The organism is Psychrobacter luti (genome assembly GCF_014192115.1).
Classification (GTDB): Bacteria; Pseudomonadota; Gammaproteobacteria; order Pseudomonadales; family Moraxellaceae; genus Psychrobacter; species Psychrobacter luti.
In genome coordinates, this window is sequence record NZ_JACHXL010000006.1 from 55,475 (window position 1) to 103,312 (window position 47,838).

Here is a 47,838-nt window from a genome sequence, read left to right on the forward strand (position 1 = left end):
TTCCAATTAAATAAGGAATATTGGTTATGGCCTCTGTACCCGATATGATAAAGAAACAACCCACTCGCATCGCAGTCATGTTCCCAGGACAAGGCTCGCAAGTCGTTGGTATGCTGAGCGAGCTTACTGAAACCTATCCTGAAATTCGTGATACCTTTGCTGAGGCGAGTACCGCTCTTGGTGAAGATTTATGGGAAATTTGTCAGGACGAAGATAGGCTTAATCAAACTCAATATACTCAGCCGGCATTATTGACCGCTAGCATCGCTGTTTGGCGCATTTTACAACAAAAAATAAAAGACAAGCCTTGTTATCTAGCGGGTCATTCGTTAGGGGAATATAGCGCCCTGTGTGCCGCTGGTGTGATAACGCTTGCTGATGCTGTCAAGCTAGTACATAAACGTGGCCAATTGATGCAAGAGGCGGTGATTGGTATTGATACTGCGATGGCAGCAGTATTAGGTCTAGAAGACCACCGGGTCGAGAACTTGTGTGAACAAGCCACTGAGCATGTTGATGATGCTATTGTCGGAGCAGCAAACTTTAATAGTCCAGGACAAGTGGTGGTTTCAGGTAATGCCGCAGGCGTCAACGCCGTCATTGATAAAGTACAAAATACTGGTAAAAAAGCCATTCCATTAAAGGTCAGTGTACCGTCGCATTGTGCCCTTATGGCGCCTGCAACCAGTGCCTTGGCTGAAGAGCTGGCGGCTATTCAATTTGATCAAGCGACCATTCCGGTGATTCAAAACCGTCATGCGCGGGTCGAAACCAGCGCCACAGGCATCAAGCAGGCATTGACTGAGCAGTTAAGTGAACCTGTTTTATGGTCAAAAACCATGCAAGAGCTGGCGGATAAACAAATTAATATTTTAATCGAGTGTGGCAGTGGTAATGTCCTGAGCAATTTGGCGAAGCGTCAAGCGCATCCAATTGCCAGCTATCCTACCGACAAGCCCGCTCGTCTAGATAAGTTAATGGAGGTATTATCATGAGCCGTACGATTACATTAGTGACCGGTGCTAGCCGCGGTATTGGCAAAGCCGTTGCCAAACGTTTTGCAAAAGAGGGACATTTTGTTATTGGTACAGCGACCACAGAAAAAGGCGCGGCGCTTATTGACGAATATCTACACGATAGTGGCGGTATTGGTCGAGTATTAGACGTGCGTGATACCGCGCAGATTGATAAACTGTTTGAAGAGATTGAAAGCGTCTATGGCGCGGTACAAGTATTGGTCAATAACGCGGGTATTACCCAAGACGGCTTGTTGATGCGCATGAAAGATGAAGATTGGGACAATGTGATTGATACCAATTTAACTTCAGTTTATCGTATGAGTAAACGTGCGGTACGCGGTATGATGAAAGCACGCCGTGGTCGTATCATCAATATCACCTCTGTGGTCGCTCAAATGGGCAATGCGGGTCAATCTAACTATGCTGCGACCAAAGCCGGTGTAGAAGGTTTTAGCCGTACGCTAGCGCGCGAGATTGGCTCAAGACAGGTGACGATTAACTGTGTCGCCCCAGGTTTGATTGAAACAGATATGACCGATGAGCTCGATGAGCGTTTACTCAATTCAATGCTCGATGCCGTTCCGATTAGCCGTTTGGGTCAACCAGAAGATATCGCGGCGGCTGTCTCGTTCTTAGCAAGTGATGAAGCCAGTTACATCACCGGTGCGATTATTCCGGTTAATGGTGGTATGTATATGTAGCATTAGAATTTATTATTCTAATGAAGCGTTACATACTTATAATAAAAAACTCTGTGAACGAGTGTAAACTATAATAAAGGGTGCTATAATGACGGATACTTTTTTGTCAAAGCCCTGTATGATAGCAAGGCTTTACCAGACATTAGTCAAAACGTATAATTGGTTATAGTGCACTCAGAGAGCCATATTAATCTGAACATCCCATTTTATATATAATGCTATAGCGTCCAATACGGAACTATAGTAATTTGTCAAAATAATAGATCAAAAAGGAGAAATCTACATGAGTAATGATACCGAGCTAAGAGTTAAAGCTGCAGTAGCGGAACAATTGGGTATGAATGTTGAAGACATCAACAATGATGCATCATTTATGGAAGACTTAGGCGCTGATTCATTAGACCTAGTTGAATTGGTTATGTCATTTGAAAGCGATTTTGGCATCACTATTCCTGATGAAGATTCAGCAGAACTAACCACTGTTCAAAAAGCTATTGATTACGTGCAAGCTCAGCTATAATTAGCTATTGGCTTAAACCGTTTGATATGACCGTTTATCTTAAGTAGATAAGCGGTTTTTTTGCGTTTTTTAAAGATGTCAGCTTAATAGTTGTTGCGCTGTTTCTTCATTCCATGCAACAGTTCTCGTATATTTAAAGCTTATGTTAACGATTACGTTAACATAAGCTACGCCAAATCAACATTACTCAACATACTATTACTATTCATCGCTCATACCTTTGCTTATACTCATAATGGTAAGCAAGAAAGGTGGGTAACGGATATGCGTTACCATCGTAAAATAACCATGCATAATAATTAATAATATTTTAAGGAGCAGTTATATGGGTATGTTCAGTTTTGCAAAAGATATCGGTGATAAAATCTTTAACCGTGATGATGCTAAGCATGACGCTAAAGCAGAAACCAAAGCGGATGCCAACACCCCAGTACAAAGCAGTGAGCCTTCAGCTCAGTCTGTTGCCAATATTTTACTTCGTCGTATTCAACAACAAAACCTGAATATCAGCGATCTAAAAATCAAATACAATGGTTCAACCGATACTGCTGAAATCAGTGGTAAAGCGAAAACGCAAGCAGACCGTGAAAAAGCCATTATTGCTATCGGTAACGTGCAAAACGTTGCTAAAGTTATCGACAATATCGATATCGAAGAAGATGCGCCTGAATCTACTATGTATACAGTAAAATCTGGTGATAGCTTATCTAAAATTGCAAAAGAAGTTTATGGTTCAGCCAATGATTATATGAAAATTTTCGAAGCCAATAAGCCAATGCTTTCTGAGCCAGATAAGATTTATCCTGGTCAAGTACTACGTATTCCTAAGCCATAATAAGCTTTTCAATATAATAGGTTTTTAAGTATTGAAGGTTAAATATTTAAAGTCAAAGATTATATGCTAAAAATGCCTCTTACTAGAATAAGAGGCATTTTTTTGTTTGATCTATTTGATATAGAAGTTATCGCTCAAAACTTTCTAATTTTTCCTGTTGCTCTTTGATAGCCCAAGTAATATGTTCATCAAGCATAGCATTATGGACGCCCAATTTTGTGCGGAGCTCAGTTATTATTTGTGCGCTACCATTCGCATTGCCAAGAGCGATAGCAATATTACGTAAAAAGTTCACGTAGCCCGTGCGCCTAAGTGGGCTACCTTCAGTTTTTTTCATAAACTCTGTTTCTTGCCATTGCCATAGTTCAAGCAAACTGCTGCTATCAAGATTGTGCCTTGGCGCAAAATCTTCTACCGATGTCAGATTGGCGTAGCGATTCCATGGGCAAATAAGCTGACAGTCATCACAGCCAAAGATGCGATTACCAATGGCGCGGCGATATTTGCTATCAATGATGCCATCGTGCTCAATGGTGAGGTAAGAGATACAGGCGGAGGCATTAAGCTCATAGGGCGCGATAATAGCTTGGGTAGGGCAAATGTCGATACAAGCGCTGCAGCTACCACAATGCTCTTTGACTGGCTCATCATCGGGTAGCTCGAGGCTCATAAACAGCTCGCCCAGTACAAAAAATGAGCCGGCTTGCTTGTTTATGAGCAGTGTATGTTTGCCTGTCCAGCCAAGCCCCGCTGCATCGGCAATAGGTCGCTCAAAAATAGGGGCAGAATCACTAAAAGGTCTAAAAATAAAATCTTGCTCTGAGCTAATATTAAGATGCTGCCATTCAGGAAGCATGGCTTCGATTTTTAATGCCAATTGCTTAAGGCGACTACGCATCGTTTTATGATAATCACGGCCTCTAGCATAACGGGCAATAATACCTTGATTGGGGTAAGCATTATCAGTGACTGTTCGTGGCGTAGGAGTTTGGGTTAAATAATCCATGCGCACACTGATGATGGTTTTCGCGCCTTCGACCAGCTGTTCGGGATAGGCGCGTAGCTGGTGGTTATTATGCATAAACTGCAATTGCCCTTCATAACCCTTAGCCAACCATTGCTGCAGTCGCTCCGTCTGCTGAATAAATAAAGGATGATGTACCGATAAAAAACCACAGTCAGCAAAGCCTAATGCTTGGGCTTGGGCTTTAATCCATTGCTTAACATCAGATGGCGTTGTAAATGTTAGTGCATTACTAACGTTAATTTTTGTTTGTCGTGGATGATTGGGAGCAGACGTCTGCGCTTCTAATGTCTGTGTGTTTGGCTGTGTTAATTGAGACTGAGTAGGTTTGGATTTGCTATTCATAGTGAGCTATAAATGATAATGTGAATAGCTGTATGATAAGCCAGTGAGCTAAGAGCGCAAGTAGTAAAATAGAAAAATCTGTATTCAGACTATATCTAATCGAATATAGCATTTGAATAAGCTCATATGGATTACACCTTATCCTATTATTAAAATAACAAAGCTCTCAGACAAAAATAAGCGAGAAGCAGTCATGCCAGTACCAGTCAATTTATTAGCAAACACGACCATGCCTATCGCTCTCCATAGCAGCGAGCAACTCTATGCTATGGAGAAGGCATGGTTTGCCGACGGTTATGATAGTTTTGGGTTGATGAAGCAAGCGGCATGGCAAATGGCACAGTATATTGCGGTGCTTTATGAGCAAAAATCCCTAAAAAAATGTGCTTCAGATAAGATTGAATTTTGCCATCGTCCTACTTATCAGCATCGAGTCAGTATTTGGGTCGGCAAGGGGAATAACGGTGGCGACGGTTGGCTGATTGCTTATTATTTGCAGCAAATGGGCTGGCAAGTAGAGGTCATAGCCGTTGGTTTTGATAGTCATGAGTTTGAGATAGCTAATACAACGCAATGTCTTAATAAGGAAAGTGCGCTATCGGATGCAGAAAAGGCGCTACAGATAGCACTGTCTGCCAATTGTTCTTATCAGTGTTTTGAAAACAGTAATTATAATGATAATAACAATAATAGTGAGAAATTACATAAACATCAGCAAGCAGATGTCTATGTCGATGCGCTATTTGGTATTGGTTTAGATCGCGCGCCTGCAGGTATTCATAAGCAGGCAATTTGCGCCTTTAATGCTGCTACTCAGTATGATAGTGCTTTGACAATTGCAGTTGATATTCCTAGCGGATTGGTTGCTTCAACTGGCCAAGTATTCGACCATATAGCGGTACAAGCTGATATAACACTATGTTTAATTGCGCGTAAATTTGGTTTACATACCAAGGATGGTATGGATTATAGCGGAGAGGTGATTGATATACCGCTGATACCTTATCAAGTGGGTAATACGGCCTTTAAACCAGCTGCCAAATTACTGAGGACTGCGCATCATTTAAGTCCCCGTCGACAAAATAGCTATAAGGGCAGTTATGGACACGTATTAATTATTGGGGGTAATCGCATTGATGGCTCCCAAGGTATGGGCGGTGCCGCCATCCTTTCGGCCTCGAGTGCGATGGCAACAGGCACAGGTAAAATCACTGTTGCCTGTCATGAAGCATTTCATGGGGCTCTCTTAACGTCGTTACCAGATGCAATGACAATGAATTTACATGATACCGATGGGGTAAAAAACCTCATCAAGGAAGCCAGTGTGGTGGCTATCGGTATGGGACTGGGCCGTGATGAGAAAGAAAAAGCAGTGTTTATCACTTATATTGAAGCTGCGATAGCAGCAGGTAAGCCGATAATTATTGATGCTGACGGTCTGTATCATTTGGCAGCATTGCAGCTCGATGAGCATCAATTAATCACACAGCTAAAAGAGCATAGCGCACAACATCAGGTTTGTTTCACCCCGCATAGTGGTGAAGCCGCTAAGTTATTAAATAAAAAAATTAGTGAGGTAGAAGCTGATAGGTTAGCAGCGATAAATCAGTGTACCGAAAACTATGGAGGAGATTGGGTATTAAAAGGCGCAGGGTCTTTAATTTTGGAACAGGATGAAGCGGAGCATCATGTTTATGTTTGCGGCGTGGGTAACGCTGGCATGGCAAGTGCTGGCATGGGCGATGTGTTATCGGGTGTAATTGTAGGATTGCTCGCGCAGCAGGATTTAAACGAAGACGCGCGTAGTTTACACCAAGCGGTTCTTCTTCATGGATTGGCAGGAGACTTTTTAGTCAAACAGACGGAGAGATTAAATATGACCAATCACAATAGGTCATTATTGGTCGGTCAACGAGGCTTACAAGCGCAAGATATGCCCGCTGCTATTCGTCATGTTATGCAATTGCTTAATGAATAATGAATAACTCAGTAAGTAATGAGTATGACATTAATAATTATATAATTAATCACGGATAAGCATTAAATAGAGCGGTGCTAACATTATTAAAAAATGATTAAAACTAGGTTTTGGTACCATTACAATATTGGTTGATGGCTTGCTGGACGCGCTCACGCTTTAGCTCAATTTCACGTCCATCTAAATATTGACGTTTACCATTGGCATCCATCTCATAAATGCGTCCGCCAACATTTAGATTGGTCAAATTGTTACGTAATGACTGGCAACGTTGGGCGTTGGCTTGCGCTTCTTGTTCTTTTATACGCGCTTCTAACTGGGCCACACGCTGTTCTTCTGCGCTTTGCGGTGCCGCTTGGTTGGCTTCGGTCTTACCGGCCAATTGTCCAGCATTACTTTGTCTGCCATCACTGCGAAATTCAATCACTTCGATATTTCTACCATTTTGTGGGGCATGTTGGCTGTATTTCACCTCACCATGCGCGCCGATAGATTTATAGACCTGAATGGCATGACTGGCATTGATTGGTAGCATGAGCATACACGCCGTGCTAATACTCATAAGCAGTTTGGCAGCGGTATTTATCGTAGACGCATATGCCATGGTAACAATCCTCTTAATAGGTAAAAAACGGATATATTTATCAGTTAAGGATAATATTTAAACGTCTTAATAACAATATAAATACATTAGCGTTTGATTCTAGCAAATAATACTTATAAATGTACATTATTTAATAACTAATAGTTAGGGATAGGGTTTAGAAGTTTTTCTTGACAATGGTGCTGAAACCATCGAATATAATAGCAGTTGATTGGTCAGTGAGCGGCTTTTATGATATTGCCGTGGCACTTGAAAATGAGGACTAGCGGTTGCTTATCAGTAGCTCGCTTAGCTTTATTCTCTTTGTGACAAGAGTATAAAATAGATGGTCATTATCGAAATGGTTATCAGATTCTATATTTATTGTCTCCGGACTTATCCGTCTACAATGACTAAGATAAACTTATTATTAGTGTGTTTGCTAAGATTTGGCTGTAGTAAAAATAGGGCATAATGTGTGGTTATAACATTTACTCATCAAACAGGTTATAAGATTTAGAAATCCTATAATGTGGTAACCATTTTGAGATTTGTTTTTTCATGCGGTATCGATTTATTTATTACTAGCGTAAGCTCGTATTCATCACAAATAATAAGCTTCTTTTATAGATGCATTCGCATCTTGTCACTTGTCTATCGATAAACTCCTGTCACAATACTGATCTTACATATATTGCTGTGTTTGAGTGGCTTGCTGTCTTATAAAACAGCGTTACTTAGATATGGTAGGCACACATTCTTGATATGGACAAGGATTCGTATTTATTTTAATAGCCAGACCACTCTATGTAAATATCGTGGTTTTCTCTTATACATGAATGCAAATACTTGCCACAAAAAAAGGTGATGACAGTGACGCAAACCACGCAAAGTCCAAATATGACTGGACATACCCAAACGGGTAATGCCGCCAAAAATTTTGAAGATAAGCAACAACGCCTTGCTGAAGGTAGCGCCGAGCCTGTGATGCTATCTGGTGCTGAGATGTTGGTACAATCACTAACCGATGAAGGGGTCAAATATATTTTTGGCTACCCAGGCGGTGCTGTTCTGCATATTTATGATGCCTTGTTTCAACAAGAGAATATCGAGCATATTTTAGTACGTCATGAGCAAGCAGCCGGTCATATGGCAGATGCTTATTCGCGAGTAACAGGTCAGACAGGGGTGGTCTTAGCGACTTCAGGTCCAGGCGCTACCAACACAGTGACGGCTATTGCTACAGCGTTTATGGATTCTGTGCCGATGGTGGTCATCGCAGGTCAGGTTCCTAGTAGCCTAATCGGTGAAGATGCCTTCCAAGAAACGGATATGGTCGGTGTATCGCGTCCTATCGTGAAGCATAGCTTTCAAGTACGCCATGCTAGCGAAATTCCTATGATTGTCAAAAAAGCTTTTTATATTGCCCAGTCTGGACGCCCAGGTCCTGTGGTCATCGATGTGCCAAAAGACATGACGGCGCCTAGCGAAAAATTTGCTTATGAATATCCAAAAGAGGTATTTATACGCTCATATCAGCCGTCATTAAAAGGTCATAGTGGTCAGATTAAAAAGGCGGTTGAAACGCTACTTGCCGCTAAGCGACCGATTGTTTACTCTGGTGGCGGTGTTGTTTTAGGCAATGCACATAAAGAGCTGACTAAGCTTGCGCATCGCTTAAACTTACCCGTAACCAATACCTTAATGGGCTTGGGTGCGTTCCCTGGCTCTGATAGTCAGTTCTTGGGTATGCTCGGTATGCATGGCACGTATGAAGCCAATATGACCATGCATCATGCGGACGTCATCTTGGCAATTGGGGCGCGTTTTGATGACCGCGTGACCAATAATGTCAAAAAATTCTGTCCGAATGCGACGATTATTCATATCGATATTGATCCTACATCCATTTCAAAAACGATTAATGCGCATATTCCGATCGTAGGCGATGTCAAATCCGTCCTTACCGATATACTAGATATTGTCGGTGATGATAAAGAGTTAGAGCAACATGCACTCTTAGATTGGTGGTCACAAATTAATGAGTGGCGTAAGCGTCATGGCCTACGTTATGACACCAGTACCGATGATGGCATTAAGCCACAAGCGGTCGTGCAAGCCTTAGATAAAGTGACTAATAGTAATGCGATTATCACCAGTGACGTCGGTCAGCATCAGATGTTTGCTGCGCTTTACTATACTTACAATGAGCCACGTCAATGGCTAAACTCAGGTGGTCTTGGTACCATGGGCGTTGGCCTGCCATACGCAATGGCAGCAAAACTTGCTAATCCTGAGCGCGATGTGGTTTGTATTACTGGTGAAGGCTCTATTCAGATGAATATCCAAGAGCTCTCAACCTGCTTGCAATATGATTTGCCAGTTAAAATCCTAAACTTAAATAACGCCCAATTAGGGATGGTAAAGCAGTGGCAAGACATGCTGTATGAAGGCCGTCACGCCCATTCTTATATGAATTCACTACCAGATTTTGTCAAGTTGGCTGAAAGTTATGGTCACGTCGGTATTAAGATTACTGATCCTGCGACTATGGAAGCACAGTTGGCGGAAGCTATGGCGATGAAAGATAAATTAGTATTTATCGACGTTTATGTCGATCGTAACGAGCATGTGTATCCGATGCAAATTGCTGGGCAAGCGATGCGTGATATGTGGTTAACAAAAGGGGAGCGTACCTAATGCAACAACAACATCTGATTTCGGTATTGATGGAAAACGAAGCGGGTTCGTTGTCGCGAGTGGTCGGTTTGTTCTCTCAACGCGGCTACAACATTGAAACGCTAAACGTTGCGCCAACAGACGATCCGAGCATTTCTCGTTTAACGTTAACAACGATTACCTCACCTGAAAAAATAGAACAAATCACCAAGCAATTGCATAAATTGATTGAAGTGGTTAAAGTGCTTAATCTATCGGATAACGTACACGTCGAACGCGAGCTCATGCTAATCAAAGTACGGGCGACAGGTGGTGTACGTGAAGAGATTAAACGCAGCGCCGATATTTTCCGGGCACAAATCGTTGATGTGAATTCAAATCTTTATACCATTCAAATCGTCGGTGACAAAGCCAAGCTTGATGGCTTTATCGATGTGATTGGTCGCGAACGTATCATGGAAGTCGTACGTTCGGGTGTGATTGGTATTGCACGCGGCGAAAAAACGCTAAGCTTATAATCAGCGTTTATTGCAAAATTTATAGTTTCAAGCTTAGTATTTCAACATATATGGTTTTAAACTTCGTTATTCAACACTTAACATAGCGCTTATATGGCAAATCACTTTACGATAGTGACTGTAATCTAAGCGTTTATTTATCCATGGCCAGCCATGATTTAGGAAAAGGACTCTATTTATGAACGTTTATTATGACAAAGACTGTGATCTATCTATTATCCAAGGTAAAAAAGTTGCGATTATTGGTTACGGTTCACAAGGCCATGCACACGCACTTAACTTACAAGATTCAGACGTCGATGTGACCGTTGGTCTACGCGCCAACTCTAGCTCATGGAAAAAAGCGGAAAACGCTGGTCTAAAAGTTGCTGAAGTAGAAGAAGCGGTAAAAGCTGCTGACGTGATTATGATTTTGACGCCTGATGAGTTCCAAAAAGAGCTTTATAACAACGAGATTGAACCAAATATTAAAGAAGGCGCAACATTGGCTTTCGCTCATGGTTTTGCGATTCATTATAACCAAGTGGTTCCACGTGGCGATCTTGATGTCATTATGGTTGCACCAAAAGCACCAGGTCATACCGTACGCTCAGAATTTACTAAAGGCGGCGGTATCCCAGATTTAATCGCTATCTACCAAGATGCATCAGGTCAAGCTAAGCAGTTAGCATTATCTTATGCTGCTGGTGTTGGTGGTGGTCGTTCAGGAATCATCGAAACTACGTTTAAAGATGAAACTGAAACTGACTTATTTGGTGAGCAAGCGGTACTTTGTGGCGGCGCTGTTGAGCTAGTTAAAATGGGCTTTGAAACCCTAACTGAAGCCGGCTATGCACCAGAAATGGCTTATTTTGAGTGCTTACATGAGCTAAAGCTTATCGTCGACCTCATGTATGAAGGCGGCATCGCTGACATGAACTACTCAATCAGTAACAACGCTGAGTACGGCGAATATGTGACTGGTCCTGAAGTGATCAACGAGCAATCACGTGAAGCCATGCGTAATGCGCTAAAACGCATCCAATCGGGTGAATATGCGAAAATGTTCATCAGTGAAGGCGCAACCAACTATCCATCAATGACCGCACGTCGTCGTAACAACGCCGAGCACCAAATCGAAGTGACTGGTGCTAAACTGCGCGGTATGATGCCTTGGATTGGCGGCAACAAAATCATCGATAAAGACAAAAACTAATTTGCTAGAAGGCGATTAAGCGATTAATCAACTCTCTATCATTTTAATCATCTAGAATCCAAAACCCGTGTTATCACTTGATGGCGCGGGTTTTTTAATGGCTATTATTTCAATAAGCTAAGTAAGGTTTTCATGTCAATTGCTTTGAGATTGGTTGAAAACACATCATCTCTGCCTCATATAGAAAGCCTTCATCATTTTTATAAATGACATTGTATTGTTTAAAGACGCTTTGTATTTAAACACTTGTTTTATTTGAACCAATCGACTGCTAAAGATGAAAGCGCTTGGTACTCTTATTCTTATTTTTCTTGATTACAGGTTGTCTGTTGTGCAAATACCAAATCCTAACTGGCTAACGCCGCAATTCGCATATATTACTCTGAGCGCTGTCGTGGCTGTTTTGATATGGATAGAAGGGGAGATGCTCAAAAGCAATCAGGGTAAGCTGCCAAAATCCAAGTTTTTCCAAATCAGCTCCTTGATTGATACCGCCTGGTTTTTTGTCTCGACTGTTGCCTTATATGTTATCGATCTAGCGCCATTAGCACTTGCAGTTCCGGTTGCTTATAGTATCTATACCATCTATGGCTGGATATATGGCACACGGCTACTCAAACGTAAAGGCATACCAGATTCGCCGAAAGACTTGGTCGTTCCAGCTAAGTACATCGCTTATAGCCAATCGTTTTCCTTGATATTTTTTGCCCTATGTCTGCTGGTACTATCGTCACCATGGCTACCGTTAGCGCAATAGATATCAAGCTAAACCATTAATTCATTGACTTTATCGCTCAGAAAAATGTGATTAGCATCCGTTATGGATTGCTAAATAACGACAAATAATTATGAAAATCAATGTCTTAGATGGATTGCTGTCAAGCTAACTAAAACCTTTACATAAGCAATGAATTATTTACAAAAAAAAGTAATTTAACCTGTTGCAGTTGAGAAAAGCTGTTATAATCAGCCTGTACTCAAAGGATTTGAGGTAAGAACAAATGATATGTCTTGTAGATATATCAAGGGTTTAAGCCGTCGCATTCAGCAGAAAATACTTGAGTATATATCAATTAATCGGTGATGACACACGTCTCGCCAACAGTTAAAGAGTTAGGAAAATTTATGTCAGATAAAGTTGAAGGCACTGTAAAGTGGTTTAATGAAGCTAAAGGTTTTGGTTTTATCGCTCAAGACAATGGCGGACAAGACGTATTCGCTCACTACAGCGCTATCCAAGGTAACGGTTTCAAAACTCTAGCCGAAGGCCAAAAAGTGTCTTTCATCTTAGGTGATGGCAAAAAAGGCCCACAAGCTGAGCAAATCGAAGCTATCTAATCTTGCTGATTATTGAGTTATACTGATTTATCAGTTTACTTGATAGCAAAAGATTATTAATAAGCATTGATGCCTTTGTTTGTTAAAACAATAAAAATACTGTTTAGACTTTAAAAAAAAGCAACCTCTCATCAGGTTGCTTTTTTTATGCGATTTTTCCAAGGAAATAGACTAAATATTTGAGGCTATGAAACTTGTTCTCATTGGTTTCAACTAGAGTGATATGTTTTAGCTGTAGTAGAAGCTTAAAGTAAAGTATATTCAACTAGCGGTCAGTGAGCAAAAGGCGAAAAGCTTGATAAATACTGTACCGTCTAAGACTTTTAATTAGATAAAGCGTTAATTTATGTGCTTATAGACGCTTTTTGCAACAGTGGTGACAAATTTATGACGCATTATTCACGGCGTTGTCTTGACCTTAGCACCGTGCTCACGCAAGATAGATGGGTCTGATAATTACGGTTGGCTTAGCTTTAACAGGTTTTAATATTTTACTTTTAAATTTTGATTATTAGTAAAAAGCAAGTATTATGCCAATACACTTTTGGTGATTGGCTTATGAGTGTTTAGTTAAAATTTCTGTTAATGTGGTAATAACCTTTAGTGATATTTTGAACGACGATTTGAAAACAGTTTGAAAAAGATGAACCTTTGGTTCTTAACTGGCAATTTTTAATTCATAACATTAATAAACGAGGAACGTATGAAAGCATTAGTAGCGGTCAAGCGTGTCATTGATTACAACGTAAAAGTTCGTGTAAAAGCTGATAATTCTGGCGTAGATTTATCTAACACTAAAATGTCAATCAACCCTTTTGATGAAATTGCTGTTGAAGAAGCGGTTCGTCTAAAAGAAGCAGGCGTGATTGATGAAATCATTGTTGCCTCAATCGGTCCAAAAGAGTCACAAGAGCAGATTCGTGCAGCTTTAGCGTTGGGTGCTGACCGTGGTGTCTTGGTAGTGACTGATGCAAAACCTTATCCACTACAAATCGCTAAAATCCTAAAAAGTATCGCTGAGTCTGAATCTACCGATATTATCCTGTTGGGTAAGCAAGCTATTGATGACGACAATAACCAAACCGGTCAGATGCTAGCGGCATTGATGGGTATCGGTCAGGGCACGTTTGCATCAGAAGTAAAAGTTGACGGCAGTAAAGTAAATGTCACTCGTGAAATCGACGGTGGTTTACAGACCCTAGCGCTTGATTTACCAGCGGTTATTACCACTGACTTACGTTTGAATGAACCACGTTATGCTAAATTGCCTAACATCATGAAAGCGAAGAAAAAGCCACTTGATGAGAAAACGCCTGCTGATTTTGGTGTTGATATGGCCTCTAAGCAAGAAATTATCAAAGTCGTGCCACCTGCTGAGCGTAAAGCTGGTATCAAAGTGGGTTCAGTTGACGAGTTGGTCGATAAGCTAAGAAATGAAGCAAAAGTTATTTAATGCTTGAATACTTTGTTACGGCATATCCTGTGCAACGTTATGAGGTCTGAGTAGTTTAATATTTAAGCTAACTGGATGAATAACGCTGTACACAAACAACCGCATGAATAGATGATACGAATAAATAAAGGACAAAAACAATGGCAATTTTGGTATATGCAGAACATGACAATGCCAGTCTAAAAAAGGCAACTTTAAACACTATCGCTGCTGCTAAACAAATGGGCGATGATGTCCATGTATTGGTGGCGGGTAGTGGCGCACAAGCGGCAGCTGATGAAGCAGCTAAAGCAGAGGGCGTGACAAAAGTATTATTAGCAGATAACGCCGCTTATGAGCATCAATTGGCTGGTAACGTTGCGCTATTGGTTGCTGATATTGCTGGCGATTATAGCCATATCATTGCACCTGCTACCACCACTGGTAAGAATTTCATGCCACGTGTTGCAGCTTTACTTGACGTGAGCATGTTGTCAGAAATCTCTGCCGTGGTAGATGCACAAACGTTTGAGCGTCCTATCTATGCAGGTAACGCCACGGCAACGGTTAAGACTACAGAAGATAAAGTAGTCATGACAGTACGTACGACAGCGTTTGATCCAGTAGCAAGTGAAGGTGGTTCAGCGTCTGTTGAAGCTATCGACAACGTGCAAGAGACTGGTAAAGCAAGCTTTGTTAATGAAGAGATGGCCAAATCTGACCGTCCTGAATTGACTTCAGCAGGCATCGTGGTTTCTGGTGGTCGTGCTCTGGCAAATGGTGAAAACTTCACTAAATACATTGAGCCATTAGCTGACAAACTTGGTGCTGCTGTTGGTGCATCACGTGCTGCTGTTGACGCAGGCTATGTACCAAACGATATGCAGGTCGGTCAAACGGGTAAAATCGTGGCACCGCAGCTTTATATCGCGGCTGGTATCTCAGGAGCTATTCAGCATTTAGCGGGTATGAAAGATTCTAAAGTCATCGTTGCTATCAACAATGACCCAGAAGCGCCGATCGCTAGCGTTGCTGATTACTTCTTAGAAGCTGATTTGTTTGAAGCGTTGCCTGAGCTGACTAGCAAGATTTAGTTATTAACGGTTAAGTGCTTAATATTGCTTAATTTATGATAGTTTTGAAGGCCTCCGGTTCAATGAGTCGGAGGTTTTTTTATATAAAAATACAAATTCTGATAATAGCTGATACTTCGACAGTTAATTTCGATTCTATTAGCTCAATCACTATGATAGACTAAAATTTAGTCTACTAATTTAGTGTAATTTTAGATAAATAGCTTTATGACAGTGCCTGTGGCTAAGTGGTAGTCAGGTGATTGTTATGGGTGGATTCTAGTGAGAGTTTACTCATAACACTGTATATAACAATGGATTAGTACATAAGGGATTAGGAGATACTAATGAGCGCAGGATTAAACGTGGTAGCACGCTTACCTCAAGAATGGCATGAGTGGGTAGCAACGAATATAATACGCGGTGTCCAAACAGAGACAATCGTTGAAACGTTAAAAAGCAATCGCTTTTCAGATGCCCAGATAAAAGCTGCTTTAAATGATGAATTAGAGCCAGTGGTGAATGACAGCAAACAACCCATTCGTAGGCTGCCAAATAATTGGAAAGAATGGGTCGCTACTAATTTACTTGAGGGAAAGAGTAAAGGCAGTATCGCGAACGTATTGGCACAGCAGGGGTTTAGTGAGCCAGAGATTGCACTAGAGATACAAACGGCTTCAAAAAGTCCTTATTTGCGAGCGGGTATAAAGACTGCCAAAACGCTAAAAAAGCGAGAATGGCTACTTGAAACTTGTGATCAATTGGCTAGATTGGATGCCGGTTACAACCAGCAGCTTGATATCATCGATACGCCAGCTTTTGAGATATTTATTAGAGATTACTATAGCAAGCACAAGCCTGTGGTACTTAAAAAAGGCATTGATCATTGGCCTGCTCTTAAAAAATGGAGTCCACAATACTTTGCTGATTTCTTAGGAGATGCGGAAATTGAGGTGCAGTTTGATCGCGAAAATGATGCACTTTTTGAACGGCATTCTGATAAGTATCGCAAATCTATGCTGATGTCTGAATTTGTCAATATGATAGAAAATGACGGCGAAAGTAATAACTATTATATGACTGCCAATAACACTCAACAAAACGTTGAAACCATTAGACCAGCACTTGATGATATAGGTGATTTTGGTGAGGGCTACCGCCAGCTTTTAGATAATGATGCAGCTTTTAGTACGTATTTTTGGATGGGACCCAAAGGTACCTTTACGCCGCTCCATCATGACTTGACTAACAATATGTTGGTTCAAGTGTATGGCTCTAAGAAGGTAACTTTGATTCCAGCTTGGCAAGTGCCTTGGCTCTATAATGATTTGCACGTGTATAGTGAAGTAGATTTCCCCAATTTTGATTTGAAAAAACATCCGTTAATGCAGCATGTGACCCCAGTTGAAGTCACGATTGATGCAGGGGATGCGTTATTCATTCCTATTGGGTGGTGGCATTGCGTAGGAGGATTAGATAAATCTATTAGCGTCAGCTTCACAAACTTTAATGCACCAAATAACTATGCTGAGAGCTTTAATGAAACACAGAGTTGAGATGTAGGATTAAAAAATCTAGCTTGTTATTAAACTAAAAATGACTAATAACGCGATAGCGCTATCAGTCATTTTTTAATAAGTGCTTATCGATATATTCAACAATAATGCTAAGTATATTCTCTCTGACGCAACGTCTCATATAAGCACAATGAGCCTGCAATGGCGACATTCAGACTTTCTTGGCCGTTAGGTTGAGGCAGAGCGATGGGGGTGGCACACTGCATCAGCTCATCGCACACGCCTTGGCCTTCATGTCCCATAATCCAAGCAATAGGTTGCTTTAAATCGTGTTGATAAATCATAGTGTCAGTATGTGAGCTGGTCGCAAATAGTGGCGTTTGCACGTAATCCAAAATATCTTGCACACTTAGATGTTCATAAATCGTTAAGGCAAACTGCGCACCCATACCTGCTCTAAGCGTCTTTGGTGACCATGCTTGCGCTGTACTACTGGTACATAGGATATTGTGTATGCCAACTGCTGCGGCAGTGCGTAGTAGCGTGCCAACATTGCCATTATCTTGAACATCATTGAGAATAAGACAATCGTTACTAATCGCTGCTAATCTGGGTGCTGGTATATTAATCAGCGCCATAATGTCGATGCCAGTACCCAAGCTACGAATACTCTCATACAGTGCATCGGACAAAGTCAAAATAGGTGTATAAGTAGGCAGGCGCGTTAAAATCTGCTGCACTTCAGGATGATGCTGTGCGGCTTCAGAAACCAATATTTGAACAAACGGATAATCGCTACGCAAAGCGGCATCGATTAAATGCACACCCTCAATGACGGTTTGACCTTGCTTTTTGCGTTGGCGCGCTTGTGTCAATAAGCCTTTGACAAGCTTGACCGTCGTATTCTTATCTGAGGTAATAAGCTCGGTGGGATTTGCTACCATAATGATCGCTTAAAAAAAATATAGAAAATTTAAACTGTCATTATAAGGCCTATTAATTATATGGCTTTACAATGACGGTTAGCAGATTGGCTCGACTCACTTATTTATCGGTATAATTTACGTGTAGGGTTTTAACGTATTCGACCTCATTTTTGCTGCCAAGTACCACAGGGACACGTTGGTGAATATCAGTTGGTGCTATATCCAAGATACGATTGACCGCATCAGTAGCGCCGCCGCCAGCACGCTCAATCAACAAACTCATTGGATTGGCCTCATACATAAGGCGTAGTTTGCCTGCTTTATTGGCATATTTCTTATCAAATGGATAAGTGAAAAGCCCACCACGACATAAAATACGATGCACATCACCGACCATCGCAGCTACCCAACGTGTATTGAAATCGCGACCTCGAACACCAGTTTCGCCAGCGATAAGCTCGTCGATATATTGTTGCATCGGTGCGCGCCAGTAGCGATAGTTTGACGCATTGATGGCATATTCGCTGGTGTCAGCATCGATGGTGACATTTTCTTCTATAAGAACATATTCATCGGTATCAGGATCTAAGCTAAACATCACAACATTGTCGGTGATAGTCAGCGCCAATACCGTAGAGGTACCATATAGCAAATAACCGGCGGCTAGCTGTTGGTTACCCGCTTGTAGGAAGTCACTATTTTCACTGATTTGACCTTGGCGCTGGTACGGTAGAATAGAGAAGATAGTACCGACTGCCATATTAATGTCAATATTTGATGAACCATCAAGTGGATCAAACAACACCAGTAAACTGCCATCCGCATTAGCAGGGGTGGCATCGTCGAGCTCTTCTGAAGCGACACCCGCACAATGGCTGTTTTTTGCTAAAGCGTCTAATAATAAGTCGTTAGCCAACACGTCGAGTTTTTTCTGCTCTTCACCTTGGACATTTTGATTGCCTGCTTCGCCTAAAATATCTGCAAGCGCCCCTTTTCTCAATAACTGTGAGATGGTCTTACCGACGTCAGTCACGGTAGTAATCACGTCATTCAGTTCAGGGTTGCTTGCGTGAGCGTTTAGATAGTTTGCTAAAGTTGTCATAGTGCTTCCTAATAAAGGCTATTGAAATGAATGTTATTCAAAATAAAGGCTGATAAATTTAAAAAAATAAGAGTTTAAGAAGTATTTTAGGTCGCACTTAATGCTCTTAAATCTGGTAAATTTTTAAATACCCCGCACGGCATCTTTGTCCTGACCACAAAATCAGCTACACTAGCGCTATTATTATTTATTTATCGTTTGGATAAGCGGATTTTAATGATGGTTATGACAGGTCTATGGCTATTACCCAAGAAGATGACGAATTCTGTTTTGTGCGGTTTTATATTTATCACTGCCACTGGGGTAAATTGTAGCAAATAAGTGCCAAAATGTCCTTGTCTCTGTGCTTATCGACCATAAATTGCCAAAAAACGCATAAATGATGCTTAGTAAATCATATAAACCAACAATAAAGACGTGCCATTATGTCAAATTCTATCGATAGTCGCTCTACCCAGACCGTCTCGCCAACGGATTACACTAAATTCGATCCTGATACTATTCATCAAAAGCTTAATAGCTCGTTAAGTCTTCCACAGCTTAATAACGATGGTAGTATTCGCCATTTCTTGGGTGTAGAGGGTCTCAATAAGGCACAGTTGCAGGCCATTATTGCTAAAGCAGAGACGTTCTTTGATGATAATGGGCAGCTTATTAACCGTCCTGAGCTCGAAGGCTATACGGTTATGAATCTGTTCTTTGAACCGTCAACACGTACCCGTACAACCTTTGAAGTCGCCGAAAAGCGTCTTGGTGCCAATGTACTAAACATCGATATCGAACGCTCTAGTACCAAAAAAGGTGAAAGCTTGCGCGATACGCTGTGGAATCTGCAAGCCATGACGGCAGATATTTTTGTAGTACGACATTCAGCGTCAGGCGCGGCCCATTTTATGGCAACAGAAGTAACGCCCAATATTGCCATTATCAATGGCGGTGATGGCTGGCATGCACATCCAACCCAAGGGATGCTCGATATGCTGACTATTCATCGTGAAGCGCCGCGCCCATTTGAAGAATTGTCAGTAGCTATCATTGGTGATATCAAGCATTCACGGGTCGCACGCTCTGATATCAGTGCGCTGCAAACCCTAGGCGTTAAAGATATCCGTGTCTGCGCGCCACGTACCTTGTTACCCAAAGGTATTGAGCGTTTCGGCGTGCAAGTTTACGAAAATATGAATGACTGTGTCACGGACTGTGATGTCATTATGGGATTAAGAATACAAAACGAGCGTATCGGCTCGCCACTGCTAGCATCATCGAGTGAATATTATAAGCATTATGGTATTACCGCTGAGCGGGTGGCACTGGCTAAACCTGATGCCTTGGTGATGCACCCAGGGCCGATGAACCGCGGTGTTGAGATTGCCTCAAGCGTAGCCGATGGTGCGCAATCTGTGATTTTAAAGCAGGTCAACAACGGTATCGCTATTCGTATGGCTGTATTGTCACTGGCAATGGAAGGTCAGCGCGCTCATCAAGCCGCGAGCAAATAATCCTCTGCCGCGCTGTTTTATATTTATTCATCTCATTTTATTGATACGGTAATAACACTCATGACCACTATGTTAAATACGGATACGCCGATAATTAACCATCTTCCTCAAGCATTTAGAGATTCGCTACCAAGCTCTGCAAAAGATAAATTAGCTGCAGTTGCAGCAGACCGTGAAATGTGGCTACTGCCACCCTTGGTTGATTTGTGCGCACGCCTACGTGAACCGGGGCAACAACAACACGGCACCCTAGAGTCAGAAGGGCGCGCTGCCCGTGGTAATGGTTTTTTGCATGTGGTGATTCCGCCTGATACCAATCCAATTTTAGAAAACGGCTCGCTATTGAAAGGCTTACGTGAGCGGGCGCTTGGTGATGGCGGTATTTATTTGCATATTTTAGGTGCATTGACAGAAGGACTTCGTGGAGAGAATCCCTCCAATATTGCTGGTCTTAAAAAAGGTGGCTGTATTGCGGTCTCTAATGCGCGTCGCCCTTTTCGCAATGATTTAGTATTACTGCGTACCTTGGAATATGCGGCGACTTTTAATATGAAAGTATTCTTTTATCCTGACGAGCCAAGTTTATCTGGTGATGGCGTCGCGCATGAAGGTTATATTGCGTCATATCATGGTCTGCAAGGGATTCCATGGATTGCGGAAACAGTCGCTTTATCTACGCAGTTATTGATGGTGGAAGAAACGGGTATTGCGGCGCATTTTAGTCAGCTATCTTGTAAGTCTTCGATTGAGTTGATGCGCTGGGCGAAAGACAAAGGTTTGCCGGTGACTTGTGATGTGGCAATGCATCAGCTGTACTTAACCGATGATAATTTAAAAGGCTTTAATGCCCAAGCTTATGTACTACCACCGCTGCGTAGTAATACGGATCAGCAAGCCATCCGCCGTGGGCTAAAAGATGGTACCATTGATGCGATTTGCAGTCATCATGAACCATTAAATAGTACCGCTAAAAAAGCACCATTTGCTGAGAGCACGCCCGGTATCTCAAACTTTGATACGTTTATGGCGCTGGCATGTCAGCTAGTACGTGATGAGGTACTAACCTTAGATCAACTGGTCGAGAAAATATGCCTCAATCCAGCAAAAATCGCTGGTATCAATGATCAGTATGAAAGTATCGGCGGCGGAGTATTGGTCGATCCAAATCTCGAATGGCAAGTGACCACAGAATCTATGCTGTCAAATGGTAAAAATACGCCATTCTTTAATCAGCAGTTGCAAGGTCGCGTTGTGGAGACTTTCTTTGGCTAACTTGCCCCGACAGGATGATAATCTGCAACCATCCTCGAAGGATAACGACCTAGATTCAACTAGCCAGCAGCATACACCGCGTAGTAGTGCTAGTACCTCTAGCGAATCTATTAAAGCGGTTGCAATATACGAAGTAGTTAAAGGCGTCGGTGCACTATTAGGAGCGGGGGCTTTATGGTCATGGCATAGCGATCTTGAGCACTGGCTTACGACAGCGACCGCTTCTTGGCAGCAAACCTTTGGACAGTTACTGGCCCCGCAGGTTGATAGTGCGGTACGCATTGCTCAGCAGGCAAGCAAGAATTGGCCAGTATTCTTATTGTTAATTTTTGCTTATGCCAGTCTGCGCTTTCTTGAAGCCTATGGCTTGTGGCAAGACAGAACGTGGGCTTATTGGTTTGGGGTGTTAGGCTACGGGATATTTATTCCTATCGAGCTTTATTATCTGTTTGCTAGTCCATTTGACTGGTTTAAACTTGCCATCTTAGTATCAAATATTATTATAGTCATCGTGGTTTATCGCAATATGAAGCGCAAGGGTTTGATATAACTAGGCTGTTATACAAACGAATAAACGAGTTCAATAGACCTAAAAAAGCCAGTATGAGCGATGATTCTTATACTGGATTTTTTTACTAAAACGACTAAATCAACACTATTTAAAGTTTATATCTCTGCTACTTTTTCATCAGTGCGAATACTTTTGGCGACTTTACCAACGCTTAAACCTTGTACCAAGATAGAGAATATCACCACCGCATAAGTAAGCGCCAATAAAATATCACGCTCGCTGCCTGACGGCAGCTGCAAGACCAAAGCAACTGAAATACCGCCCCGTAATCCGCCCCATGTCAGCACCTTCCATGCGCCTGTCGGTAAATCAAGCTGACGGTGAAAGGTTTTGGTGGTCATACCTACAACGATAAAGCGCGCAAGTAGGGCAATAACAATGGTCAAACCAGCAGCGATAAATAGGTTGCCAGAATAGGCAATCATGACTACTTCAAGACCAATTAATACAAATAAAATAGCGTTGAGAATTTCATCGATTAATTCCCAAAATAAGTCAATATAATGGCGAGTTTTGTCACTCATCGCCAGTGCTCGTCCGCGATTACCGACCATTAATCCCATCATTACCATCGCAAGTGGACCTGATAAGTGCCAATGGCTCGCCAATGCATAGCCGCCTATCACGCCTGCAAGCGTTAGTAACACTTCCTCTTGGTAACTATCGATGCTCTTTATGAGATAATATAATATGCCGCCGAGTATCAAACCAAAGATAATACCGCCACCAGCTTCAACCGCTAAAGTATGGGCGACATAATTTGCCGTTGGAATATCGCCGCTCGATAAAATACCGAGTAGCAGCACAAAAATAACCACGCCGATACCGTCATTAAATAATGACTCACCGGCAATGACGGTTTCAATACTTTTTGGTGCGCCTGCTGATGCCAAAATACCCATCACGGCAATTGGATCGGTCGGCGATATTAAGGCACCAAACAATAAGCACCACAAAAACGGCAGTCCAAAACCAAATAGTGGCAGCATGAAGTACAGGGCGGCGGCAATTAATAGCGCCGATACGATAGTGCCAATACAAGCAAGGATACCAATGGGTAATTTATAACGTTTTAAGTCGCCAATGTTGACGTGTAGCGCGCCGGCAAAGAGCAACATTGACAGCATGCCATCTAACAAGACTTCGGTAAAATCAAGCTGCTCCAATAAGCTTACTTCATAATCAATCAGCTCATCAAAACCTAAAAAGCCCAAAAATATCGCCCCGATAGATAATAAGATGGAGATAACCATCACGCCGATAGTCGTTGGTAGACCGATGAATCGATGATTCACATAAGTAAGTAAGGCGGTAATCGATAAAAAAATAGCGCTGATTTCTAGTATGGTCAAGCTGCTGGTAGGAGCCATAAAAAAGGTCTCAAATAATGATAAAAAATCGTCCTAAGATTAGAACTTATGAAGATTGACTGGGTTTTTATTTTAGTTATTTTTGCGCTTGCATACCAGCTATGAATAGCAAACTTATTTTTAGTAGTACAACTTGTTTTAGGGATTACCTTGATTGCGCTTGTAGCACTTTACGAATATGAGCATCAAACTTAGGGACATAAGCAAAGTATTGATGTTGGGCATCTTTTTCAAGGATAAAATGTTTGGCTTGTTGGCACATGGAGATTAAGTCATCTATCAATTCTTGATAGCTGAGATTGTCTTGTCCCGCACGTTCAATCAATGTCAACTCATGTAGTAGCGTTTGCTGCTGGGCATTATTAACTTGGGCATAATTGAGATCCACTAATGCCTGACAAAGCGCCTTTAATACCATTAAGTCTGCGGTCGCGTAACGACGTATCTCGCCAAGCGATGCATCGATAAAGTCGGATATTTTAGGGGTATGTGTAACGACGGCCAATATGGCGACGCGTGGTTTGTTGTTTACGCTTTCAATATTGCTGTTATCTGTGTTTGCTTTATCTGGCGCAGGTTTATTTGACGTTGATTGATTTGAGGTTTGCTTATCTGGGCTTGGTATATAAAAGTGATAGGGACTCGGTGGCTGACGACGCATCATAATACTTAAACAAGCGGTCAAAGACTGCACACAATTGACCGCTGTTTTAGGATCATTAATGCCTGGTGATAAGGCGCGTACCGCAATTTCAGTCATTTGTCCTAAGCTATAAGCGATATCGTTGGAGTGGCTTAAGCGTTGCTCAATACGTATACAGCCAGCAAAGCGCTGCCAGAACAACCCATCAGGCTTACGTGGGATGATTGCCAGATTTAGTGTGTTGGTTTGATGGCGATTGTCTAAATGGTCGGCTGGGCGCTTATAAAAATAGCCAATAATATTTCTGTCAGTGACAAAATCACCAAGGTTGGCGTTAATGTGCACCACGCCACCATAATCTTGGGTTAAGGTGACAAGTGATTCTAGATAAATTTGCTGCAAATAGCCTGAGCACGGTGGATAAATCGGCGTGGCAGACCAAGTATTGAATTGTTCGACGTCATGATGCTCAACGTCACGTTGATGTTCTATATCGCAGCGGTCTTTATACCAGTAATGAATATTTTTAATCGCCTCATTACTTGCACCTTGAATCACATGCGATGCCTGAATCGCATGCACCATATGCTGCACGAAATAAACCAATAATAAAGCGCAAATAATCGCCATGATAATGGCAAAGGTCACCGCTAATTGCGGCACTCCAAAACCAACATCATATTTATGAATCGCTTTTAACACCAATAGACTATAGCTAAAAGTGCCAATAAACGCGCCTAAGACAAACTGATTGGGCGTATCTGTCAAAAAATTGCGTAGCAATCTGGGACCAAATTGCGAAGACGCCATCGATAACACAGCAATTGTGATCGAAAAAGTAGTCCCGGCGACACCGAGTACCGCACCGGCAATGGTAGTCATAATAGCGCGAGCCGCATCATCATCTCCCGTAAAGGCGAAGGTGATTTCTCTAACCGTCTCGCGGTCGAAATGTTCATCAATGGTCACCAATAAAGGCGCCAGTAGAATACCTGCCACCACACAAGCGGTTGGAATAAACCAATAAGAGCCAATAAGCTGCTGCCATAGATTTCTTAGGCGATCAGGTAAATCGGTCAGCGTCTGTAGTGACCAGAGCTGGGTAAATTGCTTTAACCTGTGCATGATTGCGAGCCATGCAGATTTAAACCAGCCATTTTTAGGATGTTTATCCAATGTTTTGAGCTCCACAAGTGACCTAAAAATCAACCTAAGAAATAATCCCATTTTTATTAAAAAGTAGGGATTTTATTTGGCTAGAAAATATGCTTAGAAGTCAATTACCTTACCATATAAGCCATAAAGATTAAAAATTTAGTAAAAAAATAAGCCCCTATAGTCGGGGCTTATTTAGTAGAAGATTATTTTTAATGTGATAAAGTTTCTGTGTTCTTTATTAACTGACTAGATCGTTAATCCAAGTACTTATAGCGGTGCTTAATTTTTCTAAAACTGACGGCTCTTCTATGCTATCTACACTTAGGGACTGCATTTGCCTACTAGCCATCGTTACTGGTTGTTTTTGCATACTCTCCACAATCAAGGGTAGGTTTTTGCCAGCTGTCGATAGTATCAGACTTGGATTCTGAGTTAACATTGTCCATCTCTGATTACCATCACCACTACAACCATAGCGAATGAGACGTGCGCGATTATTATTCATATAACCATTTTCTAAGTCAAAGCACTGACTACCTTGCTTGATGGCATTGGCTGTTACATCCATTTGCCAAATTTGTGAGCTTGCTTGTTCGTTACAAGGGGCGAGATTAATAACATTGCCACTTTGTGGCATTAAGCAGTGATCTAGCGCCATTTTACTATGGATTCTACCTTTTGTATCCTGAATCCACTGCTCAGAATCGTCTCCTGTACACGCACTTGGCCCACTGATAAAGGCATTAAGCTTACCATCTTCTAGTGTTTCAACTTTAAGACAGTTTTTACCGTTTAGTAAAGGATTAACATTTGCTAAAGGTTTGTCATCCTGTAGGCCTAGCTCTTTAACAAATTTCTGAAATTCGGTGATTGCTTCAGGCTCGTTCTCAATTAAATCAGTACGATAGACATTGACCCAACGATTTAAGCGATAAACGGTTTGTTGTTGCTGCTCATAACGCTCTAACGTTTGGAATGCAAGAGGGCTAAGCTCTTGACTTAGCTCATTACGAGCGTTTTTATAAGAGTTATATATCAACTCACCATTTGCATCCAAACTAATGTTTGGATTTCCGGCTTGCGCGAGAAGTTGTTGCTCTAATACTGGCAATTCGATTCTTCTTAATGCACTAAAACCTTCACTTTTACCAAATACTACCGCCGGCTTGATGCTATCGTTATAGCGAGGGATATCTATAGATGATAATAATACTTGTGCCTCATTAGCCTTTTTGCAATACAAATCCACTTTTTGCGGGTCTTCAGCAATCGCTAAATTAACATGAAATTTGTTGGCATTGCTTTGCAGACGAGTCGGCGCTAAAGCAATACTATTAACCATGTTATTACTATAAGTAACGGTTAACCAGCAGCTTGCCGATGCAAAAGCGTTATTAGGCGTAGGCAAATCAAAGACGTTACCCCAGTTACCACGTGCTGCTGGATAAATAACTCCCTTTTGTTCCACAGGATCGTAACCACCCAAGATAGTATAGACAGGAACACCCTGCAAGCGTGGTTTTAAGTAATTGCCATCAGCGCTGTTATACCAAACATGGGTAGCCTTTGGTGGTACTTTTGGTTGATCAACTTCCATCCGTCTCAGCTCTTGATTCCACTTTTTATAGCCGGTCGGTGAATCACTTGCAAACATATGACGATCAAATGCAGGTTGGATTTTTATTTTTGTGCTGTAACCCGTGTAATGGGTATAACGTGAAATATCGCTGTTATTAGAGCCACCAGACATGGCGTCACGACCATAGCCATATTGACCCAAGAAAGTAGGTGAGTCTTCAGTACCGGGACCGACATCTTGTCTCCACCATTCAAAGTTACCACGCATTCTATTTCTATGTGGCATGAAACCCCAACCACTATCTGCATGATGTTCTGACCAGAATTTTTTATCGCCAACTTTACCTGGATAATGGCCTAATCCATAATGATGCCCAATTTCATGACTGAACTCATTACCGACCGAATCGATTAAAGTCAGCATACCGTTACCACCGCTCAAGCCATGGTTGAACGTACCGTTCACGTATTTACCACGGGCGTGATGTGCATTAACATTTTGAGTGAGTTGCGGCTGCTCTTGGCTTTGCATAGAAGCACTGGTAACGCCCCAATTGGCTAAGTTGATACCGACCCCAAAGGTTGATTTACCAGTATTTTCGCGCATATCACCACTATAAACATCACCGGTTGAGCTACTACCCGAAGCGGTATCGTAAATGGTGCCATTAGCGACCATGACTCGATCAAGCACGATATCATCATATTTGGCCACGGTCATTTGGGCTGCTGGGATGGTCTGAAAATAATCTGCACCCGCTTTTTCTGGCTGTAGCAACATATAATGACCATCGGTTTTAGTGACGGGACTTAACAAGCCAATACGGATATTGGTCAATACCAGCTCACCTGGTGCTGCAAAATCTATCTTATCTTCTAATAGTTCGCCGCTACGATTTTGGTCATCAACAATTTTGATCTTTAAACCAGCAACCATCTCATTCCATTGTAGTTTCGTTGACCATGCCCGTTTACTATATGAAACACGTGGTCGCCCATCGCTGTTAGTTTGGTCGGCAAGTGGTATGTGAGTGGGATCATCTAAATCGATACGGCGTAATAACATCCCATCCTTGTAGATTTCAGCAACCAGTTGATTGACTACTCCCATCTCAAGCGTAGGCGTTACTAATAAAATGGCTTCTTTTTCTGCTGTTAGGCGCGGCATATTTTTTGCTTCGTTGCCGTGAGGATCTACGACATGGTTTTGTCCAAATTGAATCATAGCTTGGAAAGAACCAACAAGGTCTGGGCGAATATCTCGCGTCTGACCCGCGCCGTTATAGTCAAAGAAACCTAACAAATAATAATCAGTAATATCTTTCTTTGGTTCTGGATATTTTATTGGCGTGCTTGGCTCAAGCGGCGTCAAAGGCACACTTGGCTTGATAGGTGTACTTGGCTCAAGTGGTATAGCAGGAATGCTCGTTACTGGTGGCTTGATAGGTGTACTTGGCTCAAGTGGTATAGCAGGAATGCTCGTTACTGGTAGCTTGATAGGTGTACTTGGTTCAAGCGGGGTAGCAGGAATGCTCGTTACTGGTGGCTTGATAGGTGTACTTGGCTCAAGTGGTATAGCAGGAATGCTCGTTCCAGGTGGGTTTACTACTGGAGGAGTACTGTCACTGCCTTCACCACAAGCAGAAAGCATGATGGAAATAATGCCTATGCTTAATGCTTTAGTTTGAAATGCCCTTATATTTTTCAATGAGATCCCCTTATTAGTATAATTTGGGAGTAATATAACAGCTATGTTAGTAATTTGTACGACATTTGTTTTATTTATTATTTTTTTTTTGCGTTTTTAATATGATTGCAAAAATATAGTTATTAATAGGTCTCTGTGCTATATCAGAAATTATCGGTCATTTTACTGTAGGATTATCCGCTTCAGTAATAATATCGCTTCTATTGGTAGCGTGCTTGCTGTCAACATTCACTTTATCAAGACCAACATCTTTAGGAAGAATAATCTCGTTATTATTTTCATCGTATTCTATATCGCTGTCTTTGTCATAAGCGACTGGCTCAAAACGTGGCGTGACGTCATTACTACCTTTATCTTCCTTAGATAAGTGGTTTGGTGTCGTAGCACTAGATTTTCTGAAGAGTTTAGAGTGATTATTTTTACCTAAATCGGCCTCATTTTCCGCTGATTTTTTCCGCGGTTCACTATGAGCAAAAATAGCATTTAACGGCATATTTAATTGCTGTTTGGCATAGGCTTCTGTATTTTCGAAGCGATTGACCAACAAGCTTAGCCATGGTTTTTGGTCTTCTGGGCTCATCTCATCAAGCTCATCTTTGATAGGTAAGGGATAAGGTAGGGTGCGATAAAAGTCCCACAAAGTCATTTTGCTCAAATCTTTTTTCAACACATAATCTTCTTCTTCCGTCATGGTAATCAAGTTACTGTTTTGTAGATAATTAAGATAGGTATACCATTTTGGCAGCTCTTTGCGCCCCAAGACATTGCGGAGCGCTTGTTCGCTCACTGCTTCACCTTTTAAATGATGGGTATAAACGAGGTTTAACATATCGAGCAAACTTAAGAGCGGGTGACGCGGATAGACTTCTTCGGTCTCAAAAATAGTCAAGGTATAGCTAATCTCAACGCCCAATAAAATCAAATTCCACGACAGATATATCCATAATAAGAAAATTGGCAATGCCGCAAACGCCCCATAAATGACTTCATAGCTGGTAAAGTTTGCCATCACCGTACCAAAAAGATTCTTCATTAGCTCGAAGATAATCGCTACAAATACACCAGCAATGGCAGCATTTTTCGCAGGGACACGCGCTTTTGGAATAAACCAATACATGCTTATAAAACCAGCTACCGTGATGGTAAAGGAAACGACTTGTACCCAAAATGACCAGTCGATGCCATAACCAGCAATTTGTCTATTTAAAAAACTTAGGCTTTGTACCGCGCTTGAGGCAAGGAATGCTGTGCCTAATACTAACGGTCCTAACGTGACGATGGTCCAATAGCGCAGCATGCTTTTCATACCACCAGAGCGGTTTTCTACCCGCCAGATTTGGTTAAAAGCGCGCTCAATAGTCGTCAAAGTCATGATAGTAGTAAAGAATAAAACCATCGCACCGATAATAGTCAGATTTGAGGATTGCTCAGCAAAGGTATTGATATATTTACTGACCTGTAAGCTCGATTGGGGCAGCAAATTGCTATAAATAACCTCATAAATCTGCGCTCTGACGGATGCCAAGGCTGGCACTGAAGATAAAATCATCAAGAGTACTGTTAGGATAGGTACAATGGATAATAATGTCGTATAGGTCAGTGAGGCAGCTTTTTGTTGGCAATTGTCTTCAAAAAAATGCCGAGTCAAAAAACGTAGGAACTGGAACCAGCTTTGGTGTAAAAAAGGGATTTTTTTTAATAAGTTTTCCATGACGACCATTTAACGCGGATAAGAGTGCGAATAGTGTAGCAAAAATGGGCATTGACAATCTCCCGCTTAATTGTGTCGAAATGCATTTGACCGACTTTCATATCATTCTATAGTGAATTAAATATAAAAACGATGTAGCGGAACAGGGACGAATTTTTTGCAGCCTCTATCTGCGTAGGCACAGCAAGCCAGAAAAATTCATCCCTGTTCTGCGTCATAACCATAATCGATTCAATTAGTATGGACTATATATAACAGCATTTAAACTAGAGTGCTAAGTGCGCTTTGTTTGCATGTCAGTGAATGACTCGGGCATAATGTGCACATCTATTTATAAATGCTTGTTACTTGCTATATGTTGCCCGCTATATATGATGCAAATAACATATATCTCAAATAACAACGTCAATGATTTTAGAAGGAAGTTTTGCTAATGAGTCAGACCGACCCTTATGTTTTGGTGCTCTATTATTCAAATTATGGTACGACTAAGACATTAGCATATGCCATCGCCCAAGGTATTGAAGACGCTGGCATGACGGCGCGTATTCGTACGGTGCCGACAGTTGCACCTGAAACCACGGTAAGCAAGCCTGCCATTCCTGATGAAGGCGATCTTTATTGCACCATGGATGATTTAAAAGATTGTAGTGGTCTGGCGCTTGGTAGCCCAACACACTTTGGTAATATGGCAGCGCCTATGAAGTATTTTTGGGACAATACTGTCACGCTATGGCTGGCTGGCAATCTACAAAATAAACCAGCAGCCGTATTTACCGCAACTGGCTCGATGCACGGCGGGCAAGAGACGACATTATTGACCATGATGATGCCGCTATTGCATCATGGCATGATGATTGTAGGTGTCCCTTATGCTGAGCCTGCCCTAAATCGTACCCGTGGTGGTGGCTCACCTTATGGGGCTAGTCATGTGAGCGGTGCTCTACATGATCAGCCTGTATCGGAAGATGAGCGTGAACTGGCGATTGCCCAAGGGCGTCGTTTGGCAATTACGGCTTCTGCCTTAGCCCAAGCCAATTGTAAGCGTTAATTGCCCTCATCCATTGCTGCTATCAATTAGGAAATAAATATCTCTCATGGCTACTAACCGCTCCAATCAGGACAGTAAAATAAAAACGCCAGAAGAAAATACATCTCAGGCTACTAATGCTGTGAAGGCGCAAAAGCCAATCACGCCTATTCGTCAGCGTTTGATGGTGACATGGTTGGTATGGCTGGTTTTTAGATTATTGGCGTTACCGGTTCTAATCAGTGTCTTTAATCCTAGTAATCCAGATATTATCGGCGGTATTGCTTGGCAAGCGCTCTGGTTAGTACCAGCGTTTGTCTTAACGCCATCGATATTACGTGGGCGTTCACCTTATGCACTATTGATAGATAGCATGTTTACTCTGGTTTATCTCGGGGCAAGTGGTGTAGTGCTATTCACTCGCGTTTATGGCAGTAGTTGGGCTGAAATAGCCGTATATTTGCTTGATTTTATTCTGTTGTTTGCAATTAATATTTGGTTATTTATATTGTTAAAACGACTACCGTCAATGAATAATGTCGTGAAGCAACCACGTTCTCGCTAGATGAATCTTGGCATCTTGTATTGTTGTAACCTATATTAATAGCAAAAAAGCGGCGCTCTATATATGTAGAGCGCCGCTTTTTTAGATTGACCATTTATAGAGAATTGGAACTTAATTAACTTTAGTTAATTCTAAATCCATCTTTTTACCATCGTTAATTTGACTGACTTTAACTGGTAGGTAATCTAAGCTCGGTGCCAACCAAAAACTGGTCGAGCGGCTGTTGTCATCATGGACGCGGTCGACACGCACGGTGTCAAAAGTACCTGCTGGCACGGTAATTTTAGTATTACCTGATTTTTTAAAGGGCGTTTTCTCAATCTTATCTTTTTTAGCCATGTAATAATTGCCAGAGAATTTACCATTTAACAAGTCTTGACGAATTTGCACCTCAAGGCTCAAATCATCAAAGGCTTGCTGCGCCATATTCATGGTCGTCGATTTGCCTCGATAGTTACTCACCACTTTTTTGCTACTGGGATTAAAATCCAATTTATGCGTACGACCAACGCCCAGTAGCTTATAAGTAGTGCTTGCTTGAGTAGGGATGACATTATCACCATTAATGCTAAAAGTACTGTTTTGGGCGGCGCTCGCGACACCGGCCACCCGAGCATCGACATTATATTTCCAAGTATTGCCCGATTTACTTAACGTACGGGTAGCCGTCCCTTTATACTTGTCTTCAACGGTAAAGCTATAATTGGCGCTTGACGGTTCAATGTTCTTTGCACTGGCAAGGGTAGGTGCGGTCATACTCAAAGCTCCAATCGCAGCAATGCTCGCCCCAGTAGTTAAGACGGTGAAAAATTTAGAGGCGCTGCGTTTCGGGTTGTTAGAATCGGTTGCTAGGGATTGTTTATTATTCGATAAAAAACTCATGGGTATTCCTTAATGTGATTTCAAGCTGATCTGTCAGCTTTTACTTATAACTATTATTATGATCTCAAGGGCTATAATGGTCATACTCTGTTACATTTTCAAGAGCGGATGCAGATTCAAGCGTTTGGCTATTGTAGTTAATGTTACTGTTTTTGCTAAACAAAGCAGCCATAGTAACTCGATGTAAGCTTAGTAATATGCGGTAAATTAAATGGTTAGTAACAATCAAAAGGCGCTCACGTCTCACAGCTTATATTTACAGCCCGTATTCAATAGTAAGTCTGCTGTTTTATAACAATGCTGAGACCTTTAATAGCATGCAATTCAATCAAATAATTTTTTTAAAACATCATTACAGACTGAATAAGCGATAATGTGCAAAATTCTTGTAAATTTTTGGCCTTTACACTTGAACCGAACTCACCTTGCCCCCACTTTTTGATACAAGCTCAAAGCTTATCTAAAGAATGCTGTGTTTACGCAGTGATTCTGATAGATCTTGGTATTGAGATCATTAATTCAAATAAACCCTTACTTTAAATAACCAACTTTTGGAGTCATATCGATGAACATTCGTCCTTTACATGACCGTATTGTCGTCCGCCGTATAGAAGAAGAAACAAAAACTGCGGGTGGTATCTTACTTCCTGGTTCTGCTCAAGAAAAACCTTCACAAGGTGAAGTGCTAGCAACCGGTAACGGTCAGATTCGTGACAACGGTGAAACACGCGCGTTAGATGTAAAAGCTGGCGATAAAGTCTTGTTCGGTCAATATGCTGGTCAAACGGTAAAAGTTGACGGCGAAGAGCTATTGATTATGAAAGAATCTGATGTATTGGGTGTGCTAGAAGGCTAGTCCTTTTTGATTATTCTGATACTCAGCGCATTTTGATAATATCATTGAAATATTTAATTGCATTCTCATACTTATAATAGTGGAGTAATTTAACATGGCAAAAGACGTAAAATTCGGCATTGATGCCCGTAAACAAATGATGGACGGCGTAAACGTTCTAGCAAACGCAGTACGTGTAACCTTAGGCCCTAAAGGTCGTAACGTGGTTATCGATAAATCTTTTGGCGCGCCTACTATCACTAAAGATGGTGTATCAGTTGCCAAAGAAATCGAGCTTGAAAACAAATTTGAAAACATGGGCGCTCAGTTGGTCCGTGAAGTTGCTAGCCGCACAAACGATGTTGCTGGTGATGGTACGACTACTGCGACTGTATTGGCTCAGTCAATCTTGCAAGAAGGCATGAAGTCAGTTGCCGCTGGCATGAACCCAATGGATCTAAAACGCGGTATCGATAAAGCGGTTCGCGCTGCAGTTGAGCAGATTCATTTGCTATCAACGCCAGCTGACGATTCAAAAGCGATTGCTCAAGTGGGTTCTATCTCTGCCAACTCAGACAACAAAATTGGTGAATTGATTGCCCAAGCGATGGAAAAAGTCGGCAAGCAAGGCGTCATCACTGTTGAAGAAGGTTCAAGCTTTGAAGATACCTTAGAAGTAGTCGAAGGTATGCAGTTTGATCGCGGTTATATCAGCCCGTACTTTGCTAATAAGCAAGACAGCTTAACTGCTGAGTTTGAAAATCCATACATCTTGCTTGTTGACAAAAAAATCAGCAATATTCGTGAGATCGTGCCATTACTTGAGCAAGTGATGCAGCAGAGCAAACCTTTGCTAATCATTGCTGAAGACGTAGAAAACGAAGCATTAGCGACTTTAGTTGTAAACAACATGCGTGGTGGCTTAAAAACTTGTGCTGTTAAAGCACCAGGTTTTGGCGATCGTCGTAAAGCAATGCTTGAAGATATCGCAACGCTAACTGGCGGTACTGTGATTTCTGAAGAGATTGGTCTGAGCTTAGAGACTGCAACTCTAGAGCAATTGGGTACCGCTAAGAAAGTAACTGTCGGTAAAGAAAATACCGTGATCGTTGATGGCGCTGGTAACTCTGCTGATATCGAAAACCGCGTTGAGTCTATCAAACGTCAAGTAGAAGAATCAACGTCTGACTACGATAAAGAAAAGCTTCAAGAGCGTATGGCAAAACTTGCTGGCGGCGTTGCCGTTATCAAAGTTGGCGCTGCGACTGAAACTGAAATGAAAGAGAAGAAAGACCGTGTTGATGATGCGCTACACGCGACTCGTGCAGCGGTTGAAGAAGGCGTTGTCCCTGGTGGTGGTGTTGCCTTAGTTCGTGCGATGAATGCATTGTCTGAGCTACGTGGCGATAACGATGACCAAAACGCTGGTATCAATATCTTACGTCGCGCAATGGAAGCCCCATTACGTCAAATCGTTACCAACTCAGGCGAAGAAGCCTCAGTTGTAGTTAATGAAGTGAAGAGTGGTAGCGGTAACTACGGTTACAACGCAGCTTCTGGCGAATACGGCGATATGCTAGAGATGGGTATCCTTGATCCAGCTAAAGTTGCTCGTTCAGCACTAGAAAACGCCGCTTCTGTAGCAGGCCTCATGCTTACTACTGAAGTCATGATTACTGATTTACCGCAAGGTGATGATGGTATGGCTGGCATGGGCGGTGCTGGTGGAATGGGCGGTATGGGTGGAATGGGCGGCATGATGTAATCTATGCCCCTTTATCTGTAATGCTTAATACTATAATTTCTACTTTATAGTAATTGGTAAAAAAAACCCCGATAGGCTTTGGCTTATTGGGGTTTTTTTATGCAAATTAGATGTTTGTTTAAAAATTACTGATTTGCTTCATCCCGTCTAAACGTCCACGTTTTATCATCAGACAGCTCATCGACATAATAATAGCCCGCCAAATCAAATTCCTTTAGCTGCTCAGCATTGGTCAGTTTATTATCAGCAGCATATTTCACCATCAGTCCACGAGCTTTTTTGGCATAAAAGCTAATCACTTTATATTGACCATTTTTCTCATCTTCAAATCGTGGCGTGATAATCTCAGCATTCAGCGCTTTCTTTTTTATTACCTTAAAATACTCATTAGAAGCTAGGTTAATTAAAACTTTGTCATCACTATCTGCCATGCGTGCATTGATAGCGTCAGTCACTGCCTCGCCCCAAAACTCATAGAGATTATCTCCGCGCTCATTTTTTAGCTTGGTGCCCATCTCTAGGCGATAGGGTTGGATTAAATCGAGCGGTTTTAGCACGCCATAAAGCCCTGACAAAATACCCAAATGTTCATTGACATAAATAGCGGTCTCTTTGTCCATGTGATACATATCAAGACCGCTATAAACATCACCATCGAATAAATAGCCCGCAGCTTTGGCGCTATTACCAGAGGCATCATCTGTAAAGGGTTCGTTAGTACTCCAAGCCCAGTCTTGGTTACGCTTAGCATTGAGCTGAGCTAAGTCGTTAGAAATGCTCATCAGCTCTTGCAAATCAATCGGCTCTTTTGCTTTTAAATTTTTCATGAGGGTTTGGGAGTGCTCAATCAGCTCGGGCTGACTATAGTAGTTGCCAAGTTTAACTGGCACAGCATCTTTCTCATTAAGAGATTTGGCAGGGGAGAGTAAAAAATACATTGTTATTCCTTATTATCGTGAGGCAAAAGGCATTCTATTTAAGTGTCAAGTTTTCTTATTATACGGTAGACAGTATTTTATCTTGACTTAGTCGTAGCTGTTTTGTATTTTTAAGCGTCATCGTAGACATATGTCAAATATTGATACAGTCTTCTTACTGGCTCAGAGCTACTAGCTTACAGGCTTTGCGCGCTTTTGGAGAAAATAAAAGTTTTTAATATAACAATAAAAGTTATGATGATGGTGTAAATACCTAACTTTTTATTTTACTTGTGGGTCATCATTAGACAATGAAAGTTAGTAAACGATATCTCTATAATAAAAAGGCATGATGGCAAAGCAGTCATCATTTATTAAATTGATAATCTTTGGTCTTAAGTGTTAAACCAACCATGACCGAAGATTTTTTTGTCCCCTGTGCTTTTTAAATGTGCGTTGAGGGTATTAAAAGTAGTCACTAGACGTAAGGAGACGGTATGAGAATCGGTGTTATTAGTGCAGATAGCGCAAGTGAAAGTCGGGTAGCGCTAACCCCAGACGCGGTAAAAAAGTTACGTAAACTAGGATTTGAAGTCGTCATTCAGTCAGGTGCAGGTCAAGCAGCATATTATGCTGATGAGTTGTATCAGGCAGCGGGTGCTGACATTGCCAACAGTAGTACCGATGTCGTCACCCAGTCACAGATTATTACTACCGTCAATGACTTGCCAGCGGCGGTAACTGAGCATTTAACGGCCGGTCAAGTGGTTATCGGGATGCTTGACCCGTATCGCAATAGCCAGTTAGATACTTATGCAGCAAAAGGCGCGACCGCCTTTGCGATGGAGTTATTGCCACGTACCTTGTCACGCGCACAGAATATGGACGTCTTGTCATCACAAGCCAACCTTGCTGGTTATAAAGCAGTATTGCTAGCCGCCAATGAATATTCGCGTCCTTTCCCAATGTTTATGACCTCAGCTGGTACGGTTAAGCCTGCCAAAGTCGTCATCTTAGGCGTTGGGGTTGCAGGACTACAAGCGATTGCAACGGCGAAGCGTTTGGGCGCCGTCGTTGAAGCAAGTGACTTACGTCCAACCGCTCGCGAGCAAGTAGAATCCTTAGGTGGTAAATGGCTTGATGTGCCGATGAGTGCAGAGGAAGCTGAAACAGCTAAGTCCACAGGTGGCTATGCGTGGACACCATCAGAGCAATACGTCAAAGACCAAGCGGCAGTGGTTGACAAGGCATTAAGCAATGCTGATATCGTTATCACTACTGCACAGATTCCTGGTCGTAACGCACCACGTTTGGTGCACGGGGCGACGCTTGCCAAAATGAAGGCAGGTTCAGTGCTGATTGATATGGCAGCTGGCACGGGTGGTAACGTTGAAGGCAGTGTACCTGATGAAACCATTACCACGGCAAATGGTGTGCGTATCGTTGGCGCGGCCAATATTCCATCGCAACTTGCCGCACAGTCTTCAGACTTATATGCCAATAATCTTGTTAACTTTATCACCACTTTAATTGCTCCTGCAGCTACAGACGAGGCTTCAGTAAATACACTGGCACTAAATTTAGATATGAATGATGAGATTCAAGGGGCGTTAGCAGTGACCCATGACAACCAAGTACGCCTTGCTAAACGCTAAGCCTTAAACATCAAGTCTCGACTACTTCATTACCCTACATTTGCCAGACACGAACAAAATTTTAGGAGGATTAGATGATTGCCACTATTTTAGCTGCAGCGCCAGCCGGTGCGGCCATGAGTAGCACACCGTTTGTAGCGATTTTTACCGTATTTGTGCTCGCTATTTTTGTCGGATACTACGTTGTTTGGGGCGTTACCCCTGCATTACATACACCATTGATGGCCGTAACCAACGCTTTATCAAGTATTGTCATCGTTGGTGCGATGCTACAAACCGTCACTATTGATGGTTCGATGTTTACACCGACCAGTTTGCTAGGTGCCTTTGCGGTATTTTTAGCCAGTATCAATATCTTTGGTGGTTTTGCCGTGACGGAACGTATGCTTGCGATGTTCAAACCGAAAGTAAAAAAAGCACCTGCTCTTGAAACTGGGACGACTGAAAGTGGAGGTGACGCATGAGTGACTTATCAACTATGATTGCGGCTAATGCAGATTGGTTCTACTTAATCGGTGCTATTCTGTTTGTCTTAACTTTACGTGGTCTATCTAGTCCAAAAACTGCTATTCGCGGTAACCGCTTTGGTATGGTTGCAATGGCGATTGCGGTAGCAACGACTTTTTTCTTAGCTGAAGGCCCTGTGCTGTGGTTAATCATCGGTGCGATGGTATTGGGTGCACTCGTCGGTATGTGGAAAGCAAAAACGGTCGCCATGACTCAAATGCCAGAAACCGTTGCCTTGATGCATTCATTTGTTGGTTTAGCAGCGGTGGCGATTGCATTAGCAACGGTACTGCATACTGAACAACAGCATGGCGCGGTTGCCCGTGTTGAATTGTTTATCGGTTGTTTCATCGGTGCGATTACTTTCTCAGCGTCGGTATTTGCCTTTGGTAAACTGGCAGCAAAAAGCTGGGCGAAGACCTTGGTTGGTAGCTGGGTTAAACCAGTACAGGCACTGTTATTTATTGCCATGATAGGTTTTGGTATCGTCTACTTTATGACCGATTCGTTGCCAGCATTTTATGCAATGGCAGTGATTGCAGTCATCTTTGGTTGGATGTGGATTGCCCCAATCGGTGGCGGTGATATGCCAGTGGTTGTGTCGCTATTGAACTCGTTCTCAGGTTGGGCGGCAGCAGGTATTGGTTTTACCCTTGGCAACTCGATGCTCATTATCGCAGGTTCGCTAGTCGGTTCATCAGGTGCGATTTTATCTTATATCATGTGTAAAGCCATGAACCGCTCATTGCTTAATGTCTTGTTTGGCGGTATGGGTACGACAGCTGCCGCTGCAGGCGGTGATGATGGCGCACCAAAGAACTACAAAGCAGGCTCAGCAGAAGATGCAGGCTTTCTTATGGCCAATGCCAGTAGTGTGGTCATTGTACCGGGTTATGGGATGGCGCAAGGCCGTGCACAAAACGCGGTCAAAGAATTGTATGAGCTATTAAAAGACGAAGGCGTTAATGTGCGTTTTGCCATTCATCCAGTTGCTGGTCGTATGCCAGGACACATGAACGTACTATTGGCGGAAGCTGATGTACCTTATGATGATATTCTTGAAATGGACGAGATTAACTCCGACTTCGCTAGTACCGATGTGGTCTTAGTGATTGGTGCCAATGACGTTGTTAATCCATCTGCAAAAGATGATCCGTCGTCGCCAATCTTTGGTATGCCGATTCTAGATGTTACCAAAGCGCAAACCGTGATGGTCATCAAGCGTTCGATGAATACCGGTTATGCAGGCCTTGATAACAGCTTATTCTATATGGACAAAACTATGATGATCTTTGGCGATGCTAAGAAAATGGTTGAAGAGATGGTGCGTAGTATCAATGGTGCGCATTAATCTTTAAAGTCAGCTTTTAGATATAAATTACCAAATCTAAGCTTTGCCATAAAAAAGTCACTGAGGTGGCTTTTTTTGCGTTAAGGTAGGCAGCATTTACATTCAATTATCTCCAATCATGATTAATAAATAATAATAGTTAAGAGACTTCCTTATGAACATGTTGATACGTTTTTTTATTATGGTAAGCCTACTAAAACAACAGCTTAATGCGCAGTCAGTGAGTGAAAGCTTGAGTGTCGAGACATTAACGACGCCGACTGTCCGTCATTATCGGGTATTACCACATGACATGGGCTTTCGCGATCATCTGCCTAATTATCGTTACCTGTCTTTTATTGAGCTAAATATCACAAAATGGCTGATGGCGTGCTGTCATCAAAAGGGGATTAAAAATCTCGGCTGGATTATCGCCATGCAAGAAATGGTCTATCTCAAAGAAATTAAGTTTCTGAGTAAAATGACGGTAAATAGTACGCTTATCGGGTGGGATAAAAAATATGTCTATTTTGAAACGCGTTTCTTTGTAAAAAATCAGTTGATGGGCGTTGGTATGACCAAGTTTGTATTGACCAATAAAAAAGGCAAGTGTGCGCCAGAGGTATTGGATATGACAGGCGCGCAGACAAATGAGGTCATTGATTCTTGGAATCAGCATCAAGTAGCGATTAAATCTGCTAAATAGAGAAAATAAGCTAAATCAACAAAGGCTCTATAACGAACTTGTCTATAATCAGCTGGCGAATTTTGCTACGATAGGGCTTATTAAATGGTCAAGAAAATCGTCAAGCAAATAACCAGCTTAAATGACCATCAATTCGATGACAATTATAAAATGATGACAAGTTAAGGAGTTACCATGACCCCGCAAAAATTGAAATGGACAGACAGCTTAGATATCGCTATCGAGCTTTACGAGAAATTTCCCGAGACTGATCCGAAGTATATTCGTTTTACTGATTTACATCGCTGGGTGACTGAGCTTGAAGGCTTTGATGATGACCCGCAGCGTTCAAACGAAGGTATCTTAGAAGCTATTCAAATGAATTGGATTGATGAAGCAGATTAGAAGAACACTGCAACGTTAATCGTATTAAAACTCATTTTAAATATTTTTTTAAACACAAAACAGTATCAATATATAGGATAGGCCGCATTATGACATCAGAAATCAAAGAGCTACCCGAAGCGATAGCGTGCAAAGGCATCAGCGTTCGCACCACCAATAATGCTGAAATTAGCCAAGAAACAGCCAAGTTAGGTCGCTTATGGCAAAAGTTTTATCAAAATCATGCGGGCAATCTTCCTGAGGGCGAAGATATTTACGGTATCTATCATAACTATGAGAGCGATGATTTGGTCGGTGCTTTTGATGTTGTGGCCGCCTGGAAAGTAGATAGCGAGCAAGCGCAGTCAGATAATAGCGCTAATGCTAAAAACGGCACTCTAGTCAGCGTAGATATTCCTGCAGGAAAGTATTTGGTCTTTTCTGAAGAGGGCAGAATGCCTAATACCGTAATGAACGCTTGGGAAAAAGCATGGACCTATTTTAACCACCGAAACTGTGAGCACGTACGAACGTACAATGTTGATTTTGAGCACTATATTGGTGGTAACTTAGAGTATGGGAAAGTAGACCTCTATATTGGTATTGAGTAAAGTTATAGAATCACAAACAAATAATACAGAAGGATAGTCTATGGCGACGCCTCAAGTGACTTATCAAATAAATACGCCAATCACGCCTTATCAATTTATTGATGTGCTAAAAAAGTGTAGTTTAGGCGAGCGCCGTCCCATAGATAGTCCATTCGTTATTAAAGCAATGCTAGATAATGCTGACTTGTTAGTGACGGCTTGGGTTGATAAAGAGCATGATAAGGCTCACGAAAAAAAGGTAAATGATGCTAATAGTGATAAACAGCTGATTGGCATCGCGCGCTGTGTTACTGACTTTAGCTATTGTTGCTATTTATCGGATATCGCTGTCGATGAAGCATACCAACATCAAGGTATTGGTAAATTGATGATAAAAAAGATTGAACAGCAATTACCACCAAACTGTAAAATTATTCTATTATCTGCGCCGCAAGCGAGTCAATATTATCCTAAGATTGGCTTTATCAAACATGAAAGTGCTTGGGTTAAAGTGATAGAGTAATAAGAGTTTGAAGCAATTCTTAATGAAAAACTTTGCATCAAAAAATTATAAAAAAAAGCGCCAAATCTAACGTAGATAGCGATTTTTTCTTTTATTAATACTAATTAATCTAATAGTAAATTTTCTAAAATCCCCTCATAAATCTGCGCTAATTTCCCCAAGTCATCTATTTCTACTTTTTCGTCAACCTGATGAATCGTGGCATTACGCACGCCAAGCTCAACCACTTGTGCTCCCGTTGGCGCGATAAAGCGTCCATCGGATGTGCCGCCAGAAGTTGATAATGTCGTATCAGTACCGGTTACAGATTTGATTGCTTGCTGGCATGCCGAGACCAATTTACCTTCAGGCGTTAAGAATGGCTGACCGGATAATTTCCAATGAATATCATAGCTGGCTTTACTGTTTTCAAAATATTTATCAAAGATAGCATGGGTTTTTGCCTTTAGCTCATCTTCGCTTGTTTCTGTAGAAAAGCGGAAATTAAAGATAACTTTTAGCGTTTCAGGAATAACGTTGGTCGCGCCCGTGCCACCATTAATATTAGAGATTTGCAGGGAAGTTGCAGGGAAGTACTCATTGCCATTATCCCAAGTCGCCGCCGTAAGCTCTGCTAATGCGGCCATCGTTGCATGAATAGGATTTGAGGCTAAGTGAGGGTAGGCAACATGGCCTTGTTTACCAGTGACGGTAAGCTCTGCGCCCAATGAGCCGCGGCGACCATTTTTAATGATGTCGCCAAGCGTGTCGGTACTTGATGGCTCGCCAACGAGGCAATAGGTGATTTTCTCATTTCGCGCTTCTAAGGTTTCCATGACTTTGACCGTGCCATTGATGGAAGGGCCTTCTTCATCTGAGGTGATTAAAAAAGCAATAGAGCCATTGTGCTCAGGATGGTTAGCAACAAAACGCTCGGCGGCAATAGTAAAAGCAGCAATACCGGTTTTCATGTCAGCTGCACCGCGCGCCCATAAATAACCATCGGCAATGGTTGGCGTAAATGGCGGATAAGTCCAATTGTTCTCATTGCCTGTAGGCACGACGTCAGTATGACCAGCAAAACAAATAACGGGATCAGTGGTGCCACGGCGCGCCCATAAGTTTTTGACTTCAGCGTGTTCGCCTTTTGCCTGTCTATCACCGTAATACATAAACTCACAGTCAAACCCTGCTTGTTGCAAGCGCTCTAACAATATATCTTGGCAGCCATCATCATCTGGTGTGACGGACGGACGTTCAAGTAGGGCAATACTTAACTCTACGGTTTGCTGTTGGTGGGTTTTACTATTATTTTCTAAACTCATGATAGTCCTAGATAAGTTGATTTAATATTTCTTGTGATAACATCTGGCTTATTTTGATAATATTTATCTAATGCTGATGTTTATCAACTTTGATGATCAAAATAGCTTTAGTTTTTATCCAAGTAAATTTTCTCATAATCGCCGTAATATATTGCTAGATATTCTTTAATGCACTTTTCGGCTGGGGTATTACTATAATTTCTAACTTTGTCACTGTTATAAGCAAGCACATAGCCACCTGCAGAAATAACATCACCCATTTTATAACTTGTTCCTAATAGTTTTAAAGTTTTGTTATGACTATCAAAAGTTGCATGTCCTTCGGGGAATACAGATGTCATCCATCTGCTTCCGTCAAATGCAAGTAGACACCCATCCTCATATTTGAATTCAGTAGTAAGAGCGGTCGGATTAATTATTAGAGGTTTTTCAGGAGTGGACTTCGGTAGATAATAGGTAAAAAAGAACTCATTGTGTTGTTGAGTAGGGGCTTGAGGATTAAGTGTCTCGCAGCTCATAATCAGAAGGGACATAACAATTAAGAGTAAGCTTCTAAATAAGGTTTTATGCATTGTCATTATCCTTAATTAACAAGGCTTATTTAAAGTAAAAGTAATAGCTGATAAATTTTAAACATTGTCTTTAACAAAAGGCACTAGACCATCACGGCGCATCCAAGTCGCGATAGAATAACGCTGACGATGAGCAATTTGCACCTGATGTTGTAAGTCACTATCAAATATGACCAGTCGATTGGCAACAGGCATAACATTATGATGAATGCTATGCTTATCGACGATTTCTAAAGCCCCACCGTCATTATTGCTCCAATCATCATTGAGATAAAACACTGCCGAGATAACTCGCTCATCACGCCCAGCCGGATTATCGCTATGCCATTGATAGCCAAAACCCACTGGATAACAAGCATAATGTGCTTCACTATGGCGAATACCGGCAAACAAGCTTTGATTGAATAAAGCGGCAAGCGCATTGATACTTTCTAAATAGTAATAACCGGCAAAGAAATTTTCCGTAATCCATCTAATACGATCACCGCGAATATCGCTAACCCGAATACCAGCCGTCAGCTCTGCGTCACGATACTCAATAAACCCGCTTTCGGATTGCAAGGCTAATAGTGCTTTATTCTCAAACACCCCATCAATAATCATCCAACCATCATCTACAAACTTATCGAGCTGCGTATCGGTAAGCTTATTTTGCCAATCGACATCAAAGTCTGATAACTCTAATACGTGCTGAGTCGGCAGCTTTTGGCTATCGTCGCCATCATGCGGAAATAGCAATGGTGGGTTATCCTGCCCAATCGGATTATCGACGACTAACTGTGTTACCTCAAGATTGCTAATAATCTGCGTCATTTTGTCTCGCCGTTATAAATAAACATGCCATTCGCTGTCAATACACAGCCAATTCATGCCTTTTTACCAAAACCATCGTTATCTTTTACCCTGTCTATGCTACCATAGATGCAATTTTTCTTATTTAAACTTTTGATCTTATGAATTATAAACACGCCTATCACGCTGGTAACTTTGCCGATGTCGTTAAACACATTTTATTGGTACAACTACTGAATCAAATGGGGCAAAAAAACAAACCTTTTTATGTGCTGGATGCTTATGGCGGTCGTGGACTGTATTCGCTCGGCAGTGAAGAGGCGCGCAAAACAGGTGAATCCAAAGGTGGTATCCAAGCCTTAGTAAAGGCTGACGTCGAAAAAGCACCGACGGCAGTCAAAGACTATATGGAAGGCATTAAGCAAGCCCGTTTCACTTATGACAAAAAAGTCTATCCTGGTTCGCCGTGGTGGATTGCTCATCATGTGGAGAAAAACCCTGATGCCGGCGTACGCGCTGAAGCGTTTGAGGCAAAAGCCAGCGAATATGATGCTTTGAACTATCAGCTGCATAAATTGCCAATTGGTATTCATCATCGTAATGCGTTTGAGGGAATCGCTGCCGTTATTCCACCAAAAGAGAAGCGCGGTCTGATTTTCCTTGACCCTCCTTACGAGCAAGAGCATAAAGACTTTACACGCCTGATTAATCTGTTGGTCGCCTCTTATGAGAAATGGCCACAGGGCACTTATGCCTTATGGTATCCGATAAAAAATATCGAAGCGGTTGAGCTGTTCCATAAAAAGCTTAAGCGTACTGAGATGAGACGTCAATTGGTCTGTGAGCTCAATATTTATCCTAACGATATCGCCGTAGGTCTGAATGGTACAGGTCTACTAATTATCAATCCGCCTTGGCAGTTTGACAATCATGCGCGTGAGATATTACGTTTCTTACAGCCTGTATTAAAAGTTGAAGATGCACCAGACTTGTCGGCAGACAGTGCAACCAATGTACGCTGGTTGGTTGGCGAATAAGGATATCGTTATGACGACTGATCACTCATCAAATAGCTTAGTAGCCGACAAGGTTATGGATGACGGTTTGGTAAAAGAGCCATTGTTACAAGATAGCGCCGCCACCCAGCCGCCTTTTATCGATGAGCATGAGTTCAATATTCGCCTAGCGGATAATGACAATTATGATGGCTTAACTTTTGAGGTGATTGAAGCAGAAGTTGCAGAAGGCAAGCGCGTGGTCAGTCGCGGTGTGTATTTAGCGCCCAATCTCATCACAACCTTATCCTTACTGTCGGGTTTTTACTCTATTTTAGCCAGTACCCAAGGTGAGTTTTATAAAGCATCATTGGCGATTTTCTTATCCGCTATCCTTGATGGCGCTGATGGGCGGGTCGCGCGCATGCTCAATGCACAAAGCCCTTTTGGCGAGCAGTATGATTCACTTGCCGATATGCTGGCCTTTGGGGTTGCACCTGCAATTTTGATTTATAGCTTTGCTTTAGAGCCTTTAGGTCGTGTTGGGTTAGGATGTGCATTTGTCTTTACCGCTTGCGCCGCTTTCCGCCTCGCGCGTTTTAATGTTCAGATTGGTGAAGTTGATAAAAAGTACTTTGTCGGTTTGGCGAGTCCGCTTGCTGCTATCTTGGTTACGGCAGCGGTGATGGTTGCGGTCGATCATAACGAATGGATCGGACAATACGATACGGTGGTGATGTTCTTATTTGCCGCGTGGGTAGTTATCTGCGGCTTATTGATGGTCAGTAACGTCAAATACTATAGTTTTAAAGAGTTTGATAAAAAGAAAGTGCCTTTTGTGGTGCTTATCATTGGCGTGCTGGTCATGAGTATCATCTTATATGATATCCCTGTGGGCATCTTAGCTATTGGTATCATCTATGCTTTATCGGGAATCTTTACCACGCTAAAAAGCAAAGCCACCAGTTAACGCTATGATTGCTTTATAGTAGATATTAGCTAGACATGCACAAAAAAACTGCCTATTAAAAAATAGGCGGTTTTTTTGTGAGAAATATTTATAGGATAAATAATAAGGTTGAAAGTTCAGAATATAAGTAGAGGAGTTTAATACAAAAGACTAAGAATGAATTTTAATAGGATGCCTTATAAAGTGCTATGGTATAGATTCTTCATTCAATATTGAAGTGTCGTTCTAAAAAGTATCATTTTAACATTGGTATTTCTATGACTTCATATAGTCAAAGTCGAGGTTATTATGCTGAACTTACCTAGTTTTAAGCGCCCATTGTCTATCTCAAATGTATCAGCGTACCTATTAAAAGGGGTAATGGCAGGTACTTTACTTTCATTATCATTCGTTTCAATATCTTCGCATGCTTCTACTAGCAACTCAGTAAGCCCTATATCTCGCGCTGAAGCGGCTAATCCTGCTAACTTTTATCGTTTGAGTATTAACGGTGCTGCCGTTACTTCCGCATCAGCACCCTGTTCTATGAAAAAAGGGCTGATTTCTTGTGGTCTTGAAAAGCTTAAACTCATCAATAGTAGTATTAATGAAGTGTCCGCGGATTATGATTTGGCGCAAACTTTCTTCTATCCATCAAAAGCCCAGCCCAAGACAGCCGTTGTTGTCATTACCCGTTCAGGTCTCATGGATGATAGTATTAGCGCAGAACGTTATCGTATTAGCTTTACTCTAAAAGGTAAGCCATCTGAATTAAGTTGGCATTGGGTTCAGTATGGTGTGCAATATCAATGTGTTCGCGGTAACAAGGCAGGAAAATGGACGAAGAATCTTTGCCCTTAATAGCGCCTTAGATTGATAAACAGATTTAGCATTATCAAAAAATTAGAAATAAACCTTCAAACTCCCTTGACCCCCTTCCAAATACGCGTATAATGCGCCCTAGTCGAAAGGGAAGGCGGATTGGAGAATGATTTATCATTCTAATAAACCTAACCGGACGGAGTAAATAATTTCTACTTTTAACTTAGTTTAAAATAAAATAATTTACCTGTTGACTTAATGATTTAAACGTCTATAATACGCACCTCGTTAAGACGAACTGGAATGACTTATATGTAAATTACATATAATAAACCCAGATAACTTATTGAAACAATTTATAAAAAAGCTTGACAAACCAAATCATTATGATATGATAGTCAGCTCGCTTCAAGGCATAACCCATATGGTTTAAGCCAATGA

Annotated in this window: 43 protein-coding genes; 30 read left to right on the top strand and 13 right to left on the bottom strand. The window is 41.8% G+C overall.

All coding sequences use genetic code 11. The features are described from left to right. The first annotated feature begins 26 nt into the window (after window positions 1-26). The 4 genes from fabD (at window position 27) to lysM (ending at window position 3,075) form a co-directional block, all read left to right on the top strand. Complete coding sequence (gene fabD / locus FHS24_RS10885) at window positions 27-995, top strand: ACP S-malonyltransferase (protein ID WP_183621146.1); 969 nt, start codon at window positions 27-29, stop codon at window positions 993-995. Continuing rightward, window positions 986-1,720, top strand: a complete 735-nt coding sequence (gene fabG, locus FHS24_RS10890) for a 3-oxoacyl-ACP reductase FabG (RefSeq protein ID WP_265088166.1) — start codon at window positions 986-988, stop codon at window positions 1,718-1,720. Before fabD ends, fabG begins: the two co-directional genes overlap by 10 nt. 283 nt (window positions 1,721-2,003) lie before the next feature. Continuing rightward, complete coding sequence (gene acpP, locus FHS24_RS10895) at window positions 2,004-2,240, top strand: acyl carrier protein (protein ID WP_025652201.1); 237 nt, start codon at window positions 2,004-2,006, stop codon at window positions 2,238-2,240. A gap of 325 nt (window positions 2,241-2,565) precedes the next feature. Continuing rightward, window positions 2,566-3,075 (top strand): peptidoglycan-binding protein LysM, encoded by a 510-nt coding sequence (lysM, locus tag FHS24_RS10900; RefSeq protein ID WP_183621148.1) that lies wholly within the window; start codon window positions 2,566-2,568, stop codon window positions 3,073-3,075. A 127-nt stretch (window positions 3,076-3,202) separates the two neighbouring features. On the opposite strand, the gene queG is transcribed toward lysM, so the two are convergent. Then, a complete protein-coding gene (queG, locus tag FHS24_RS10905; RefSeq protein ID WP_183621149.1) occupies window positions 3,203-4,444 on the bottom strand; it encodes a tRNA epoxyqueuosine(34) reductase QueG in 1,242 nt (413 codons plus the stop codon). A 193-nt stretch (window positions 4,445-4,637) separates the two neighbouring features. On the opposite strand from queG, the gene FHS24_RS10910 reads away from it, so the two are divergent. Continuing rightward, entirely contained in the window at window positions 4,638-6,422 is a 1,785-nt protein-coding gene (locus FHS24_RS10910) for an NAD(P)H-hydrate dehydratase (protein WP_183621150.1), read from the top strand. A 103-nt stretch (window positions 6,423-6,525) separates the two neighbouring features. Here FHS24_RS10910 and FHS24_RS10915 read toward each other — a convergent pair whose 3' ends face one another. Continuing rightward, window positions 6,526-7,026, bottom strand: coding sequence for a DUF4124 domain-containing protein (locus FHS24_RS10915; protein WP_183621151.1), 501 nt, complete (start codon window positions 7,024-7,026; stop codon window positions 6,526-6,528). A gap of 966 nt (window positions 7,027-7,992) precedes the next feature. On the opposite strand from FHS24_RS10915, the gene FHS24_RS10920 reads away from it, so the two are divergent. The 8 genes from FHS24_RS10920 (at window position 7,993) to FHS24_RS10955 (ending at window position 16,796) form a co-directional block, all read left to right on the top strand. Further along, window positions 7,993-9,705 (top strand): acetolactate synthase 3 large subunit, encoded by a 1,713-nt coding sequence (locus FHS24_RS10920; protein WP_201599050.1) that lies wholly within the window; start codon window positions 7,993-7,995, stop codon window positions 9,703-9,705. Then, window positions 9,705-10,202, top strand: coding sequence for an acetolactate synthase small subunit (gene ilvN, locus FHS24_RS10925; protein WP_183621152.1), 498 nt, complete (start codon window positions 9,705-9,707; stop codon window positions 10,200-10,202). The genes FHS24_RS10920 and ilvN overlap by 1 nt, the downstream gene beginning before the upstream one ends. A 178-nt stretch (window positions 10,203-10,380) precedes the next feature. After that, window positions 10,381-11,397 (top strand): ketol-acid reductoisomerase, encoded by a 1,017-nt coding sequence (gene ilvC / locus FHS24_RS10930; protein WP_183621153.1) that lies wholly within the window; start codon window positions 10,381-10,383, stop codon window positions 11,395-11,397. A gap of 331 nt (window positions 11,398-11,728) precedes the next feature. Further along, window positions 11,729-12,154: a hypothetical protein gene (locus FHS24_RS10935; protein ID WP_183621154.1), complete on the top strand. Its 426-nt coding sequence runs from the start codon at window positions 11,729-11,731 to the stop codon at window positions 12,152-12,154. A gap of 368 nt (window positions 12,155-12,522) precedes the next feature. Next, complete coding sequence (locus tag FHS24_RS10940; RefSeq protein WP_057758834.1) at window positions 12,523-12,735, top strand: cold-shock protein; 213 nt, start codon at window positions 12,523-12,525, stop codon at window positions 12,733-12,735. 703 nt (window positions 12,736-13,438) lie between these two features. Next, window positions 13,439-14,188: an electron transfer flavoprotein subunit beta/FixA family protein gene (locus FHS24_RS10945; RefSeq protein WP_183621155.1), complete on the top strand. Its 750-nt coding sequence runs from the start codon at window positions 13,439-13,441 to the stop codon at window positions 14,186-14,188. Window positions 14,189-14,328: 140 nt separating this feature from the next. Further along, window positions 14,329-15,261, top strand: a complete 933-nt coding sequence (locus tag FHS24_RS10950; protein ID WP_183621156.1) for an electron transfer flavoprotein subunit alpha/FixB family protein — start codon at window positions 14,329-14,331, stop codon at window positions 15,259-15,261. Between the two features lie 326 nt (window positions 15,262-15,587). Next, entirely contained in the window at window positions 15,588-16,796 is a 1,209-nt protein-coding gene (locus FHS24_RS10955; RefSeq protein WP_183621157.1) for a cupin-like domain-containing protein, read from the top strand. 110 nt (window positions 16,797-16,906) lie between these two features. Here the strand turns inward: FHS24_RS10955 and FHS24_RS10960 are convergent, their stop codons facing one another. Both FHS24_RS10960 and FHS24_RS10965 read right to left on the bottom strand, forming a co-directional pair. Next, window positions 16,907-17,701, bottom strand: coding sequence for a TrmH family RNA methyltransferase (locus tag FHS24_RS10960; protein WP_183621158.1), 795 nt, complete (start codon window positions 17,699-17,701; stop codon window positions 16,907-16,909). Window positions 17,702-17,801: 100 nt separating this feature from the next. Continuing rightward, a complete protein-coding gene (locus FHS24_RS10965) occupies window positions 17,802-18,785 on the bottom strand; it encodes a class 1 fructose-bisphosphatase (protein ID WP_183621159.1) in 984 nt (327 codons plus the stop codon). A 425-nt stretch (window positions 18,786-19,210) separates the two neighbouring features. Between FHS24_RS10965 and FHS24_RS10970 the strand changes: the two genes are divergently transcribed. The 3 genes from FHS24_RS10970 to FHS24_RS10980 are packed head-to-tail and all read left to right on the top strand — an operon-like array spanning window position 19,211 to window position 22,106. Beyond that, window positions 19,211-20,284 (top strand): aspartate carbamoyltransferase catalytic subunit, encoded by a 1,074-nt coding sequence (locus FHS24_RS10970; protein ID WP_183621160.1) that lies wholly within the window; start codon window positions 19,211-19,213, stop codon window positions 20,282-20,284. 60 nt (window positions 20,285-20,344) lie between these two features. Beyond that, window positions 20,345-21,556: a dihydroorotase gene (locus FHS24_RS10975; protein WP_183621161.1), complete on the top strand. Its 1,212-nt coding sequence runs from the start codon at window positions 20,345-20,347 to the stop codon at window positions 21,554-21,556. After that, window positions 21,549-22,106: a DUF2127 domain-containing protein gene (locus FHS24_RS10980; RefSeq protein ID WP_227671801.1), complete on the top strand. Its 558-nt coding sequence runs from the start codon at window positions 21,549-21,551 to the stop codon at window positions 22,104-22,106. Before FHS24_RS10975 ends, FHS24_RS10980 begins: the two co-directional genes overlap by 8 nt. Window positions 22,107-22,222: 116 nt before the next feature. Here the strand turns inward: FHS24_RS10980 and FHS24_RS10985 are convergent, their stop codons facing one another. From FHS24_RS10985 to FHS24_RS11000, 4 genes are all read right to left on the bottom strand, one after another. Then, window positions 22,223-23,497: a cation:proton antiporter gene (locus FHS24_RS10985; RefSeq protein WP_183621163.1), complete on the bottom strand. Its 1,275-nt coding sequence runs from the start codon at window positions 23,495-23,497 to the stop codon at window positions 22,223-22,225. Between the two features lie 145 nt (window positions 23,498-23,642). Then, a complete protein-coding gene (locus tag FHS24_RS10990) occupies window positions 23,643-25,367 on the bottom strand; it encodes a DUF2254 domain-containing protein (protein ID WP_183621164.1) in 1,725 nt (574 codons plus the stop codon). Between the two features lie 169 nt (window positions 25,368-25,536). After that, window positions 25,537-28,527: a M66 family metalloprotease gene (locus tag FHS24_RS10995; RefSeq protein ID WP_183621165.1), complete on the bottom strand. Its 2,991-nt coding sequence runs from the start codon at window positions 28,525-28,527 to the stop codon at window positions 25,537-25,539. 214 nt (window positions 28,528-28,741) lie between these two features. Next, window positions 28,742-30,295, bottom strand: coding sequence for a YihY family inner membrane protein (locus FHS24_RS11000; protein WP_183621166.1), 1,554 nt, complete (start codon window positions 30,293-30,295; stop codon window positions 28,742-28,744). A gap of 433 nt (window positions 30,296-30,728) precedes the next feature. On the opposite strand from FHS24_RS11000, the gene wrbA reads away from it, so the two are divergent. Further along, entirely contained in the window at window positions 30,729-31,346 is a 618-nt protein-coding gene (wrbA, locus tag FHS24_RS11005) for an NAD(P)H:quinone oxidoreductase (protein WP_183621167.1), read from the top strand. 46 nt (window positions 31,347-31,392) lie between these two features. Continuing rightward, window positions 31,393-31,890: a hypothetical protein gene (locus FHS24_RS11010; RefSeq protein WP_183621168.1), complete on the top strand. Its 498-nt coding sequence runs from the start codon at window positions 31,393-31,395 to the stop codon at window positions 31,888-31,890. 111 nt (window positions 31,891-32,001) lie between these two features. On the opposite strand, the gene FHS24_RS11015 is transcribed toward FHS24_RS11010, so the two are convergent. Further along, entirely contained in the window at window positions 32,002-32,772 is a 771-nt protein-coding gene (locus FHS24_RS11015) for a DUF3108 domain-containing protein (RefSeq protein WP_183621169.1), read from the bottom strand. 565 nt (window positions 32,773-33,337) lie between these two features. Here FHS24_RS11015 and FHS24_RS11020 point away from each other — a divergent pair. Both FHS24_RS11020 and groL read left to right on the top strand, forming a co-directional pair. Continuing rightward, a complete protein-coding gene (locus tag FHS24_RS11020) occupies window positions 33,338-33,628 on the top strand; it encodes a co-chaperone GroES (protein WP_010196840.1) in 291 nt (96 codons plus the stop codon). Between the two features lie 94 nt (window positions 33,629-33,722). After that, window positions 33,723-35,372, top strand: a complete 1,650-nt coding sequence (gene groL, locus FHS24_RS11025; protein ID WP_183621170.1) for a chaperonin GroEL — start codon at window positions 33,723-33,725, stop codon at window positions 35,370-35,372. Window positions 35,373-35,497: 125 nt separating this feature from the next. On the opposite strand, the gene yaaA is transcribed toward groL, so the two are convergent. Then, window positions 35,498-36,310, bottom strand: coding sequence for a peroxide stress protein YaaA (gene yaaA / locus FHS24_RS11030; protein ID WP_183621171.1), 813 nt, complete (start codon window positions 36,308-36,310; stop codon window positions 35,498-35,500). A 476-nt stretch (window positions 36,311-36,786) separates the two neighbouring features. Between yaaA and FHS24_RS11035 the strand changes: the two genes are divergently transcribed. The 7 genes from FHS24_RS11035 to FHS24_RS11065 all read left to right on the top strand — a co-directional run bounded on the left by FHS24_RS11035 (window position 36,787) and on the right by FHS24_RS11065 (window position 41,963). Further along, window positions 36,787-37,944 carry an NAD(P) transhydrogenase subunit alpha gene (locus FHS24_RS11035; protein ID WP_183621172.1) on the top strand — a complete coding sequence of 386 codons (1,158 nt, stop codon included), beginning with the start codon at window positions 36,787-36,789 and terminating at the stop codon, window positions 37,942-37,944. 116 nt (window positions 37,945-38,060) lie between these two features. Then, window positions 38,061-38,408: a proton-translocating transhydrogenase family protein gene (locus FHS24_RS11040; RefSeq protein ID WP_201547234.1), complete on the top strand. Its 348-nt coding sequence runs from the start codon at window positions 38,061-38,063 to the stop codon at window positions 38,406-38,408. Continuing rightward, window positions 38,405-39,802, top strand: coding sequence for an NAD(P)(+) transhydrogenase (Re/Si-specific) subunit beta (locus tag FHS24_RS11045; RefSeq protein WP_406947792.1), 1,398 nt, complete (start codon window positions 38,405-38,407; stop codon window positions 39,800-39,802). The genes FHS24_RS11040 and FHS24_RS11045 overlap by 4 nt, the downstream gene beginning before the upstream one ends. Window positions 39,803-39,956: 154 nt before the next feature. Continuing rightward, on the top strand, window positions 39,957-40,487 hold the full coding sequence (locus tag FHS24_RS11050) for an acyl-CoA thioesterase (RefSeq protein WP_183621174.1): 531 nt from the start codon (window positions 39,957-39,959) through the stop codon (window positions 40,485-40,487). Between the two features lie 174 nt (window positions 40,488-40,661). Continuing rightward, window positions 40,662-40,871: a Fe-S cluster assembly protein IscX gene (gene iscX / locus FHS24_RS11055; RefSeq protein ID WP_183621175.1), complete on the top strand. Its 210-nt coding sequence runs from the start codon at window positions 40,662-40,664 to the stop codon at window positions 40,869-40,871. A gap of 89 nt (window positions 40,872-40,960) precedes the next feature. Further along, entirely contained in the window at window positions 40,961-41,461 is a 501-nt protein-coding gene (locus FHS24_RS11060) for a GyrI-like domain-containing protein (protein ID WP_183621176.1), read from the top strand. A gap of 40 nt (window positions 41,462-41,501) precedes the next feature. After that, window positions 41,502-41,963 (top strand): GNAT family N-acetyltransferase, encoded by a 462-nt coding sequence (locus tag FHS24_RS11065; RefSeq protein ID WP_183621177.1) that lies wholly within the window; start codon window positions 41,502-41,504, stop codon window positions 41,961-41,963. Between the two features lie 104 nt (window positions 41,964-42,067). Here the strand turns inward: FHS24_RS11065 and dapE are convergent, their stop codons facing one another. The 3 genes from dapE to FHS24_RS11080 form a co-directional block, all read right to left on the bottom strand. Next, entirely contained in the window at window positions 42,068-43,267 is a 1,200-nt protein-coding gene (gene dapE / locus FHS24_RS11070; protein WP_183621178.1) for a succinyl-diaminopimelate desuccinylase, read from the bottom strand. Window positions 43,268-43,374: 107 nt separating this feature from the next. Next, window positions 43,375-43,839, bottom strand: a complete 465-nt coding sequence (locus FHS24_RS11075; RefSeq protein WP_183621179.1) for a hypothetical protein — start codon at window positions 43,837-43,839, stop codon at window positions 43,375-43,377. A gap of 57 nt (window positions 43,840-43,896) precedes the next feature. Continuing rightward, a complete protein-coding gene (locus tag FHS24_RS11080) occupies window positions 43,897-44,652 on the bottom strand; it encodes a 2OG-Fe(II) oxygenase (protein WP_183621180.1) in 756 nt (251 codons plus the stop codon). 140 nt (window positions 44,653-44,792) lie between these two features. Here FHS24_RS11080 and FHS24_RS11085 point away from each other — a divergent pair, with 140 nt between their 5' ends. The 3 genes from FHS24_RS11085 (at window position 44,793) to FHS24_RS11095 (ending at window position 47,436) form a co-directional block, all read left to right on the top strand. Beyond that, entirely contained in the window at window positions 44,793-45,668 is an 876-nt protein-coding gene (locus FHS24_RS11085) for a 23S rRNA (adenine(2030)-N(6))-methyltransferase RlmJ (protein WP_183621181.1), read from the top strand. A gap of 10 nt (window positions 45,669-45,678) precedes the next feature. Beyond that, entirely contained in the window at window positions 45,679-46,596 is a 918-nt protein-coding gene (pssA, locus tag FHS24_RS11090; RefSeq protein WP_221185064.1) for a CDP-diacylglycerol--serine O-phosphatidyltransferase, read from the top strand. Between the two features lie 288 nt (window positions 46,597-46,884). Continuing rightward, a complete protein-coding gene (locus FHS24_RS11095; protein WP_227671803.1) occupies window positions 46,885-47,436 on the top strand; it encodes a hypothetical protein in 552 nt (183 codons plus the stop codon). Window positions 47,437-47,838 lie beyond the last annotated feature (402 nt).

Bases quoted from the DNA above. Each gene is read 5' to 3' on its own strand.
- fabD (WP_183621146.1), top strand. From the start codon at position 27: ATGGCCTCTGTACCCGATATGATAAAGAAACAACCCACTCGCATCGCA.
- acpP (WP_025652201.1), top strand. From the start codon at position 2,004: ATGAGTAATGATACCGAGCTAAGAGTTAAAGCTGCAGTAGCGGAACAA.
- lysM (WP_183621148.1), top strand. From the start codon at position 2,566: ATGGGTATGTTCAGTTTTGCAAAAGATATCGGTGATAAAATCTTTAAC.
- queG (WP_183621149.1), bottom strand. From the start codon at position 4,444: ATGAATAGCAAATCCAAACCTACTCAGTCTCAATTAACACAGCCAAAC.
- FHS24_RS10910 (WP_183621150.1), top strand. From the start codon at position 4,638: ATGCCAGTACCAGTCAATTTATTAGCAAACACGACCATGCCTATCGCT.
- FHS24_RS10915 (WP_183621151.1), bottom strand. From the start codon at position 7,026: ATGGCATATGCGTCTACGATAAATACCGCTGCCAAACTGCTTATGAGT.
- FHS24_RS10920 (WP_201599050.1), top strand. From the start codon at position 7,993: ATGCTATCTGGTGCTGAGATGTTGGTACAATCACTAACCGATGAAGGG.
- ilvN (WP_183621152.1), top strand. From the start codon at position 9,705: ATGCAACAACAACATCTGATTTCGGTATTGATGGAAAACGAAGCGGGT.
- ilvC (WP_183621153.1), top strand. From the start codon at position 10,381: ATGAACGTTTATTATGACAAAGACTGTGATCTATCTATTATCCAAGGT.
- FHS24_RS10940 (WP_057758834.1), top strand. From the start codon at position 12,523: ATGTCAGATAAAGTTGAAGGCACTGTAAAGTGGTTTAATGAAGCTAAA.
- FHS24_RS10945 (WP_183621155.1), top strand. From the start codon at position 13,439: ATGAAAGCATTAGTAGCGGTCAAGCGTGTCATTGATTACAACGTAAAA.
- FHS24_RS10950 (WP_183621156.1), top strand. From the start codon at position 14,329: ATGGCAATTTTGGTATATGCAGAACATGACAATGCCAGTCTAAAAAAG.
- FHS24_RS10955 (WP_183621157.1), top strand. From the start codon at position 15,588: ATGAGCGCAGGATTAAACGTGGTAGCACGCTTACCTCAAGAATGGCAT.
- FHS24_RS10960 (WP_183621158.1), bottom strand. From the start codon at position 17,701: ATGGTAGCAAATCCCACCGAGCTTATTACCTCAGATAAGAATACGACG.
- FHS24_RS10965 (WP_183621159.1), bottom strand. From the start codon at position 18,785: ATGACAACTTTAGCAAACTATCTAAACGCTCACGCAAGCAACCCTGAA.
- FHS24_RS10970 (WP_183621160.1), top strand. From the start codon at position 19,211: ATGTCAAATTCTATCGATAGTCGCTCTACCCAGACCGTCTCGCCAACG.
- FHS24_RS10975 (WP_183621161.1), top strand. From the start codon at position 20,345: ATGACCACTATGTTAAATACGGATACGCCGATAATTAACCATCTTCCT.
- FHS24_RS10985 (WP_183621163.1), bottom strand. From the start codon at position 23,497: ATGGCTCCTACCAGCAGCTTGACCATACTAGAAATCAGCGCTATTTTT.
- FHS24_RS10990 (WP_183621164.1), bottom strand. From the start codon at position 25,367: ATGGGATTATTTCTTAGGTTGATTTTTAGGTCACTTGTGGAGCTCAAA.
- FHS24_RS10995 (WP_183621165.1), bottom strand. From the start codon at position 28,527: ATGCTTTCTGCTTGTGGTGAAGGCAGTGACAGTACTCCTCCAGTAGTA.
- FHS24_RS11000 (WP_183621166.1), bottom strand. From the start codon at position 30,295: ATGGAAAACTTATTAAAAAAAATCCCTTTTTTACACCAAAGCTGGTTC.
- wrbA (WP_183621167.1), top strand. From the start codon at position 30,729: ATGAGTCAGACCGACCCTTATGTTTTGGTGCTCTATTATTCAAATTAT.
- FHS24_RS11010 (WP_183621168.1), top strand. From the start codon at position 31,393: ATGGCTACTAACCGCTCCAATCAGGACAGTAAAATAAAAACGCCAGAA.
- FHS24_RS11015 (WP_183621169.1), bottom strand. From the start codon at position 32,772: ATGAGTTTTTTATCGAATAATAAACAATCCCTAGCAACCGATTCTAAC.
- FHS24_RS11020 (WP_010196840.1), top strand. From the start codon at position 33,338: ATGAACATTCGTCCTTTACATGACCGTATTGTCGTCCGCCGTATAGAA.
- groL (WP_183621170.1), top strand. From the start codon at position 33,723: ATGGCAAAAGACGTAAAATTCGGCATTGATGCCCGTAAACAAATGATG.
- yaaA (WP_183621171.1), bottom strand. From the start codon at position 36,310: ATGTATTTTTTACTCTCCCCTGCCAAATCTCTTAATGAGAAAGATGCT.
- FHS24_RS11035 (WP_183621172.1), top strand. From the start codon at position 36,787: ATGAGAATCGGTGTTATTAGTGCAGATAGCGCAAGTGAAAGTCGGGTA.
- FHS24_RS11040 (WP_201547234.1), top strand. From the start codon at position 38,061: ATGAGTAGCACACCGTTTGTAGCGATTTTTACCGTATTTGTGCTCGCT.
- FHS24_RS11045 (WP_406947792.1), top strand. From the start codon at position 38,405: ATGAGTGACTTATCAACTATGATTGCGGCTAATGCAGATTGGTTCTAC.
- FHS24_RS11050 (WP_183621174.1), top strand. From the start codon at position 39,957: ATGAACATGTTGATACGTTTTTTTATTATGGTAAGCCTACTAAAACAA.
- iscX (WP_183621175.1), top strand. From the start codon at position 40,662: ATGACCCCGCAAAAATTGAAATGGACAGACAGCTTAGATATCGCTATC.
- FHS24_RS11060 (WP_183621176.1), top strand. From the start codon at position 40,961: ATGACATCAGAAATCAAAGAGCTACCCGAAGCGATAGCGTGCAAAGGC.
- FHS24_RS11065 (WP_183621177.1), top strand. From the start codon at position 41,502: ATGGCGACGCCTCAAGTGACTTATCAAATAAATACGCCAATCACGCCT.
- dapE (WP_183621178.1), bottom strand. From the start codon at position 43,267: ATGAGTTTAGAAAATAATAGTAAAACCCACCAACAGCAAACCGTAGAG.
- FHS24_RS11075 (WP_183621179.1), bottom strand. From the start codon at position 43,839: ATGCATAAAACCTTATTTAGAAGCTTACTCTTAATTGTTATGTCCCTT.
- FHS24_RS11080 (WP_183621180.1), bottom strand. From the start codon at position 44,652: ATGACGCAGATTATTAGCAATCTTGAGGTAACACAGTTAGTCGTCGAT.
- FHS24_RS11085 (WP_183621181.1), top strand. From the start codon at position 44,793: ATGAATTATAAACACGCCTATCACGCTGGTAACTTTGCCGATGTCGTT.
- pssA (WP_221185064.1), top strand. From the start codon at position 45,679: ATGACGACTGATCACTCATCAAATAGCTTAGTAGCCGACAAGGTTATG.
- FHS24_RS11095 (WP_227671803.1), top strand. From the start codon at position 46,885: ATGCTGAACTTACCTAGTTTTAAGCGCCCATTGTCTATCTCAAATGTA.